The 55,498-nt window shown below is 55.4% G+C and carries 53 protein-coding genes; 23 read left to right on the forward strand and 30 right to left on the reverse strand.

Annotation, left to right across the window (positions count from 1 at the left end; translation table 11 throughout):
* Positions 1-515: 515 nt before the first annotated feature.
* The 7 genes from rsgA to AC3Y2E_RS30110 all read right to left on the reverse strand — a co-directional run bounded on the left by rsgA (position 516) and on the right by AC3Y2E_RS30110 (position 8,834).
* Positions 516-1,592, reverse strand: coding sequence for a ribosome small subunit-dependent GTPase A (gene rsgA / locus AC3Y2E_RS30080; RefSeq protein WP_379217048.1), 1,077 nt, complete (start codon positions 1,590-1,592; stop codon positions 516-518).
* Between the two features lie 51 nt (positions 1,593-1,643).
* Complete coding sequence (locus AC3Y2E_RS30085) at positions 1,644-1,772, reverse strand: hypothetical protein (protein ID WP_379217005.1); 129 nt, start codon at positions 1,770-1,772, stop codon at positions 1,644-1,646.
* Positions 1,773-2,005: 233 nt separating this feature from the next.
* Positions 2,006-3,646 (reverse strand): response regulator transcription factor, encoded by a 1,641-nt coding sequence (locus AC3Y2E_RS30090; RefSeq protein ID WP_379217006.1) that lies wholly within the window; start codon positions 3,644-3,646, stop codon positions 2,006-2,008.
* On the reverse strand, positions 3,621-5,471 hold the full coding sequence (locus tag AC3Y2E_RS30095) for a sensor histidine kinase (protein ID WP_379217007.1): 1,851 nt from the start codon (positions 5,469-5,471) through the stop codon (positions 3,621-3,623). Before AC3Y2E_RS30095 ends, AC3Y2E_RS30090 begins: the two co-directional genes overlap by 26 nt.
* Before the next feature lie 124 nt (positions 5,472-5,595).
* Positions 5,596-6,951 carry an ABC transporter substrate-binding protein gene (locus AC3Y2E_RS30100; RefSeq protein ID WP_379217008.1) on the reverse strand — a complete coding sequence of 452 codons (1,356 nt, stop codon included), beginning with the start codon at positions 6,949-6,951 and terminating at the stop codon, positions 5,596-5,598.
* A 100-nt stretch (positions 6,952-7,051) separates the two neighbouring features.
* Positions 7,052-7,885, reverse strand: a complete 834-nt coding sequence (locus AC3Y2E_RS30105; protein WP_379217009.1) for a carbohydrate ABC transporter permease — start codon at positions 7,883-7,885, stop codon at positions 7,052-7,054.
* 13 nt (positions 7,886-7,898) lie between these two features.
* On the reverse strand, positions 7,899-8,834 hold the full coding sequence (locus AC3Y2E_RS30110) for a carbohydrate ABC transporter permease (protein ID WP_379217010.1): 936 nt from the start codon (positions 8,832-8,834) through the stop codon (positions 7,899-7,901).
* 183 nt (positions 8,835-9,017) lie between these two features.
* On the opposite strand from AC3Y2E_RS30110, the gene AC3Y2E_RS30115 reads away from it, so the two are divergent.
* Entirely contained in the window at positions 9,018-9,692 is a 675-nt protein-coding gene (locus AC3Y2E_RS30115; protein WP_379217011.1) for a GntR family transcriptional regulator, read from the forward strand.
* Between the two features lie 42 nt (positions 9,693-9,734).
* Entirely contained in the window at positions 9,735-11,426 is a 1,692-nt protein-coding gene (gene ilvD, locus AC3Y2E_RS30120) for a dihydroxy-acid dehydratase (RefSeq protein ID WP_379217012.1), read from the forward strand.
* Positions 11,427-11,680: 254 nt separating this feature from the next.
* Here the strand turns inward: ilvD (AC3Y2E_RS30120) and AC3Y2E_RS30125 are convergent, their stop codons facing one another.
* Complete coding sequence (locus AC3Y2E_RS30125) at positions 11,681-12,805, reverse strand: Gfo/Idh/MocA family protein (protein WP_379217049.1); 1,125 nt, start codon at positions 12,803-12,805, stop codon at positions 11,681-11,683.
* Between AC3Y2E_RS30125 and AC3Y2E_RS30130 the strand changes: the two genes are divergently transcribed.
* Positions 12,762-13,229, forward strand: coding sequence for an SGNH/GDSL hydrolase family protein (locus tag AC3Y2E_RS30130; protein WP_379217013.1), 468 nt, complete (start codon positions 12,762-12,764; stop codon positions 13,227-13,229). The two genes, AC3Y2E_RS30125 and AC3Y2E_RS30130, sit on opposite strands and share 44 nt — an antisense overlap.
* A 420-nt stretch (positions 13,230-13,649) precedes the next feature.
* Here AC3Y2E_RS30130 and AC3Y2E_RS30135 read toward each other — a convergent pair whose 3' ends face one another.
* Positions 13,650-15,887 carry a right-handed parallel beta-helix repeat-containing protein gene (locus AC3Y2E_RS30135; RefSeq protein WP_379217014.1) on the reverse strand — a complete coding sequence of 746 codons (2,238 nt, stop codon included), beginning with the start codon at positions 15,885-15,887 and terminating at the stop codon, positions 13,650-13,652.
* Between the two features lie 138 nt (positions 15,888-16,025).
* Positions 16,026-17,375: an ABC transporter substrate-binding protein gene (locus AC3Y2E_RS30140; RefSeq protein WP_379217015.1), complete on the reverse strand. Its 1,350-nt coding sequence runs from the start codon at positions 17,373-17,375 to the stop codon at positions 16,026-16,028.
* Positions 17,376-17,696: 321 nt separating this feature from the next.
* Between AC3Y2E_RS30140 and AC3Y2E_RS30145 the strand changes: the two genes are divergently transcribed.
* On the forward strand, positions 17,697-18,611 hold the full coding sequence (locus tag AC3Y2E_RS30145) for an AraC family transcriptional regulator (protein WP_379217016.1): 915 nt from the start codon (positions 17,697-17,699) through the stop codon (positions 18,609-18,611).
* Between the two features lie 92 nt (positions 18,612-18,703).
* Here the strand turns inward: AC3Y2E_RS30145 and AC3Y2E_RS30150 are convergent, their stop codons facing one another.
* Complete coding sequence (locus AC3Y2E_RS30150) at positions 18,704-19,417, reverse strand: hypothetical protein (RefSeq protein ID WP_379217017.1); 714 nt, start codon at positions 19,415-19,417, stop codon at positions 18,704-18,706.
* Positions 19,386-20,654 carry a M48 family metallopeptidase gene (locus AC3Y2E_RS30155; protein ID WP_379217018.1) on the reverse strand — a complete coding sequence of 423 codons (1,269 nt, stop codon included), beginning with the start codon at positions 20,652-20,654 and terminating at the stop codon, positions 19,386-19,388. The genes AC3Y2E_RS30150 and AC3Y2E_RS30155 overlap by 32 nt, the downstream gene beginning before the upstream one ends.
* 1,158 nt (positions 20,655-21,812) lie before the next feature.
* Here AC3Y2E_RS30155 and AC3Y2E_RS30160 point away from each other — a divergent pair.
* The 7 genes from AC3Y2E_RS30160 (at position 21,813) to wrbA (ending at position 28,082) form a co-directional block, all read left to right on the forward strand.
* A complete protein-coding gene (locus AC3Y2E_RS30160) occupies positions 21,813-22,889 on the forward strand; it encodes a sulfate ABC transporter substrate-binding protein (RefSeq protein ID WP_379217019.1) in 1,077 nt (358 codons plus the stop codon).
* A gap of 235 nt (positions 22,890-23,124) precedes the next feature.
* The gene (gene cysT / locus AC3Y2E_RS30165) at positions 23,125-23,961 is read left to right on the forward strand and encodes a sulfate ABC transporter permease subunit CysT (RefSeq protein ID WP_379217020.1); all 837 of its coding nucleotides are present in this window, start codon (positions 23,125-23,127) and stop codon (positions 23,959-23,961) included.
* 15 nt (positions 23,962-23,976) lie between these two features.
* The gene (cysW, locus tag AC3Y2E_RS30170; protein ID WP_379217021.1) at positions 23,977-24,897 is read left to right on the forward strand and encodes a sulfate ABC transporter permease subunit CysW; all 921 of its coding nucleotides are present in this window, start codon (positions 23,977-23,979) and stop codon (positions 24,895-24,897) included.
* Entirely contained in the window at positions 24,897-25,955 is a 1,059-nt protein-coding gene (locus AC3Y2E_RS30175) for a sulfate/molybdate ABC transporter ATP-binding protein (RefSeq protein ID WP_379217050.1), read from the forward strand. The genes cysW and AC3Y2E_RS30175 overlap by 1 nt, the downstream gene beginning before the upstream one ends.
* A 66-nt stretch (positions 25,956-26,021) precedes the next feature.
* Positions 26,022-26,225 (forward strand): YezD family protein, encoded by a 204-nt coding sequence (locus AC3Y2E_RS30180; protein WP_379217022.1) that lies wholly within the window; start codon positions 26,022-26,024, stop codon positions 26,223-26,225.
* 274 nt (positions 26,226-26,499) lie between these two features.
* A complete protein-coding gene (locus AC3Y2E_RS30185; protein WP_379217023.1) occupies positions 26,500-27,270 on the forward strand; it encodes an endonuclease/exonuclease/phosphatase family protein in 771 nt (256 codons plus the stop codon).
* Positions 27,271-27,467: 197 nt separating this feature from the next.
* Positions 27,468-28,082 (forward strand): NAD(P)H:quinone oxidoreductase, encoded by a 615-nt coding sequence (wrbA, locus tag AC3Y2E_RS30190; RefSeq protein WP_379217024.1) that lies wholly within the window; start codon positions 27,468-27,470, stop codon positions 28,080-28,082.
* 109 nt (positions 28,083-28,191) lie between these two features.
* On the opposite strand, the gene AC3Y2E_RS30195 is transcribed toward wrbA, so the two are convergent.
* A complete protein-coding gene (locus tag AC3Y2E_RS30195) occupies positions 28,192-29,322 on the reverse strand; it encodes a glycine-rich domain-containing protein (RefSeq protein WP_379217025.1) in 1,131 nt (376 codons plus the stop codon).
* Positions 29,323-29,473: 151 nt separating this feature from the next.
* On the opposite strand from AC3Y2E_RS30195, the gene AC3Y2E_RS30200 reads away from it, so the two are divergent.
* On the forward strand, positions 29,474-29,710 hold the full coding sequence (locus tag AC3Y2E_RS30200) for a hypothetical protein (protein WP_379217026.1): 237 nt from the start codon (positions 29,474-29,476) through the stop codon (positions 29,708-29,710).
* Positions 29,711-29,877: 167 nt separating this feature from the next.
* Here AC3Y2E_RS30200 and AC3Y2E_RS30205 read toward each other — a convergent pair whose 3' ends face one another.
* Positions 29,878-30,102: a YuzB family protein gene (locus tag AC3Y2E_RS30205; RefSeq protein WP_190928723.1), complete on the reverse strand. Its 225-nt coding sequence runs from the start codon at positions 30,100-30,102 to the stop codon at positions 29,878-29,880.
* Positions 30,103-30,200: 98 nt separating this feature from the next.
* On the reverse strand, positions 30,201-30,503 hold the full coding sequence (locus AC3Y2E_RS30210) for a HesB/IscA family protein (RefSeq protein ID WP_379217027.1): 303 nt from the start codon (positions 30,501-30,503) through the stop codon (positions 30,201-30,203).
* A 141-nt stretch (positions 30,504-30,644) separates the two neighbouring features.
* Between AC3Y2E_RS30210 and ytvI the strand changes: the two genes are divergently transcribed.
* A complete protein-coding gene (gene ytvI / locus AC3Y2E_RS30215; protein ID WP_379217028.1) occupies positions 30,645-31,745 on the forward strand; it encodes a sporulation integral membrane protein YtvI in 1,101 nt (366 codons plus the stop codon).
* Positions 31,746-31,750: 5 nt separating this feature from the next.
* Here ytvI and AC3Y2E_RS30220 read toward each other — a convergent pair whose 3' ends face one another.
* On the reverse strand, positions 31,751-31,987 hold the full coding sequence (locus AC3Y2E_RS30220; RefSeq protein WP_379217029.1) for a hypothetical protein: 237 nt from the start codon (positions 31,985-31,987) through the stop codon (positions 31,751-31,753).
* A 72-nt stretch (positions 31,988-32,059) separates the two neighbouring features.
* Between AC3Y2E_RS30220 and AC3Y2E_RS30225 the strand changes: the two genes are divergently transcribed.
* Positions 32,060-32,452, forward strand: coding sequence for a DUF3054 domain-containing protein (locus AC3Y2E_RS30225; RefSeq protein WP_379217030.1), 393 nt, complete (start codon positions 32,060-32,062; stop codon positions 32,450-32,452).
* A gap of 44 nt (positions 32,453-32,496) precedes the next feature.
* On the opposite strand, the gene racE is transcribed toward AC3Y2E_RS30225, so the two are convergent.
* From racE to AC3Y2E_RS30240, 3 genes are all read right to left on the reverse strand, one after another.
* Positions 32,497-33,303, reverse strand: a complete 807-nt coding sequence (gene racE / locus AC3Y2E_RS30230) for a glutamate racemase (RefSeq protein WP_379217031.1) — start codon at positions 33,301-33,303, stop codon at positions 32,497-32,499.
* A 197-nt stretch (positions 33,304-33,500) separates the two neighbouring features.
* Positions 33,501-34,583: a polysaccharide deacetylase family protein gene (locus AC3Y2E_RS30235; RefSeq protein ID WP_379217032.1), complete on the reverse strand. Its 1,083-nt coding sequence runs from the start codon at positions 34,581-34,583 to the stop codon at positions 33,501-33,503.
* A 159-nt stretch (positions 34,584-34,742) separates the two neighbouring features.
* Complete coding sequence (locus tag AC3Y2E_RS30240; RefSeq protein WP_379217033.1) at positions 34,743-35,171, reverse strand: disulfide oxidoreductase; 429 nt, start codon at positions 35,169-35,171, stop codon at positions 34,743-34,745.
* A gap of 497 nt (positions 35,172-35,668) precedes the next feature.
* Here AC3Y2E_RS30240 and AC3Y2E_RS30245 point away from each other — a divergent pair, with 497 nt between their 5' ends.
* Positions 35,669-37,492: an EAL domain-containing protein gene (locus AC3Y2E_RS30245; protein WP_379217034.1), complete on the forward strand. Its 1,824-nt coding sequence runs from the start codon at positions 35,669-35,671 to the stop codon at positions 37,490-37,492.
* Between the two features lie 184 nt (positions 37,493-37,676).
* The gene (locus tag AC3Y2E_RS30250; RefSeq protein WP_379217035.1) at positions 37,677-38,798 is read left to right on the forward strand and encodes a phosphodiester glycosidase family protein; all 1,122 of its coding nucleotides are present in this window, start codon (positions 37,677-37,679) and stop codon (positions 38,796-38,798) included.
* Positions 38,799-38,929: 131 nt separating this feature from the next.
* On the opposite strand, the gene AC3Y2E_RS30255 is transcribed toward AC3Y2E_RS30250, so the two are convergent.
* The 4 genes from AC3Y2E_RS30255 to selD all read right to left on the reverse strand — a co-directional run bounded on the left by AC3Y2E_RS30255 (position 38,930) and on the right by selD (position 42,570).
* On the reverse strand, positions 38,930-39,337 hold the full coding sequence (locus AC3Y2E_RS30255) for a YtxH domain-containing protein (RefSeq protein ID WP_379217036.1): 408 nt from the start codon (positions 39,335-39,337) through the stop codon (positions 38,930-38,932).
* Entirely contained in the window at positions 39,327-39,806 is a 480-nt protein-coding gene (locus tag AC3Y2E_RS30260) for a DUF948 domain-containing protein (protein WP_379217037.1), read from the reverse strand. The genes AC3Y2E_RS30255 and AC3Y2E_RS30260 overlap by 11 nt, the downstream gene beginning before the upstream one ends.
* 629 nt (positions 39,807-40,435) lie before the next feature.
* Positions 40,436-41,467, reverse strand: coding sequence for a tRNA 2-selenouridine(34) synthase MnmH (mnmH, locus tag AC3Y2E_RS30265; protein WP_379217051.1), 1,032 nt, complete (start codon positions 41,465-41,467; stop codon positions 40,436-40,438).
* A gap of 8 nt (positions 41,468-41,475) precedes the next feature.
* On the reverse strand, positions 41,476-42,570 hold the full coding sequence (gene selD, locus AC3Y2E_RS30270) for a selenide, water dikinase SelD (RefSeq protein ID WP_379217038.1): 1,095 nt from the start codon (positions 42,568-42,570) through the stop codon (positions 41,476-41,478).
* Between the two features lie 157 nt (positions 42,571-42,727).
* Here selD and AC3Y2E_RS30275 point away from each other — a divergent pair, with 157 nt between their 5' ends.
* Positions 42,728-43,378 carry a bifunctional 4-hydroxy-2-oxoglutarate aldolase/2-dehydro-3-deoxy-phosphogluconate aldolase gene (locus AC3Y2E_RS30275; RefSeq protein ID WP_379217039.1) on the forward strand — a complete coding sequence of 217 codons (651 nt, stop codon included), beginning with the start codon at positions 42,728-42,730 and terminating at the stop codon, positions 43,376-43,378.
* A gap of 1,069 nt (positions 43,379-44,447) precedes the next feature.
* On the opposite strand, the gene AC3Y2E_RS30280 is transcribed toward AC3Y2E_RS30275, so the two are convergent.
* The gene (locus tag AC3Y2E_RS30280) at positions 44,448-45,089 is read right to left on the reverse strand and encodes a helix-turn-helix transcriptional regulator (RefSeq protein ID WP_379217040.1); all 642 of its coding nucleotides are present in this window, start codon (positions 45,087-45,089) and stop codon (positions 44,448-44,450) included.
* A gap of 200 nt (positions 45,090-45,289) precedes the next feature.
* On the opposite strand from AC3Y2E_RS30280, the gene AC3Y2E_RS30285 reads away from it, so the two are divergent.
* Together AC3Y2E_RS30285 and AC3Y2E_RS30290 are read left to right on the forward strand one after the other, a co-directional pair.
* Complete coding sequence (locus AC3Y2E_RS30285; protein ID WP_379217041.1) at positions 45,290-45,457, forward strand: hypothetical protein; 168 nt, start codon at positions 45,290-45,292, stop codon at positions 45,455-45,457.
* A 14-nt stretch (positions 45,458-45,471) separates the two neighbouring features.
* Positions 45,472-46,245 (forward strand): M55 family metallopeptidase, encoded by a 774-nt coding sequence (locus tag AC3Y2E_RS30290; protein ID WP_379217042.1) that lies wholly within the window; start codon positions 45,472-45,474, stop codon positions 46,243-46,245.
* Positions 46,246-46,341: 96 nt separating this feature from the next.
* Here AC3Y2E_RS30290 and AC3Y2E_RS30295 read toward each other — a convergent pair whose 3' ends face one another.
* Positions 46,342-46,773, reverse strand: coding sequence for a DUF86 domain-containing protein (locus AC3Y2E_RS30295; protein ID WP_379217043.1), 432 nt, complete (start codon positions 46,771-46,773; stop codon positions 46,342-46,344).
* A gap of 7 nt (positions 46,774-46,780) precedes the next feature.
* Positions 46,781-46,918, reverse strand: coding sequence for a hypothetical protein (locus AC3Y2E_RS30300; RefSeq protein WP_190928692.1), 138 nt, complete (start codon positions 46,916-46,918; stop codon positions 46,781-46,783).
* Positions 46,919-47,410: 492 nt separating this feature from the next.
* Between AC3Y2E_RS30300 and AC3Y2E_RS30305 the strand changes: the two genes are divergently transcribed.
* Complete coding sequence (locus AC3Y2E_RS30305; RefSeq protein WP_190928690.1) at positions 47,411-47,848, forward strand: LytTR family DNA-binding domain-containing protein; 438 nt, start codon at positions 47,411-47,413, stop codon at positions 47,846-47,848.
* A gap of 54 nt (positions 47,849-47,902) precedes the next feature.
* Here the strand turns inward: AC3Y2E_RS30305 and AC3Y2E_RS30310 are convergent, their stop codons facing one another.
* The 3 genes from AC3Y2E_RS30310 to mobA form a co-directional block, all read right to left on the reverse strand.
* Positions 47,903-48,079: a hypothetical protein gene (locus AC3Y2E_RS30310; RefSeq protein WP_190928688.1), complete on the reverse strand. Its 177-nt coding sequence runs from the start codon at positions 48,077-48,079 to the stop codon at positions 47,903-47,905.
* Between the two features lie 196 nt (positions 48,080-48,275).
* On the reverse strand, positions 48,276-48,698 hold the full coding sequence (locus tag AC3Y2E_RS30315) for a phage holin family protein (protein ID WP_379217044.1): 423 nt from the start codon (positions 48,696-48,698) through the stop codon (positions 48,276-48,278).
* Between the two features lie 821 nt (positions 48,699-49,519).
* On the reverse strand, positions 49,520-50,146 hold the full coding sequence (mobA, locus tag AC3Y2E_RS30320) for a molybdenum cofactor guanylyltransferase (protein ID WP_379217045.1): 627 nt from the start codon (positions 50,144-50,146) through the stop codon (positions 49,520-49,522).
* A 184-nt stretch (positions 50,147-50,330) separates the two neighbouring features.
* On the opposite strand from mobA, the gene AC3Y2E_RS30325 reads away from it, so the two are divergent.
* On the forward strand, positions 50,331-51,056 hold the full coding sequence (locus AC3Y2E_RS30325; protein ID WP_190928684.1) for a Crp/Fnr family transcriptional regulator: 726 nt from the start codon (positions 50,331-50,333) through the stop codon (positions 51,054-51,056).
* A 258-nt stretch (positions 51,057-51,314) separates the two neighbouring features.
* Positions 51,315-53,000 carry a dihydroxy-acid dehydratase gene (ilvD, locus tag AC3Y2E_RS30330; RefSeq protein ID WP_190928682.1) on the forward strand — a complete coding sequence of 562 codons (1,686 nt, stop codon included), beginning with the start codon at positions 51,315-51,317 and terminating at the stop codon, positions 52,998-53,000.
* A 479-nt stretch (positions 53,001-53,479) separates the two neighbouring features.
* On the opposite strand, the gene AC3Y2E_RS30335 is transcribed toward ilvD (AC3Y2E_RS30330), so the two are convergent.
* Entirely contained in the window at positions 53,480-54,190 is a 711-nt protein-coding gene (locus tag AC3Y2E_RS30335; RefSeq protein WP_379217046.1) for a MerR family DNA-binding transcriptional regulator, read from the reverse strand.
* Between the two features lie 197 nt (positions 54,191-54,387).
* On the opposite strand from AC3Y2E_RS30335, the gene AC3Y2E_RS30340 reads away from it, so the two are divergent.
* Entirely contained in the window at positions 54,388-55,032 is a 645-nt protein-coding gene (locus AC3Y2E_RS30340) for a DUF5701 family protein (protein WP_379217047.1), read from the forward strand.
* Positions 55,033-55,498 lie beyond the last annotated feature (466 nt).

Raw genomic sequence — 55,498 nt, forward strand, 5'->3', positions numbered from 1 at the left:
TGTTTGAGAAGCTGGAGCTGGGTCAATACCGCATGCTTTCGTAGGTAATACAAAATGGAAGCCGAAATCCCTTCTGTAGCAATGGATTTCGGCTTTTATACTACACTAACTAGGAAAGTCCCGTTTGGGACTGCTATTTTGCCAATTGCGAGCACGTTTGTGGAAATAGAGGACGTTTCCCCCTCTTATTTCGGGCTCTTACCGGAAGAACCGGCGGTTTGCTCGCAAATAGCAGTCTTCAAAAGCTCTTATTCCACCGCCAACCTTGCAAACGCCAACAATAAGAGCTGCAGATCGCTCTTATGTCTACTCAACCCGCACGAGCCAAGCACCGGGGTCCCTGCAGTCGGATCAAGACGCCTCCGCATCCACTCCCCGCACTCCATCACCGTTAATTACCATAAAACACCATTCATTACTACTCATCACAACTAATTACAGCTAATTACAACTAATCACAACTCATTACCACTCATTACCATCCATCACCGTTCATCGCTGTCCATCACCGCTCGTCACGAATGATGCTTCCGCATGTCCGAGTGGAGCTTCTTCCAGCGCTTCTTCTCCTTCAGCTGCAGCGCCTTGTCCTCCTTGCGGGCCAAGTAGGCAAGCTCCCGCTGCAGCTTCAGGTAGCTGTCGTAGCGATCGGCCGGCAGCGCGCCGCTGCGGAGCGCTTCCTTTACCGCGCAGCCCGGCTCGTTGCCATGGCTGCAGTCGTCGAATCGGCACGCCGCCGTGAGCTCCTCGACGTCGCGGAACCCGTGGCCGAGCCCCTCGTCCGCATGCCACAGCTGCAGCTCGCGCATGCCCGGCGTGTCGATCAGGACGCCGCCGCCCGGCAGCGGCACGAGCTCGCGGTGCGTCGTCGTATGACGCCCCTTGTCGTCATCCTCGCGGATCTCCCTCACATTCATGATCGCTTCGCCGTACAAGGCGTTGACGAGCGTCGACTTCCCTGCACCCGACGACCCGAGCAGAGCGACCGTCTGCCCTTCGCCGAAATACGGCGCGAGTCTGTCCAGCCCTTCCCCTTCGGCTGCGCTGATCATATAGATCGGCACGCCCATCGCGACGTGCTCCGCCTCCGCCGCCTTCCCGCGTCTCTCGTCTTCACCGCACAGGTCCGCCTTCGTCAGCACGATGACCGGATTCGCTCCGCTCTCCCAAGCCAGAATCAGATACCTCTCCAGCCGCCTTACGTTAAAATCCTGGTTCAGCGCAGCAACCAGAAAAACCGTATCAACGTTAGCCGCCACGATCTGCTCATCTGTCACGAAGCCGGCCAGCTTCCGCGAAAATTTGCTCGTCCGCGGCAAGATCGAATGGATGATCGCCCGGTTGTCCGCTTCGCGGTACCGGACCGTCACCCAGTCGCCTACAGCCGGGTAATCGCCGCGCCCCTGCGCCTGGTGTCTCAGCTTGCCAGCCACCTCCGCCAGCATATCCCCCCGTTCCGTGTAGATCCGGTACATATGGGTATGCTCCAGCGCGACTCGGCCGAATCCGTCTCCAGGCTGCGCGGTCTCCCGAAACTGCCGTTCTCTTTCAGCCGTCCAGCCCAAACGATTCATATTCGTATTCATTTTCATATTCAATGCGGATTCCTCCCGAAATGAACGGAAGCGGCATCCGCCACGTCATCAAGCGCGATACATGGTCGGTGCTTCCGCCGTATTGATCATTTCCGTTCCGTTGCTACTACAATCCAACTTGTTCCCTGTATCCCCTACAAAGGCGCAGCCGCCTTTTCCCGCAATCAGCATGAACATATAACATCCATCCTTCCATAAGGAGCTTGAGCTCCAGATTAAATCATTTTCGAATTGGGGGAGCCCCCGGTAACAGGAAACCAACTGCCCATTCCCTGTACAAAAACAAAAGAGCCGCTGTTCAATCAGCAGCCCTCTCTATCATATTCCAGATCCGTCCCCCTTACACGGGACATCTTCGTTATATTCGTTTTTTCGCCGGAGACAGCACCTGCTCGGCGAGGCAAAATCAATCACCCTTTGCCCCCGTATTCCTTCGGGGTCACTCCGCAAAACGCCTTGAACAGCTTGACGAAATAGCTCTTATTGTCATACCCGAGCCGGTCGGCCACCTCGCGGACCGTATAACGGGACAAATCGAGCAGTTCCTTCGCCTTCTCCATCTTCGTCCGGGTTACGAAATCGACGAACGTCTCATTCGTTTCCTTTTTGAACAGCCGGCTGAAATAGCTGGCATTCAGGTGCAGATGGTCCGCTACCTCTTCCAGCGAAATTTTCCGGTGAATGTTCAGCTCGACGAACCGCTGCGCTTCGGCTATTTCCGCCCGCTGCGGCTGGCCGTAGATGGCCCCCATCCGGGATGCCGCCTCCCGCATCGCTTCGATCGTATAGCGGGTCAGACGGTCCAGCCGCTCGGCTTCCAGAAACGTCTGATGCAGCGCCTCCCGGGAGTAGGCGGAAGGGACATGCTCCATCGTTTTGAATTTCATATGCAGATCGAGCACCATCTTCAAAAACCATTCCTTCACCGCCTCGGGCGGATACCCGCCCTCCCGAATCCGGGCCGCCCAAGCGAGGACGACCGGCTCGATACGGTCCGTCTCCTGAAGCAGCACGACCTTGCGGCATTCATCCAGCGCCTGCGGGTACAAGGCGAATAGATCGTCCTGCGTAAAAACGGGCTCCGCCCAGTCGGCGATAACGCCCTCCGGCAAATAAAAACGCGAAGTCCGCCCATCCGCCAGCCGCTGCATATCGGAGCGAAGCAGAAGCGGGTCGGAGGAAGCGATCCCCATCATGCAAGTGACGGACAGCTTCAAATACGATCCGAGCGCATCCCTAATCCGTTTCAGCACCGATTCGACCCGGTACTTGCCGATCGTCCCCCCGCTGACGCCCGGGTCAGGCCCGAACAGCAGCAGCAGCTCGCGATGGGTGACGCGAAACGCGGCCACGTCTCCGCCGTAGCTGCGAAGCAGCTCTTCCGTTACGTTTTCTACGGCGAAGATGCAGTTGTCTTCCGAGACAAACCGCGCTTTCGCATCCGGATAATTGTCGACGACGAGCAGCACCGGCAGGACGGGCGCGCTGCCGAGTCGGATGCCGAACCCGGACGCTAGCTCGCGCCACCCGGCGATATCCGCTATCGGATGGTACAGCAGACTGCGGATGAACTGCTCCTTGCGAATCGAACGATTGTGAACGGACTGAACCTCCGAGGCCAGCATTTTCCCCGCTCCCTCAGCAGCTTCCCGTTCCTCCAGCCGCTTCACGACAGTGCGCAGCAGCTCTTCGATCGTAGCCGGGCTCACGGTTTCTTTCAGCACGTAATCGTCAACCCCGAGCTTGATCGCCTGCTGGGCGTATTTAAACTCATCGTGGCACGACAAGATGATGACGGACACGTCCGGCTTCAGCTTTTTTACCCGTTCCGTCAACTGCAAGCCGTCCATCTGCGGCATCCCGATATCGGTAATCAACAGATCCGGAGGCTCAGCGTTCACCGCATGCTCGTACGCCTTGGCCCCGTTCTCGAACGCGCCGGCCAGCCGCAGACCCAGCTTGTCCCAAGGAATCGCATGCCGCAAAAAATCGAGTACGGGCACATCGTCGTCGACGATCACCACGTTACGCGCCGGTTTCGGATTCGTCATCGGTATCGCTCTCCCCTCTCCGCTTCGCGGGAATGTGCAGCGTAAAACGCGTCCCTGCTCCCGGCCTGCTGTCGATATGGACCGAGAAGTCCGCGCCGTACAGCAGCTTCATCCGGTCTACTACGTTTTTCACGCCGATCCCCGTCAGCTCGGCGCCGCTTCGGGACGTATCGCCGGACGGACGGTCCAGCTTCTCCCGCAGCTCCCGCAAACGTTCGGCGTCCATCCCTTTGCCGTCGTCCTCGATCCGGACCAGCAGCTGCTCGCTCGACAACCAGGCCATAATCCGGATCGTTCCCTTGTTATGCTCCAGTCCGTGCAGGAAGGCGTTCTCGATCAGCGGCTGCATAAAAAACCGCGGCACCGTCACCGGCAGCGATTCGGGCGACAGCGATACGTCCAGCTCGATCGTTTCGTTGTGACGGAAATTCATCAGCTTGACGTAATGCAGCACCGTGTCCGCCTCTTCCCGGAGCGGGATCAGCTCATTGCTCCGGTTGATCGTCATCCGCAGCAGAACCGCCAGCGAGCTGATCAGCGCGGCGTTCTCCTCGTCGCCCTTCATCATGATCCGCATCCGGATCGAATTCAGCACGTTGAACAAAAAATGCGGGTTGATCTGCGCCTGCAGCATCTCAAGCTCCGCCTTCCGCTTCAGCGTCTGCTCCTCGCGCACCTGGACGATCATCTCCCCGATCCGGTCCAGCATCTGATCGAACGACCGGCCGAGCCGGCCGATCTCGTCGCTTCCGCTAATGTTCGAACGAACTTCCAGCTTGCCGGACTCGACCTGGGCCGCTACGCGTCCGAGACGGATCATCGGCTGGGTCAGCCGGCTCATCAGCGTGATCAGGATCGCCAAAAAGGCAGTAAGCGAAACGAGCTGTACGATCAGATTCGTCCGCTGCACATTCGTCACCTTCCCGACGGCGTCGTCGTACGGCACCGTGCTGACCAGCTCCCAATCGGCGTACGCCAGCTTATGCCGGAACAGCAGCGACGTCTCCCCTTCGATGGTCGCCATCGCCGACTGCCCCTCCGCGGGCATCAGATGCAGGTACGACACCGGCTTGCCGATCCGCTCCACCTCACGATGCGACAGCACGGTCCCCTTGGAATCGATAAGCGATATATCCTGCTTCGACACGTTCGAGCTGAACACTTGGCTGACGTGCTTCTCGCCCAGACTGACGATGATCGTCGCCAGCAGCTCCCCGTTATGGTTGCGAATCTGCCTCGCGATCGTAATGACGTAAGGGTTCTCCGTCTTGTCATACTGCAAATAATTGGCATGAATGCCGATCCAGAACGCATCGTAGCCGCTTCGTCCGGACAGCTCCGGATACCACGCCTCCCGCTCGAACGAGCGCGGATCGTACTCCGTAGTCGGATAATTCGTATAAAAGGTGCCGTTCGGCATCACGATGCTCATATGCATCCGCTCGTTCGGAAACGAAATCGCTTCCAACTTTAACGCCATTTTTTTGACATTCGCCACTTGCGAGACGACGTCCATCGGGCTGCCCGCCTTATAGGCGTTCCAGTTCTCCCTGACGATCGCCGAGATGTCCGCGTCAAACTGCAAGTAGTTCGTGATATAGATCATCTTGTTGACCAGGTTGGTCGCATACCGGTCCACAACTCCAAGCGAATCGGCGACATTGGTCGCCGCCTGCTCCCGCAGCACATCCCGGGTCAAGTACCGGGTCGCAAACAGCGTAAACAGAACGGGCACGATCAGGCATAGAATCGAAGTGACCAGCAGCTTGTGCCGAAGCGACATCTTCCATTTTCGAGTGATCCTGTTGATCCGGTTGCCGATCATGATGTGTGAACCCTCCAGGTGACTTCTATCTGACCAGTATATCAAACCTGCAAAGGAACGCCAGCACGACGACCCCCGAAACGCCGAGCAAGAGAGCGGACAACTCCGCTCCCTTGTGACAATCTTATTTCTTATTGGCGTTTACGAGCTTCTGCAGCCGTTCCTTGGCAGCCGCTATCGACTTGTCAATATCTTGCTGGCCGAGCAGCAGCTTCTCGACTTCTTCCTGATACACTTTATACACTTCCGCCTGATAAGGCAGCGCCGGAGGCAGGGTAACCGGCTTCGTATTGTTGAGCACGTACAGCAGCGATTCTTTGTCGATATTTTCCGGATTTTTCGTTGATTGGATAATCGAGTCCAGCAGCTTGCCGGAATCTTCCTTTTTCCAGGAGGTCATATATTTCTGCATAATCGACAAGCCTTCCGTGGAGAAAAACCGCATGAACTTATACGCTTCTTCTTTATGCTTGGACGTCGAAGCGATGGCCAAATAGTTGGAGGACGACATCGCATGGCCCGCCGGGTCGGACTTTTCGTTCCGCGGCATCGGGGCGAATACAGTTTTGAACGTCGACGGGAACTGGTCGGTGCCGCCCACCTCTCCGATCATCCACGAGCCCATCGCCATCATGCTGACGTTCTGGTTGAAATAAAGCGGCCGGTACGCAAGCTTCTGCGAGATCGCATCGGCGTAAGGAATCGCCGACTTGTCCACCATCTCGGAGCGCTGGCGGATTTCAAGCGATTTGCGGACGCCCGGATGATCCATATTCAGCGAGCCGTCGGACCAGACGATATCGTTTTTGCCAGGCTGGTTCCACATGCCCAGCAGGAAGAAGTCGGCCCAGGAATGGTAATATGTGCCGTACCGCTTGGAAGCGCCTTCGCCTTTGGTCATCTTTTTCGCATAGTCCAAATAATCGTCCCAGGTCCAGTCGATCGTCGGCACTTTCAAGCCCGCTTCGTCCAGATGGTTTTTGTTCATAATGACGAACCATTGGGTGAACGTTCCGGGAAGGGCGTAATATTTGCCGTCCAGCAGCGTGTCCGTTTTGTATTCGTCCGTGAATTTGAAGCCTTCCTTCTCGATAAAACCGTTCAGCGGCTCCAGCATGCCGTTCGCCGCACGCTGCGAATAGCTTCGCGCATCCGCCAGCAGGAACACGTCCAGCGGTTCGCCGGAAGCGGCCAGCAGGTCGATCTTTTTCGTCACTTCATCCGAGGTCGGCTCGGTCATGCCGACATAGTCGATTTTGATGCCCGGGTATTTCTCCTCGAACTTGGCGATGACGGGCGCCATCATCGTTTTGTCGAACGTTACGTTTTGCGCATGGAAGCGCACCGTTACCGGCGCTTTAACACCGCTTCCCCCGTCAGTCGAAGCGGGATTCGGCTCTTTATCACCGCTGCTGCACGCAGCTACCGCTCCGGCTGCGACGACGGTCGTCATTACGGCAGCGAATCGTTTTTTCCACATGGTGCTTTCCCCCTGTTTGCTCATATCACGGTTCTGTATGCATCATAGCATGGCTCGAATCCGGTTAAAGCCAACTCGTTTTACCCGTTTCGAAATATTTTTACCCTTTCACTCCGCCGAGCGAGATTCCTTCGATCACCTGCTTCTGCCCGACGATAAAGATGAGGAGCAGCGGCAAGATCGCCGATACGGAAGCGGCCATCATCAGCGAGTAAAATTCGCCATAGGCGTCCGCAAACTTCTTGATCCCGAGCGGCAGCGTGAACAGGTCCGGACTTTTCAGGAAAATGAGCGGATTCTGGTAATCGTTCCACGTCCAGATGAAGCGCAGGATACCGTATGTGGCGATCGCCGGCTTCACCAGCGGAATGCCGATGCGGAAAAACGTCTTCCAGTGGCCGGCGCCGTCGATTTTGGCCGCTTCCATATATTCGTTGTTGATGCCCATAAAAAACTGGCGGAGCATAAACGTGCCAAGCACGCTGAAGCTGTTCAGCAGCACAAGTCCGAGATGCGTATCGAACAAGCCGAGCTGGCGGTAAAAAATAAATTGCGGAACGAGAATCGCCTGCGCCGGAATCATATACGTGGCAAGCACGATCATAAACATCGCGCCGCTGCCCGCGAAACGGATCTTGGCGAACGCATAGGCAGCCATGCACGAGACGAGCACTGACGTAGCCGTCGTAATGACCGTCACCTTGATCGAGTTCCAATAGTACAAATAAAACGGATATTGTCCGGCCCATACGTCGGTGTAGTTTTTGACCGCTTGAAACGTTTCCGGAATCCAACGGATCGGATATTGGAACACTTCGGTCTCCGGCTTCATCGACGAGGAGATCATCCAGGCGAAAGGCAGCAAGAACACGATACCGAACGCCAGCATGACGATCGTAACTAGCAGCTTGCGGATACTCAGTTGTCGGACCATGATGACTTCCCTCCTAGTAATTCACCCATTTGCGCTGCCCCCACCACTGCACCAGCGTAACCGCGAAAATAGCGAGGAACAGGAACAAAGCCATCGTGGATGCGTAGCTCATTTTCAGATTAACGAACGCCGTCTCGTACAGATGATACACGACGACCGAGGTCGACCCGGCCGGACCTCCCTTGGTGAGCACCTGGATGAGATCGAATACTTTGAACGTGCCGATAATGCCTGTAATCATCAGGAAAAAGGTCGTCGGAGACAGCATCGGAAGCGTAATGAAGCGGAATTTATGCCATGCCTTCGCCCCGTCGATATCGGCCGCTTCATAGAAGTCTTTCGGAATCGACTGCAAACCCGCCGTGTAAATGATCAGATTGTACCCGATCGAGATCCAGACCATGATCATCATCACGCTCGGCAGCGCGAATTGAAGGTCAGCAATCCATTTCGGCGGGTCCGCGATCCCGATCGAGCGCAGAAACTCGTTAACCGGCCCGAACGACGGATGAAACAGCACCTGCCAGACGATCGCGACGGCTACGACGCTCGAGATGTAGGGCATGAAGTAGATAACTTTGAACATGTCCTTGAAGTAGACGTACCGGTTAATAATTACTGCCAGCAGCAACGATACGGCGAGCGAGATCGGTACGACGAGAATAAAGATCAGGTTATTTTTCAGCGATTTCCAAAAGATGTCGTCTGCAAACAATTTCTCGAAATTGGCGAAACCGACGAACTCGACTTTTTTGAACCCAAGCAAAAAGTTCCATTCGGTAAAGCTGAGCACGAACGATGCCAGGATCGGCATAATCATCAAGACGGTGACCCCGATCAGCATCGGCGCTATAAATACGTATCCCGTCAATGTTTCTTTCCACTGCTGCTTGCTGCGCTGCGGTTTTGTCCCCGCAACTGCAGCTGCGGCGGTCGGCTGTTGCTGCAACCTGTTCACCCTCCCGTTCCTGCGGATGTTTCTCCTGCTGTCTGTACGTCCCATTGTATAAAAGAGGGCGGCGTGTCCGATAGCAACGGCGATGACCGTTTTGAAAATATTTTTACTTTTGCCGCACCCTTGAATATCATATTCATATGCGATATATTGCATATAAGAGGAGATGATAACCGAATGCCTATTCCGCACAATTATTCGGCTCCTGCCCGAATGTCCGCCAAGGAGCGGGCTTTATCCCAATTGCAAAGATGGATCATCGACGGTACGTTCCAGCCGGGCGAGAAGCTGATCGACGCCGAGCTTGCCGACGCGCTGGGGGTCAGCCGGACGCCGGTCCGGGAAGCGTTGCAGCTTCTGGAAATTCAAGGCCTTGTCGAAATGCATCCGGGGAAAGATACGCGCGTCACGATGATCCGCAAGGAAGATATTCTGCATCTGTATTCGACGCTCGCCGCCCTGCACGGTCTGGCCGCAGAGCTGGCCGCGCCGCGAATCGTCCCCGCCCAGCTGGAGCAGCTTCGCGGAATCAACGCCCAATTCCGCGAAGCGATCGGCAGCGGCCAGCCGTACCAGGCGATGGAGGCCGACGAGTCGTTTCATAACCTGATCGTCGATATTTCCGACAATCCGTACGTCGCCTCGTTCAGCTCGTCGCTGCAGATTCATATCCGCCGGTTCAAGTACGTGTTTCTGAAGCAGCCGGTCGGGGCGACGTTAACTTCCGTTGACGAACACGAAGAGCTGATCCGTGCGCTGGAAAACCGCGATGCTGAGGCGGCGGCCGAGGCGATGAAGCAAAATCTGCTGAGACCGATGCGGGAGCTTTACGCACTGCTGGAAAACGAATAAGAGGCACCCCATTCCGCTATAAGCCATGAAAGGATGATCGACATGCCAAACAAGCCGGATCTGCGCATACGCAGTCACGTGATCAGCGAAGGCGTCAACCGCGTACCGAACCGCGCCATGCTGCGGGCCGTCGGCTTCCGGGACGAAGATTTCCGCAAGCCGATGATCGGCGTCGCCAGCACCTGGAGCGAAGTGACCCCGTGCAATATGCATATCGACGGGCTCGCCGTCCAAGCGAAGCAAGGAGTGCGCGATTTTGGCGGAGCACCGCTGATCTTCAACACGATTACCGTATCCGACGGAATCTCGATGGGGCATGAGGGGATGTTGTTCTCGCTGCCGAGCCGGGAAATTATCGCGGACTCGATCGAGACGGTCTCAAACGCGGAACGGTTTGACGGTCTGGTCGCGATCGGCGGCTGCGATAAAAATACGCCGGCCTGCCTGATGGCGATCGGCCGGCTGAACATTCCGGCCGTATACGTCTACGGCGGCACGATCCAGCCGGGGAAGCTGGACGGCCAAAGCGTGGACATCGTAACGGCGTTCGAGGCGGTCGGCGAATATCACGAAGGCCGGATCGACGAGGAGCGGCTCCATCAGGTCGAATGCAGCGTCTGTCCGGGCGCTGGCGCCTGCGGGGGCATGTACACCGCCAATACGATGGCGGCCGCGGCCGAAGCGCTCGGGATGAGCCTGCCCGGCTCGTCGTCCACTCCGGCAATATCACCGGACAAGGCGGCGGAGTGCGGCAGAGCCGGGCAAGCGGTCATCGCCCTGCTGGAGAACAACGTACGGCCGCGCGACATCATGACGAAAAAGGCGTTCGAGAACGCGATCACCATCGTGATGGCGCTTGGCGGCTCGACGAACGCCTTCCTCCACCTGCTCGCGATCGCCCACTCGGCCGGGGTCGATCTGACACTGGACGATTTCGAGCGCATCCGCCGCAAAGTCCCCCATCTGGCGGATCTGAAGCCGAGCGGCCGGTATGCGATGCAGGACCTGAACGAAGTCGGGGGAGTCTCCGGCGTCATGAAGCTGCTGCTTGCGCAAGGCTTGCTGCACGGCGATTGCCTGACCGTTACCGGGCGTACGCTCGCCGACAACTTGGCGGATGCGGCGCCGCTGCATGACGGGCAGACGGTCATCCGGCCGTTCGACGAGCCGCTCAAGCCGGACGGCCCGCTCGTCGTGCTTCGCGGCAATCTGGCTCCGGACGGGGCCGTCGCCAAAATGTCCGGCATCCGCAGCTTGCGCTTCTCCGGTCCATCGAAAGTATACGACAGCGAGGAGGCGGCGACCCGCGCCATTATGGACGGAGATATCCGCGAAGGGGACGTGCTCGTTATCCGGTATTGCGGGCCGAAGGGCGGCCCGGGCATGCCGGAGATGCTTTCAGTTACGGCGATGATCGTAGGCAAAGGGCTCGGAGGCAAGGTCGCCCTGCTGACGGACGGACGGTTCTCGGGCGGCTCGCACGGCTTCGTCGTCGGACACGTCGCCCCCGAGGCGCAGGAAGGCGGCCCGATCGCGCTTCTGCGCAGCGGGGACATCGTTACGATCGACAGCGGCACGCAGGAACTGACGATGCAAGTCGCTGCGGAGGAGATGGAGAAACGGCGCCTCGGCTGGGTGAGGCCGCCTCTCAAAGCATCATCCGGCGTTTTGTTCAAATACGCCCGTCTCGTCTCCTCCGCTTCCGCAGGAGCGGTTACGGACCGGGATGTGTGAGAAAAGCCTGCGGGATCCGAGTTATATCGATACCGTTGCCGCGTTAACCAATCCCGCCACAGGTCGACTTTATCATACGTAAAATCCAATACGAACAATAAGCCCCCTAGAAACTTTCAATCTACGGGGAGCTTATTGTTCGTGATTCCTGCGCAAGCCCGGTCCTCTACGTAAAGGCCGTTATTGACTCGGTCTTTACTCTCTACCATCGCGGATCGGCTTCATCCTTGTAAGGAATTGGGATGACTGTATACCTATGTAGTGCTGTCTTCCTGCAAGACGATTTCCCGTCGTGCATCCGAGGAATCATATATTGCCTGTATGATATGTGATGTCACAATGACGGAATCGATATTGTTCGTTGACCGTTCGCCTGTTTGCACACAGGTAAGGAAGTTGTCGATTTCGCTCTGGAACATATCTTCCGAGCGATATCTCGGCATCGTTTCCAGCAGTGAGCCGTCTTTCGCGCTGTACACAACAAAGTCTTTGCCGTACTGCAGGCGAACCCCTGCTTTGTCACCGATAAAATCGATGTATGATTCTTCGACGCCGATGTTTTGCGCCCATGCGCCATGGAGCGTAATGGTCGGTCCATCGGTTCTGATCAATGCCGTTACAGAGTCTTCGACATCATACGTCCCGTCCCTTATAGACGGTCCGGCCCACATATGGACGTATGCATAGTCGGCGATGTCTTTGCCCAGCCTGCTGAACGTTTGACCGGAAACGGTCAGAGGACGCGGATCGCCCGTGCAATACAGGACAAGGTCCAGATAGTGGACTCCTCTGTCGATCATCGTACCGCCGCCGGCAATCGCCTTCGTCGTAAACGCCCCGCCAAGTCCTGGAATGGAACGATGCGTCCGAAAGCTCGCATACACGTGATACAGCTCGCCAAGATCGCCGCCCTCGATCATCGTTTTGATCCGGTTCACCCCGGTATGAAACCGGTTGACGACCCCGATATGGAGTAACTTCCCGGTCTCTTGCTGGGCGCGCTGCATCTCCAGCGCTTCGGCATACGTGCGTGCAGCTGGCTTTTCACAAAGCACATGCTTACCCGCACGCAAGCAGTCGATCGTAATCAGGGCGTGTACGTTATTTGGCGTGCAGACTGAGACTGCCTCGACGTCCGGATCATCCAATATGATCCGGTAGTCCTCGACAGCGATGCCGCAGCCGAAATCGCGAACCGCATTCTCGGCGCGTTCCTTTTGGGTATCGCAAAAATATTTGATCTCTGCATGATGATTGGCCAGATACGCCTTGATATGTTGACTTCTGGCAATCGTTCCGCAGCCGATTACGGCAACTGGCAGGAGCGGCTGCTCGATGACCGCTGGCGGAGACCGGGACTTAGGGGCGACAGTACACATCGGCAAAACAATTGATCCGGGGCTCGACTATGTTACGATTTTCGCGGGAACGAACGACTTCCGGCTCGATAAACCGCTCGGAACCCCTGATTCATACGAAATTAATAATTTTTACGGAGCCTACCGGTCACTTGTCGAACATATTTTGACGAACAACACCGCCTGTCGTTTGAATTTATGGACTCCTCTGCAGCGGGACAAGGACGGCTTCGATACCATATCGGTGAACGCGGCGGGATGCCGACTACTCGATTATGTGGAAGCGATTCGGGACATCGGGCTTCAATACGCGCTTCCGGTTCTGGATTTGTACAGAGAAAGCGGCTTTACGAAGCTGACGCTGCCGCTTCTGACGGACGACGGCCTTCATCCGAACGAAGGGGGATACGCCCGGATCGCATCCTGTCGAGGATATAATCATTGAAAGAGCGGAAGAGTGGGGATTATTCCGCTTGCGTGGGCCGACGCGCTGAAGAAAAATCAGCCGGATGTGAAGCTTGTATACACATCGGCGCTCAAAGGGAAAGACGGTGATGGGATGGGGAGGCACCTAGATTGGCCTCCCCTATCCTGTACATCGTTTACGGATCATACAAAATAAGTGCCCAGAAGGAAAATCCCTTCGATTTTCGATTCAACGACCATTATTTCAAGAAAGCAAGGGAGCGAAATGTAGCCCGTTCAAAAACAAGCGCATACATAGTATCTAAAAAGCAAGGCATTCGGAACGCCACCGAACATTGCCTTCTTCCTGCATTGGCTTTAATCCGGATCCGCAGGCTTTCACACTTTAGCATATGTCGCTCAGAAAGCACCACCGGACAACAATAATTGACTATCGTCCTTAAACTCCGATTTTACCAAACTCTTCGAATACGGCAACGGTATCGATAAAACTCCAGACGACGGCGCCGTCGGACGCGCTGCCTGATGTGTGAGCCGGAGCGGCCGTCCCGGTCGTTCCGGCCTGGACCGCTTCGTACACGTTGCCAGCAGCCGTCCGGCGCTCACCGGCAGAGACGGCTTGGCCGCTCCCCCATGCCGCTGCTGCCGTATCGATGCCTTTAGTTATACATATACGGCCTTCTCTGCCGCCAGAAGCCGGCGTATCATAGTAGATCCTGTCGCCTGCCCGGACGGGCAGCTCCGTCGGCAGCACCCCGCCTGTGAGCTTTCGCACCAGATTGACGTTCGAGAGACGGTTCGAGTTGTCCGCCCCTTCCACCTGATTGTGCTCCAGCAGCAGGTCGTTTCTTTTGCCGCTTATCGCCGTGCCGGACGGACGATGTACGGAGTAGATCGCGTACGTGGAAGGACGGACCGCCGGACTGTATACTTCATCGGTGTGCCACTCGGGCAGCGTTTCGCTCGTTTGAATCACCGTCCAGCAGTCGGCGTTTACACCCGGCTTCGTTTCGCCTGAGGACAGGTGACGTTTCTTCGCTTCATATTTGATTCCTTGAAGAACAACCCGATCAGACACGGGGTACCGGCAGACGACCGTATTGCCGGAGACGGAACCCGCTACGTCGTCGATATAAAGGTCCGCGAAAAAATTCGCCGCAACTCTATTGCCGGTACAGCTCACTCCCCGCAAGTAGCGGATATTCAAGCCGGCTCCGCCGCACAGCAAGATGGAATTCGCAGAGACGACGAGACCGTGAGGCAAAAAACCGGCGTTGTAAGCCGCCCCTATACAAGCGATGCCGCTTCCTTCGGCTCCTTCTATGCTGTTGCCGGTAATCGCGACGTTGAGCCGCGTGCTCGCCCGGGTCACGAACACCTGCGTATAACCGATCCCGACGCCCAATGAGCTGGTCTTGAACGAATCCGGGTCGCCGCTGTTGTCCAGCAGTTGCCTTTTCACACCTCTAATATTGTTCGAGGCTACGGTAATATCCGTATTCCATCTCGCGCCGACGCCCGTCGAGCTGATCAATATGCCGTATTCGTAACAGCTTACGATGACGTTGCCGGTCGCGTTCACGTGGGCGTGCGCGATGCCGATTCCTCCCCCGTAGATGAAGCCGCATTCCCGGATGTAGTTGCCGGTTACACTCGTATTAAAGCCGTGCGTCTGGGCCAAATAAATCCCGTTTTTGCCGCACCGCTCGATATGATTGCCGGTTAAGGAAGCTTGGCTGTGGTTGTTCACGACAATTCCGTTGCCCGGTGAATGGACGAGCCGGCAATTCTGGATGCGGATGGTGCCCATCTCATGATCGGCATTGGCATATTTCCCGATAATGTAGATGTTCTGATAGCCGAGCGCCCCCGCGTTGCCCCCCTGCCGGTAGACCGGATCGCTCATCACGCCTTGCATCTGCTCGTTTCCGTCGACATGCAGACCGATGATATCGATATCTTTGATCCCGTTCCCGAGTACGACGCTGTTCGACGTAACTGCGGAGCTTGGAATAACGCCGTCGTCGCGCTTGAATCCGCCCGGGCCGAGCAGCACGAAGCCGTCGTATACCTGGATGCCGTTTACCGTGTATAGGCGATCGAACACGATAACCGGACGTCGGCCCGCCTGTTGATCGGACCAAGCCTTGGCCGCATCCAGCACAGACTGGACGATGACCTGCTCGTTGCCTTGTCCGACCGCGCCGAAGCTTTCGGGAACAAACTCGTGCTCGCGTTCCTTCACCCTGACCCAGCAGCCGCTGCCGGACGGATTCGTTTCCCCGCTCCCGCTCAGGAACGAAGGCAGCCCGGCCGTCGTTCCATCCCAGCCGGCCGTCGGACTTATCACCGTTCCGCCGTTATGGGCCGACTTGGGGATGGCCGGGTCCCAATACAAGAGGCCGCCCCCGGCGCCGCTGCCCGCACGATATTCGATCAACGAAACCTGCTGCCCGTCATGCGCTCCCGTAAAACCTAGCAAACTCATCATGTCGTGGAAGCATAAAACGGGCTCGACGACACTGTGTTTCGGCTTCTTCTTGGACTCCAAGTATACGCTTTCAATTACGGATGCATGAGACTCTGCCGGTCTGCCGTATAAAAAACCGACCGATGCGGCCCCCGCCACTCCCATCGCAGCCAGCATCTGTCTGCGGCTTACCCGATTGTCGGCCATCCAAACTCCTCCTCGGCTTTTTCGATTATGGATCATTCCTCCGCACTCGTGCCGTCGTCCCTTCCGTTCCGTTCCTGTACAACAAATGCGCTCCCGCCGCAACCCGGGCCGTTTTGCGGCACGGCGGCAAGCCGCCGGTTATTTCTTTTTCTCATCGATTAATTTATTCGCCTTCTCCTCCGCATTGCGAAGCGCGCTGTTGATGTCGGCGTTGCCGTTTAACACTTCGTTGCCCGCCCCGATCATTTCGAGAAGAGCCAACCGGTTGAACTTGTTCGTGTAGGGCAGTTCAGCCATCTTATGTTTGTATACCGCCGCTGTATTCCGGCCTTTCAGGATGTCCAGCTTGGTGCCGAACGCCTTTTGGATATCGGGATCGGACAATACCGTCATTTTCCCGTTCTCCGACAACAGCGTCTGAGCCTCCTTGGACGACATCAGGTGCGCAACCGCCGCGAAGGCGTGGTCTTTGTGCTTGCTCGCCTTGGACACCATAAAGTACAGCGGCTTATTGGAGCCGGAGATGCCGGGCTTCTCCTTGAGCTGAGGCATGGAAGCGACGTCCCAGTTGATCTTCTGGCCTTTTTGCTCCGCCGTATCGAGCAGGTTCACCATAATATTGAAGCTTTGCATGAGCGACGCGAGCGTCTGCTTTTGATAGAAATCTTCATTCGTCAGCTTCGTATTACCCGGAATGCTGTTGATGTCCTGCAGCAGGGCAAGCGACTTTTTCCATTCGTCGGATTGAAACGACGCTCTCCCCGTCTTCGGATCAAAAAGCGACAGTCCCCACTGGCTGCCGGTCATCAGCAGATTAATCGTCCGGAACGCGGAATACTGGATACCGCCGTCCACCCTCGACAACCGCTTGAACACCGCGATCGCCTCGTCCCACGTCATGTTGTCCGTCGGATAAGGAATCCCGAACCGGTCGAACGCGTCTTTGTTGTAAAACCACATCATCCGGTCCGAATAAACCGGGAGGGCGAGCAATTCACTGCCGGATCCGATCGATTTGCCGCCTTCGAGTACCTGCGGGTCCACCCGTTTCAAGTCGACGGAAAAACGGGCTGCATACGTGTTCAGGTCCAGCGGAAAATCGTAATCCAGCAATCCCGCCAGATTCGGATGGTCGGTAAAGACGATATCCGGCGTGCTGCCGGCCGATATGAGGTTATCCAGCACATTGCCGCTGCCTTTCGTAAAGTCCAAATATTCCAGCGTAATGTTCGGGTATTTTTTGCGCAGCGGCTCTGCGAAATATTTATCGAATTCCGCCTGCTGGAACGCCGTATTCCAGTTGTTCACCTTCAACGTTACCGGCTCGCTGCTCAACTGCTTCTGGGCATCCGCTTCTCCCGCTTTCGCGGCCTCGCCCGGCAATCCGGCAGTCCCGGCCGGTTCCGCCGAATTTCCCGAGCATCCGATGACGGATATCCCTAGCAACAGCAGCGCCAAACTTGATTGGATTGTACTAGTCTTTTTCATAGGAACCCCTCTTTCTTTGTGTTTATTGTGAAAATTTTCACTACAATTGAAGCGATAACTCGCTGCTTTCGCGCTGTCGCGGACCGAGCCTGTGCGCGGCAAGCGGCACATTTTCGACGGTGCTTCGGAGGCTGCGTGCCTCCAACTTTCCGGCTGAGCAGGAATGACTTGCGGATTCGCTCTGTGCCGGCTTCCTCCTCTGTCCATTATTTCGTTTTCAGCACCCGGGTTCTCCCCTATAATAAACTTAACTTCATCCTTTTTTCTTTATCCAGGAAGACGATTCTTTTGCCAAATCGTACAGGGGGGGCTGGCCGCGAAATGACTTTTCCAAAATATGATTTGCGCATTGAGCTGTCCATTCAGCAGATTGTCACTTTTTACTATATGGAGCTCCCCAAACATTTCTGGACGCCCGGAGAAAGTCACGACTTCTGGGAACTATGCTACGTCGATAAAGGACACTATGAAATCGTAAGAGGCACCGAACGGCTCGTTGTCGAGCAGGGGGATCTGCTCTTGTATGCGCCTAACGAATTCCATGCAGGACGGGCTGTAAACAATACGGCTCCGGCGATCATCATCGTCTCCTTCCACTGCGATAGCCCAGCCATGCGCTCGCTGGAGGGAAAGACGTTCCGTCTGAACGAGGACGAGAAGCAGCTGCTTTCCAGACTGGTGGAGGAAGGCCGCGAAGCCTTCGATCCTCCCGTCGACTCGCCCCGCATGCACCGGCCCTTCCAAAGAGCGTCAGCCGCCTTCGGCAGCGAGCAAATGATCAAAAATTTATTGGAAATCCTGCTCGTAGGGCTAATCCGCAAAGGCGAGATCCGGAGACCGCCGGCCGAACCGGAATCGATCTCCGCCGCCAACTACAACCACGCACTCGTCGAACAGATTATCGACTATATGAAGGACCATATCGGAGAAAATCTGAATATCCATCAGCTATGCGCCGCCTTCGGCGTCGGCCGGACCCGGCTCATGACTCTGTTTAAGTCCGTCACCGGCCTGGGGACGATGGCCTATTTTAACAAGCTGAAAATTGAACATTCCAAGTCGCTGATGCGGCAAAATGCGTTTACGATGACGGAATTGTCGGAGCGGCTCGGTTTTGCCAGCGTGCATCACTTCTCCAGAACGTTCAAGAAAGAAACTCTCATGACGCCGACCGAGTACGCCCGCACGGTAAACGCAAGAGCGCTGCGCAGAGCTTCCGACGTGTATCCCGAGTAGGACCGGGCCGGATCGTGCAGCAAAAGCGGCAAGACAAAACAGACGCTTCCATCCCCGCTCCAGGCGGTTTTGTAAGCGTCTTAGCTTTGGGTTCAGTCTTCCGTCCAGCCTTCCAGCATCTTCTCCAGCACCAGATCCAGATTCGAGCGTCCCTCCGCGCTGTGAAACGGCTCATAATCGCGAAAATAATCCGCATGACCACCGAGTACCGGTACCGGAATTCGTTCCTCCGGGGCAAACTTGAGCGGATTCCAGCGCGGTATACCGACAGCACCCTTCTCCCAGCCTCCCCAGCTCCCGATCCGGGTGATCGGATCTTTCCCCGAACCGTTCGCCTTCGTCGCGTAGAGGTAACGGACCCGGTCGCGCATTACCGGCGGTATAGCGAAGCGCGGGCAGCCGATCTGTACAATCCGTGTCTGGATCGCCGGCAGGCGCTCGTCCAGCAGCGAAGCGGCATGCACCGACGCCACTCCCCCGCCGCTATGGCCGATAAACAGCAGGATGTCCGCCTCATCGCCGCTCCCGACCTCGCTCAGAATTCGGCCTCCCCCGATCGACCGCTCGTAGTTCCCGGACCGGAGCGTCATATCCCGGTACACTTGGCGGATTTGCGGCAGCAGCGGGCTGCTCCAGTCCCCGTAAGGAAAAAGCAGCCCGGCGCCGACCACGTCCAGCTTCGGCTTCCGCTCCAGGACGTCCACGACCGCCTTCAGCACTCCCTCCATGAAATTCGGAGACGTATACACGCCCGCCGCAGCGTAAACGGCAGCTTTACTTTTGTACGGTATCGAAAGCTTGCGCATCGGCGATCCTTTCCAAAGCGCTCGGATGGGACGAGCGAAACCATTTGACGATCAAGGGGGGATCGACCTCATCCAGCGTCGCCTTGGACAGCTTCTGCTGCATGCTGACCGCGCCTCCGGCATGGCCGATCAGCTCCATCGCGTACCGGTCGGCCGCGCTCTCGGCCTGACGGGAGACGGCATTTGAGAAGGGCAGCGATACAAACGTCAGCACCGACATCAGCAGCAGTACGAGCGGCAGCATGGCCGCTTGACCCGGCTGGTGAATTCCCCATCGGCCGCCCCATCTGCGGATGGCCAGCTTGAGCACATAACTGCCTAGCCACAGCATGACCAGCGACGCTCCTACCGCTCCCAGTGCGCTCCATTCGAGATGGCGCATCACATAATGGCCGATCTCGTGTGCGACGATCTGCAAGATTTCCTCTTCATTCAGCCGCTTCAGCGTCGTATCCCAGATCACGATCCGCAGACTGGAGCCGATACCGTCGACGTAGGCGTTCAGCGCGTTCGTTTTGGCCGACATATCGACCTCGTACACCCGTTCCGCCGGTATGCCCGCTTCGGACCCAAGCTCCATTATTTTCTGCTCAAGGACCGGATCGGACAACCGGGAGAACTGATTGTACAGCGGGTCGATCACAACCGGCTGAATATACATCATAAACAGCGTGAATGGAATCGACAGCAGCCACAGCTTCAGCCACCAGCGTCCGCCTCTGCGGATAAACCAAAACGCGACGATGGCGACAAGCAGCGTAACGAGCGTATCGATTCCGGTCGCGACGAGACGGTCGCGCATCCATCCTGTGAACGGCTGGGTCGAAATATCGTTGCTTCGCGACAGCATATAGCTCGTATAACCCAGCGGCAGTCTGGCAACGAATGCGATCGCGCTGACGAAAACGGCGATGACGGCAATCCGTGCTGCGAAGGGCAGCTTTTTGCGTTCCAGCATCCGCTCCCAGCGCGACGCGAAGCCGCCGAACAGCAGCACGAGATAGACGCCCCAGATCCACGGGTACGAAACGAAAAAGATCCAGTTCCGCTGGGCGGAATACGTTTCGCTGGCCCGCAGTTCTTCCGCCGACATAAATGTAGCCGGGTCGGCCGGCGTCCCCTTGTATATATCCGGCACCGTGTTGGCGGACGCATACCAGAGGTAGAAGCCGACAGCCACGGCATACAGGGCGAAAAGCGCGTAATACCAACGAATAAACTTGCCGGAATTTTTCAATGGCGATCGCCCTTTCCCGCATTTTTCCTACGCTAATCATAACATTCCTCGGGCCGAACCGACACATGCAGGGTGCGAAAAAAAGACCGCTGACAACCCACTGGCAGCCCCGGCCGTTTGCCCAGTGTGATTTTTCATAACATCCACAGCACCGAATCCGTTGGCAGCGCATATTTTAACCATCGAGAACGTGTGTGTTCGCGGATTGCGGCCCCCGTGGTAGGTATGCCGCCTTTATTTGCTCGAAATAGCTGATAGCGCTGTTGGTTATTTTTATGGGGCTGGGGACTGGGTAGGTGGGGGTTCGGATGGTTGGGTAGTTGAGTAATCAGGGGTTGGGTTCGGAGTCTTGGGTTAACTGCTAAGGGGTGACTTGGGAACTTGGATAGTCGAAGCTCTTGATCACAGCCAGTCTGCAAACCCTATGTGTTCCAATAGCAGTCTTTAGGGAGGCTGTCGATTCATTGTGTAGATTCCAGACAAAACTCGCCAGAAGGTAATCTTTTCCCTTTCCACTTGGTTGTCCACATTGAATCGTCAGCCTCTTTAGGAGCTCTTATCTGGGCACAAGATGTTTAAATTGGCGATTTTCTTAAAAATAAGAGCTCCAAGCATTCGCTATTTTGGAGAGCGGTGTCAATTGATGACATTTAAGAGTCTCCAATAGCTCTTATTCCGCGTGTGGTGGTAGGGTTCGGGTTAGTGGCGGCCCATGTCCGATTTATACCGGACCTCTTTTCGAAGCAATTCCACGATGTACGACCGCGCCTTTGCGGTAGAGATTGGTGCAATTGGATGATCGCGGCTTTGCCTGATCATGTCCAATTTATAACCATTCCTGATCGATTCCTTAATCGATCATGATGAACGAAAGTGAGCGCGGCGCATACGCCGAACCGGCCGTTTCGCCATCCGAACAACCCCGAAACCCGGCGCGCCGCATCGACTTTTCTCCATTATAGAAGAATCGTTACCGCGTATTGACAGCTTCTACCTGCGGTGATACGATGCATCCATACATTATTCCAACTATATTTATAGGATTAATTGGTCAACCGGACAGCCGGAGACGGAGCGCCCCTGAGGCGTATCATTCTGCACCTTGCCTTCAACTCGACGCACGCACCAATCAAACTATAAAAAGGGAGTTTGAACCGAATGAAAAAACCGACCCTGCTGTCCGCCATCCTTGCCATCAGTTTATTGGGACTTACCGCATGCGGAGGAGGAAACGCCGCGCCTAGCGGAAATTCATCCGCAGCCGGAGCCGACAAACCGGCCTCTACCGGCGCCAAGCCGCCCGTCGAGCTGCTGAACGTCTCCTACGACCCGACCCGCGAGCTGTATGTGGAGTACAATAAAGCGTTCGCCAAATATTGGGAAGACAAAGCCGGGCAAAAAGTAACGATCAAGCAGTCCCACGGAGGCTCCGGCAGCCAAGGCCGTTCGGTCATCGACGGCATCCAGGCCGACGTCGTCACGCTCGCACTCGCTTACGACATAGACGCCATTCAGGAGAAGGGCCTGATCAACGCCGACTGGCAGAAGCGGCTGAAGGACAACAGCTCGCCGTACACGTCCACCATCGTCTTCCTCGTCCGCAAAGGCAATCCGAAGGGCATCAAAGACTGGAACGACCTGATCACCCCGGGCGTCAGCGTCATCACGCCGAATCCGCTCACCTCCGGAGGCGCCCGCTGGAACTACTTGGCGGCATGGGGATATGCGCTCAAAAACAATAACAACGACGAAAATGCGGCAAAAGATTTCGTAGCGAAGCTGTTCAAAAACGTTCCGGTTCTCGACTCCGGCGCACGCGGATCGACTACGACGTTCGTCGAACGCGGCATCGGCGACGTGCTGCTTGCCTGGGAGAACGAAGCGTTCCTGTCGCTTAAGGAATTCGGCTCCGACAAATTCGAGATCGTCATGCCTTCGCTTAGCATCTTGGCGGAGCCGCCGGTTACGGTCGTCGATAAAGTCGTCGACAAAAAGGGCACCCGCGAGGTCGCGCAAGCTTATCTCGACTATTTGTACTCCGAAGAAGGCCAGGAAATCGCCGCCAAAAACTTTTACCGCCCGCGCCTCGAATCCGTAGCCAAAAAGTACGAAAAGCAATTCCCGAAAATTAACCTTATTACGGTCGACGAAGTTTTCGGAGGGTGGCAAAAAGCCCAGAAAACCCATTTCGCTGACGGCGGCATCTTCAATCAGATCTACAAGCCGGCAAAATAATCCCAAGCGGACCTATACGTGCGAGTTCAAAAAGTCCGGTTTTCAGCACCGAGAAGATGGGATGAAGCTAGGAAATGAGGAGCGGAGCGTAGTGGGAGCTACGTAAGCACCGGAAGTTCCGGTTGAATTCCATATTCGATGTCGAGCAGGCTTTCGGATCGGCTTCGTGATCAAAAGTGGACTTTCGAACAACCTCTATAAAACCGAAATAAGGTGACAGGAGTGACCTGAACCAATGGCCTCGATCAAAAAGAAACGTTCCGTACTGCCCGGCTTCGGCATCTCGATGGGCTTTACGATTTTATACTTGAGTCTGATCGTGCTCTTCCCTCTGTCCGGGATCGTGCTCAAATCGGCCGGACAGAGCTGGAGCAAGTTTTGGGAGACTGTGACCGACCCCAGAGTCGTCGCGTCGATCCAGATCAGCTTCAGCACCGCCTTTTACGCAGCGCTCGTAAACGCAGTGTTCGGCTTGATCGTAGCGTGGGTGCTGGTCCGCTACACGTTCCCGGGCAAACGTCTGATCGATGGGCTCGTGGATCTGCCCTTCGCTCTGCCGACGGCGGTAGCGGGTATCGCTCTGACTTCGATTTATGCGCCCAACGGCTTGCTCGGCAGCTTTTTCATGCAATACGGCATCAAAACCGCCTACTCGCAAATCGGCATCACGATCGCCCTGATTTTCATCGGCCTGCCATTCGTCGTGCGTACCGTTCAGCCGGTGCTGGAGGATCTGGAGAAGGACGTCGAGGAGGCAGCCGCCTCCCTCGGAGCTTCGCGCTGGCGGACCTTTCGCAGCATCATTTTCCCGGCCGTGCTCCCTTCGCTGCTGACCGGCTTCGCGCTGGCGTTCGCCCGTTCGATCGGCGAATACGGATCGGTCGTGTTCATCTCCGGCAATATGCCGATGAAAACCGAGATCGCCCCGCTGCTCGTCCGGACGAAGCTTGAACAGTACGATTATACCGGCGCCACTACGATCGCCCTCGTCATGCTGATCATCTCGTTCGTGCTGCTGCTGCTGATTAACTTGCTGCAATGGCGCGCCAGCAGACGTACGATCAACGTATAGGAGGAGGGAATCACTATGGCCGGAACCGTTGCCGCACGCACCGCTTCGCCTTCACCGGCAAGCCGTACCCGGACGGGAGCCACCAGCGAATCAGCCGCTGTCAAATGGACACTGATCGCTATTGCCCTCCTGTTCATCGTAGTCGTGCTCATTTTGCCGCTCATCACCGTCTTTACCCAAGCGTTCCGCAAAGGCGCCGAAGTATTCATCGCCTCGATCGTCGATCCGGAAGCATTGTCCGCCATCCGGCTGACGCTTGTTACCGCCGCGATCGCCGTACCGCTGAACACCGTGTTCGGGATCGCAGCGGCGTGGGCGATCGCCAAGTTCAGCTTTCGCGGCAAACAATTTCTGATTACATTAATCGACCTGCCGTTCGCCATCTCGCCCGTTATATCCGGCCTGATCTTCGTCCTGCTGTTCGGAGCGCAAGGCTGGTTCGGCCCGTTCTTCATCGATCGCGGCATCCCGATCATCTTCGCCCTGCCGGGCATCGTGCTGGCGACCATCTTCGTCACCTTCCCGTTCGTCGCCCGCGAGCTGATCCCGCTGATGCAGGCGCAAGGCAATCAGGAGGAGGAAGCCGCCGTTTCCTTGGGCGCAAGCGCCTGGACGCTGTTCTGGCGGGTCACGCTTCCGAATGTGAAATGGGGGTTGCTGTACGGCATCATCCTCTGTAACGCACGCGCCATGGGCGAGTTCGGCGCCGTCTCCGTCGTATCCGGGCATATCCGGGGCGAGACGAACACGATTCCGCTCCATGTGGAGATTTTGTACAATGAATACCAGTTCGCCGCCTCCTTCGCCGTCGCCTCGCTGCTCGTCCTGCTTGCGTTAATCACGCTGGTCGTCAAAAGTATCGTCGAGTGGAAGCATCATCAGGCCGCAGCGGCAGGATTGTCCGAGCAGGCGAAGCTTCCGGGAGGGAATGAATGATGTATATCGAAGTGAAGGATCTTGTAAAATCGTTCGGCAGCTACACCGCTTCGGACCGTATCAGCTTCGGGATCGGCAAAGGCAATCTGATCGGCCTGCTCGGACCGAGCGGCGGCGGCAAGACGACGATCCTGCGCATGCTGGCGGGTCTGGAGACGCCGGATTCGGGTGATATTTTCATCGACGGCAAACGGGTCAACGACGTCCCTCCCCAGCAGCGGGGCATCGGCTTCGTCTTTCAAAACTACGCCCTGTTCCGGCACATGACCGTGTACGACAATATCGCCTTCGGCCTGACCGTGCAAAAAAAGCCGAAAGCCCATATCCGGCAGCGGGTATCCGAGCTGATCGAGCTGACCGGCCTGAAAGGGCTGGAGAACCGGTATCCGAACCAGCTGTCCGGCGGCCAGCGCCAGCGTGTCGCTTTTGCCCGCGCCCTGGCGCCCGAGCCTCACCTGCTGCTGCTCGACGAACCGTTCGCCGCCATCGACGCCAAGGTGCGCAAGGAGCTGCGGTCCTGGCTGAGATCGACGATCGAGCGGATCGGGATTACGACGATATTCGTCACTCACGATCAGGAGGAAGCGGTCGAAGTGGCCGACGAAATTATGATCGTAGGCGGAGGACGTCTGGAGCAGAAAGGATCGCCGCTTGAAATTTACAAAAACCCGCTGACACCGTTTGTCGCCGGCTTTATCGGGGAATCGAGCCAACTGGACGATCCGTCCCGGCTGAAAGGGTTCGCGGGCGAGCTTCCCGGCGCCAAAGCGATCATCCGCCCGGAGTTCGTCGAGGTCGGGACGCCCGGCGAGCTCTCGACGCCTTTGGCCGCGGAGACCGGAGTCGTGCGGGGCGTCTACTTCCGGGGCAGCAGTTGGCAGGTCGAGGTAAACCTGGGCGGCCAGTCGGTATTCGCTTACCGCTCTCTGGAGAAAGCCCCGCTTAAGACGGGGGACGAGGTACTGGTACTCATTCATAGACTGTACTTGTTTAACGACCGGCAGTCCCGGATCGTCGAGAACGCGATGAAGACCGATCCGATGCCGATTAATATTTAAGAACGAGACGACAGAAACAACTGTTTGGCCCGCTGTGCAAAAATACAAATGTTGGAGGGAATCGCGATGAGCAATCCGGTTCAATTGGACGACGTATGGACAGAACGCATACTCGGCAGCTTAGAAGGAATGGAATACGGAAGCGTGCAAATTATTGTGCACGACGGAAAGATCGTGCAGATTGAACGGACCGAACGCAAAAGGTTCGATGCTTTCGCGCAACCTCAAACCCGCGCGCGTCCCGAGACGCTAAAAAAGCGGAGCCAGTAAAGGAGCAAGCCGTTGTTCCCTGGAACGGCTGCGAAGTTAGTCTTTCTGAAACGGAGCAAAAGCTGCTACCCGGGGCTACATTCCGATGTAAAACAGCATCGAAGGACGCCGCATGCTTCCGATCCGCCTTGCCGCATAGTTGCGAGAGGGTGGACGGAAGCTTTTTTTGACGGAAGCGGATCGCTCCCATTGCGTGCTTGCCCTGCAGAAATCCCATACTTTACAATAACGATATAACGAGGAATCCCAAAAGGAAGAAAGGCAGGCGAGCGGAGTGAAGCTGAAAGTTGTTTCCTATAACATTTGTCACGGGCTGGGCATCGACGGACGGCAGGATCTGGAACGCACGACAGATGTTCTCCGGAATAGCGGAGCGGATGTAATCGGATTGCAGGAGGTTGACAAATACTATGGGGAGAGGAGCGGCTGGCAGGATCAGACCGCCTTGTTGGCGCGTTCTCTCGGGATGCACGCCGCATATGGCCCCAACCTCGATATGGACCCGCAGCCCGGCAGCGGAGGACACCGCCGGCAATATGGCATCGCAATCTTAAGCCGTTATCCGATCGTATCGAGCCGCAACCACGTGCTGCCCCGGATCGACACGCCCGGCGGCTGGAACGAACCGCGCGGCTTGCTGGAAGCCCATCTTCAGGTGGGAAGCGAGACGGTGCGCGTGCTGAACACGCATCTGGGGCTGTCCAAGCAAGAACGGACCGCTCAGGCGTTGCGGCTCGTCGAGGTGTATTTGGCGGACGGTCCGGAACGCTGCATCGTAACCGGGGATTTTAACGCGCTGCCGAACAGCCCGGAGCTCGCTCCCCTGCTTGCCGTCCTGCGCGATACGTATGCGTCCGTTCACGGCGGCCGCCACGATCCGACGTTTCTGTCCGCCGCGGGCGGCGCTCCGGTTGCCGTAAAGTGCATCGACTACATTTGGTGCTCTCCGGATCTCGTGCCTGTCGATGCTGCTGTGACCGCTTCGCTGGCATCCGACCACCTGCCGCTGGCGGCTTCCGTCATTATAGGCGGACCGGCTCATTAGTCCGGATGCCGCGTCCAAACCATGCTGCACGATCTGGAGACTTTACCGTTTCATGCATAAGAAGTTGGGGTAATGTACATATTGATTGTGGCGCCCTTTCATTCGGACGGCCGTGTTTTGGATTGACAACAAAGATGATATTAACCATACTTTAGTAAGTAACTTATTAATGTTAAAAAACAAAGGAGGATGAAATCGTGAGTAATGTGAAATTGGCTATCGTCTATTACAGCTCCACAGGAACGAACTACAAGCTGGCTCAAGCGGCGGCGGAAGGAGCCAAGGAGATCGGAGCCGAGGTAAAACTCGTCCGTGTGCCGGAGACGGCTCCCGAGCAGGCGATCGCCTCCAACCCGGCGTGGAAGGCGCACGCGGAAGCGACCAAGGATGTGCCGGAAGTGACGCATGCGGACATCGAATGGGCGGACGCGATCATATTCAGCACGCCGACGCGTTTTGGCAACATGGCTTCGCAAATGAAGCAGTTTTTCGATACGACAGGCGGCTTATGGTTCCAAGGCAAGCTTGTCAACAAAGTCGTCTCCGCGATGACCAGCGCCAGCAACCCGCACGGCGGCCAGGAAGCGACCATTCTGTCGCTGTATACGACGATGTACCACTGGGGGGCGATCGTCGCCGCTCCGGGCTATACCGATCCGATCACGTTCCAGGCCGGGGGCAACCCGTACGGAACTAGCGCCACAGCGGTGGACAGCGGCGAGATTCCGGACGCCGTCCTGCAGGCCGCGAGACATCAAGCCAAGCGTACGGTAACGGTAGCCGGCTGGGTAAAAGCAGGTTTATCGAGCTAAGCGGATCGCTCCTACTAACACGAAACCCCGCCTTCCTCCGGTCAGCCGGAAAAGGCGGGGTTTGTTTTTGGGGCTCTGGATCGAGTACCGGGCACCGCTGGAGCGGCCGTCAGTCTCCCCCGCCGCCGCACCCCGAAGAGCACGAGGACGAGCTGCACGACGAGGAGCCTCCGGAACTTCCGGAATCTCCGGACGAGCCGCCGTCGGAGCCGCCATCGGAACCGCTGCCGGAATCATCGGAGTCCCGGGAGTCGGAACGGTCGTCGCCGAACGTCCCGGAACAGGATGACGAGCCGCACGAAGCCTGGTTTTTCTTCTCCTCCTCCGGCAGCACTTCCTCCATCTGCTCGTTATAACCCATCGGGTCGATAACCGAGAACATCACCATCGACGTTGCAAGCATCGTATAGTCGGCCGTATTTGAATGGTTCGCTCCGGACGTATGTTTGGGATCGCGCATTACAGGTTTGCCGTCCGGTTCGTTCCCATCTGCCATTTTTGCGTTGCCGATCTGTTCCTTCAATCTGCCGATCAGCAATCCGACCGTTTTCTCCGCCTCCGGACTTGCGTCCATCGAGGCGCGATTGAAACGGGACGAGGCAAGCTTGTCCGGCGATTGCCGCTCCACTTCCTCCAGCAGCTGCGCATCCAGCGGATAACGGAAAAATCCGCGCCAGATTTGCCCGCTGTATTCCGTCGGCACGAACAGCTGGCTGTACACCCAATCGAACCATGCCCGCTCTCCGGGCATCGGCGCCGCTTCTCCGTGCGGCGCATGGTGAACGGTCCGTCCGTACCAGCTGTTGCAGAACGTCTCGTATTCGCGGGTAAACATCAGCATCTCATGCCAAATATCGTCTACTTCGCGGCTAAACATCGGCACTCCGGGCAGAACCGCATTCATCAGCAAATACCGTTTCAACTCGAGAACTTTCCAGTCGTACTCCGCCTCGGTCATACGCGGATATTTATCGAGCACCCGCCGCTTGAGCTGCGGTACGAACATCGTCTGAAACGCCGACTCCAGCTCACGCGCCATAGACGTCAGCGGAATGTCCGAGGCTAGACCGAGATGAACTGGCAAGACGCCTGTCCGATACTCTTTGCGGTTCGGCGGCGCGCTTTTGCGGACCGGTCCCCCTCGTCTACCTGCGGCCCGGGACTTGTTCTTGCCGGTAAGCCGGGTTATCAGAAACAACACGATCACGATGATCAGAGCCGCTATAAAAATCAGTTCCATATGATCTCTCCCTCCAGGCTGCTCACTTCTTTTTACTTTTAATATACCATGAAGCGGGACAGGCTGTATCGTAGTGCGCCTGCTTTTTGTTATGATAGAAGGAGCAGCCGATTGTCCGGGCAACCGCCAACCTCGAAAAGGAGAGAACATCATGCGTTCCAACAAACTGCTCTTGCTTGTCATCGTCGAGCTAATCATCGCGATCGCCTTTGCCGTAACGTCTATACTCGTATTCCTATACCAGAAGGACGACCTGTGGATGCAGACGGTACTGGTGCTGGGGGGGATCGCTGGCGTCTGGAACGGCTACTATCTGATCAAGCATCGCCAAAGCCGGTTTACCCGCAGAAGAGGACCGGCCAAGCCAAGTCCGAAGCCGAAGCGTTAAGGCTGCGCCGGACCATGCTTGAGTGATCGTTCAAATTCATTTCGAATGATCCGCTCCCGCCTAACGGCATGCCAAAAAGCACCCCCTGGGAATCACAACGGAGAAACGCTAACGTTTGTCCGATGATTGCCGGGAGGTGCTTCGTAAGGCGCATAGTTGCCAGACGATCACGCCTTTATATATTTGAGCGCCTTCTCGATCGCTTCGTCTTCGGTCGGTGCCGTGACATAGCGGCCGTTAATGAAAATAAACGCCGCCCGTGAGCAAGGACCGCAATACGACTTGCAGCCCACTTTGATATCCGTATCCGGAGCAAGCTTCTGCAGCTTGGACAGCGTCGTCTTCATCTTCATATGTTTGCACTTGTCGCAAACGCGGATGTCATTGGCCATGATCCGTACCTCTTCCCGCTGTGCTTACGCACTCTGATCCAAAGCCAGAGCAGCATGCTTGCTCTGGAGTCAAACCTGGTTTAAAGTCCGGCATGTGATCAATGATCGCCGTGGTTGCCCTTGTTAGGATTCGTGATGACAAACCCTTCGTTCGGCAAGTACAAATAGTCGATTCTGACGCCATCGAGCATCTGCTCGCTTTTCTCCAGCACGACATCGATGCCCTTATCCGTGGCGACAATGATGTCTTCATCTGTAGGCTCGTCCAGTCCAAGAGCGTAGTGGACATGGTTGCCATGCGTAAAGTCGACCTTAACCCGCACCTTTAGCCCCTTGTTTTCTTCCAGATCCAGTTCCTTCAAAAGCACCTTCGCCGCGCTTCTTGTTATTTTGACGTTCATTGATCCCACTCCTTTGCGTGACGTGACGTGTTCCACCTTCAAAATGATACCACGTTTTCCCGGCATCGTCTAACTTTTGTGGACTTCCATTTCGCAAACCGATAAAATGATGAAAAGCCCATCCCATTTCGAGGTGAACCCATGCTTTCGTTTTATCGGAAATATTACAAGACCGCATTCGACATCGGTCTGATGGTGTTGACCATCTATTTGTTCATGCTCGCCTTCAGCTACTTGTACCGGATCGCGACGCCGATCTTTTTGGCCTTCGCCATCTTCGTCGTTATCGAGCCGTTTGCGCGGTTTTTGAACCGCAGAGGACTGAAGAAGTCGATCGCCACCTCGATATCTACGCTTGTGTTCGTCGTCGTCATCCTTGGCGTCGTTATTGGAGCCGGAGCTATCTTCACCACCCAAATCTATCAGCTCATTCAAAAGATACCGGTATACGCCACCATTCTCCAGCAGGAGATCGTCAACAATATGGGCTTCTGGCAGTCGAAGCTGGAAACGATTCCCGACGACTGGCTGCAGCAGGCGAAGGAATATTCGACCGTCATTACCGAAAAAGGGGCGAAGCTCGCAACCGCGTTTCTCGGAGGACTGTTTAATCTGTTGACTTCGTTCTCGTCGTTTTTGTTCAATTTCGCGATCGGGATCATCCTCGCCTACTTTTTAAGCATCGAGATCGAGACGTGGAAGCGGTTCGCGACGGACAAAACTCCGCGCACATTCAAGACAGCGTTTTTCTTTCTCAAGGAAAACGTATTAAAAGGGATCGTCACCTATATTAAGTCGCAGATGCTGCTGATCTCGCTGACCTTCGTCATCATCTTTATTGCGCTGCTTGTGCTCGGCGTCAAAAACGCTTTCTCGATCGCGCTGCTGTCCGCCATCTTCGACGTTCTGCCGCTGCTGGGGGTTTCGACCGTATTTATCCCTTGGATCATCTATTTATTTGTAATCGGCAATGCAAAGCTGGCTGTCATTCTCTCGATACTGCTTGCTATCGTGGTCGGAACGCGACAAATTCTGGAACCAAAAATAACCGGCGACTCTCTCGGGGTATCGGCCTTTACGATGCTGTCGTTTATGATCGTCTCGCTGTCCCTGTTCGGCGTAGCCGGCGTTATTTTATCGCCGATCCTGATCATTCTCGTCAAAGCGCTGTACGACCAAGGTTATTTGCGCAGATGGATTCGGCTCCCGGAGGAGGAATACGACAAAAAGGTGCAAACGTGAGGCCGTCAGCGGATTCCGAACTTCCGCTCGGCCCGGCCGGCGAAATAGTTCATCGCAATCATCGTAACCGCGATATCGTCCAGCGGAAGAAACGGCATCGCATCCGGAAGCACCCAATACAGCAGCACCGGAACGCCGAACAGCAGCTTCTCTCCGGCGGGCACGTCCTTCGAGACGAGCAGCCGGTAGACGCGTCTGGCTACCGTGCTCCAATGTTTGTAAGACAACAGCTTGCGGATCATGCCGATTCCTCCCTTCCGCTAGTGGCTAGTATAACGCGCTTAGGTGTGACGAAATAAGGAGAATGAAACGAAATGCCTGTAATCGCGCTTGTCGCCGGAGATTTGCTTGTCCTGTTCATCTTCGTCCTGCTGGGCAGGGAAGATCACGATATGTCCTTCTCGCTGTCCGCTTCGCTGGAGACAGCGGTACCCTTCGTGATCGGCTGGATCGCCGCGCTTGCCATCGCCCGGACGTACCGGCTCAGCTCGATCGCTTCCGCACGCAAAGCATTCGGTTGGGCGCTGCTTACCTGCCTGATCGCCGTTCCGATCGGGCTTGCCCTCCGGTCCGTCTGGCTCGGACGTCTGCCCGGCGGATCGTTCGCCATCGTAGCGTTCCCATTGGTTGCCGGTTTTATGACCGTATGGAGAGTGATCTGCGTCTGGCTCTTCTCCTTGTTTTTACCCAATCGGCGGTTCAAGTAACAGACAGCCGCGATCCCCTCCTTCACCGGAGGGGATTTTTTCGCTTACAGACGGGTCAGTTGCCATACAACCGGCGATATTTTCATTTCCTCGCCAAGCCATTCCTGAGCGATCGCCTGGAACAGGCCGGGATTGCCGCTGCAAAAGAAACGGTGTACCGGCAGATCGCCGTTCTCGGCCAGCTGACCTCTGTGATACAAAATCGCGCTGATCTCGCGGGCCGTCTCGTCGGCCGAGCTGATAAGCGATACATCCGGACCGACCACATCCGATATCGCCTCCGACAAATACGGGTAATGCGTACAGCCTAAAATCAAACAATCCATGTCGCTTCGCCGCATAGGCCGGAGCGATTGCTCCACCACCAGCTTCGCCTCCTCGGAACGGAACATCCGGTTCTCCACGAGAGGTACGAGCCTGGGACATGCCAGACTGACGACCCGGATCGACGGATTGATCGACTGGAGAGCTTGCTGATAAGCTCCGCTGCGAATCGTATTTTCCGTTCCGATCACACCGATCGTTCCGTTTCTCGTCGATTTGATAGCCGCGCGTGCACCCGGATAAATTACACCGACGACAGGGATCGATACCATCGAGCGGATATTGTGCAGCGCGATGGCGGTTGCCGTATTACATGCGATAACAATCATTTTCGGACCGAACTGAAGCAGATAATCTACGATTTGCCGGGTGAACTCGAGCACTTCTTCCGAATCTCTGGGGCCGTACGGCGCTCTCGCCGTATCGCCGAAGTATAGTATGTTTTCCATCGGAAGCTGCCGCATGACTTCTTTTGCGACCGTCAGCCCTCCGACCCCGGAATCCAATATCGCGATCGCTTGTTGCACTAGGTTCGCTTCCTTTACTTCGATGTGTAAGGCTTACATGTTACAATATGAGCTCCCCTTCCAAAACGTACCACTCCCGCTGCCCATGAAAGAGCCTGCTTTGCTCGCATCTAGCCGATCCGGCCCGGCCCCCGCTTCAAAAGGAAAGGCCCAAGGCTTTCGCCCCGGACCTCGCGCCCTGCGTTTCAATCGGCTGCCTATTTCTGCAGCTCATCCAACGTTCCGAATTTGTAGCCGTCTTTTTTGATTTCCTTTAAGATCCGGTCCATCGCTTCGATATTTTCTTTGGAAGCCTGGTGCATCAAAATAATGTTGCCGTCATGAACGTTGCCGGTGACGTCGTTGAACGCATCCTCCGCCCCGTTCTTGCGCGGTTCCCAGTCTTTCATCGCCGTCGACCAGAAGTAGGACGTATACCCCAGATCGGACATTAGCGTCAGCAGGTGCATACTGTATTTGCCGTAAGGGAAGCGGAAAAACTTCACCGGCTCCTGACCGGTGATGTCCTTGTACAGCTTCTCGTAATCGGCCACTTCCTTTTTGACCTGCTCATCGGTCAGCGTTGTAAAATCCTTATGCGTAATCGAATGATTCCCGACCGTGTGGCCTTCCTCAAGCAGCAGCTTGATATAATCCGGATTGTTCTTCAAGTTGTAGCCGGTGACGAAAAACGTCGCTTTGACCTCATTGTCCTTCAAGCTTTTGAGCAGCGTCTCGTAATCGAGCAGCTCTCCCCCGACGTCAATCGTCAAATACACCGTATTTTCTTTGCCGATCCATACGGCTTTCTGCTCCGGCTTCAGCTGCTTCGTTTCCGCCGGAAATCCCGGGACCTCACCCTTTTTCTTTTTCATGTAATACCAGGACACCGCTTTTTTGTCCGCAGCGGTCGGCTTGGCCGGTTCCTTGGGCGGCTCGGATTTGGGAGGCTCCGCCTTCGGCTGCTCCGCTTGGGGCTGTTCCGGTTTCGGCTGTTCGGCCGCCGGTTGGCCGGTCTTCGGCGGTTCCGGCTTGGAGACTGCTTTCGGCTCTTCGGCCGTCTTATCGCCTGGCGTAACCGGAGGCGCAGCGTTCCCTCCATTGGACGGAGCGGCCGGCGTCTCGCCTTTCTTCCCCGGGTCGGACGCGACAGACGTTTTGCCGCCTTCCTGCTGGCTCTGGGACGGCTGTCCCGGGTCGGGAGAAGCCCCCTGCGGCCCGTTCCCCGCCGAATCGGAGCAGCCGGACAGCAGCGTCCCGGCTACGAGAGCCGCGGTTAAGATCGAGCTGATTGTACGCATTCAGGTTCCCTCCTCGCTCTGCCTAACGTATTCGACAAGCAATCTCCGGTTTCCTTGTCAGACGGTCTGAAATCTCCTGCCCGAAATCAAATCCCCGAAACGTATCCGCACTCGGCTTCGCCGCCGGTTCGGCGTCACGGGGACTCGGGTAAAGCAGTCTTAAGCGCGGCGGGCGCGGTCGATGCGCCACATGGCGATCTGGATGGCGGAGATGAGCACAAACCCGGTCAGGGCGAGGAACGGGATCGTCACAAAGCCGAACCAGTTAATATACTCCGCATCGCAAGGAACGATGCCGCACGAGAAGGAATTCGACTTGATCCAGTCCGTCTTCTCCATCAGGTAATGGTACAGCGAGATGCACGCGCCGAGCAGGGTCATCGGCAGCACATACATGTACACCTGCTGTTTGCGGGCCGCCGCTATTCCCAATAGGATAACTTGCGGGTACATCAGAATGCGCTGATACCAGCACAGCTTGCAGGGCATGTACCCTTTCACCTCGGAGAAGTACAAACTGCCGAGCATCGCCACGAGAGCGATCGCCCAAGACAGGTGGAGGCCGTTTTCGGCCCAAAATTTGCGCATGCTGCAAGAACTCCTTTTTGTCGGTTCCGGCGCTTTTGCCAGTTGGAACGTTCTTCGCCGCCGGCAAAAACGGATAAACCTTGAGTTTAAGCGATCATTTCGATAGGATAGGGTCAACCGGGTGCTTCCCGGCGCCCATAACCATTATAGTGGAAATTGTTTTATTCGGAAAGGAGAGCTGCCTCCTGACACCTACGAACGAAACGCGGACCCTCTGCCGGAAGCGTTCGCTCCCAAAAAACCGAGCGTTCTCTGTAATCTAAGGGGCACATCAATATTTTTCGACATAAATCGACATATTTTTCAACTCTTTTTTCAATGAAACCCTTACTAGCTTCTTACGGACATGAGTCAGAAAAACCAGCATTAGCAAGCATTTCCTATCTCACTTTACAAATTGCAGCACCTGGACGTGAGACTAATCTCCTATATAGGTTTTGTAACTTTTGTCGTAAAATATATAGACGACATCCATTAAGATTTTCGGAGCTGACGCAATGATGCAAAAAATTCCGGTGACTCGTGACGGCAAAAGAGGCTCAGACATCATCACGATCCCGTCCAGCGATATAGTAAAAATCGATAAGATCCGGAATCGGGATTACGTCGTTCATACGAAAACCGATCAATTCTACCTCGATCTTTCGCTGGAAAGCATCGAAGAATGGCTGTTCGAGGACGGGTTTCGGCTGATTGACACAACCAATGTCGTCAATATGAACCATGTCGTGGAGTACGATTCCAAAAAGGGGACCGTGTATTTCGATCATCGCTCGGCGCAAGAGTCCAAGGTCGCATCTGCCGCAAGGATACATAAAGAACACGTTGAGAATATGATGGAGATGCTCCGGCTCGCCAAACTGAGCAAAGCAGAGGAGGGACTTCGCGACAATTCGTTCGAAGAACGAATGCGGGATATTGCCGAATCGCATGATGACGACCGTTTCGTCCGGTCGTATTCGACGATCCGCGCTGTCGTCGAACGGGAGAAAGCCGAACGAAAGATCCGGCATATGGCGTATCACGACGCTTTGACCGACCTGCCCAATCGTCTTCTGTTTCACGAACGGCTTAACGAGGCGTTTCATCGCTCCGAGAAAACCGGCACCATTCTGGCCGTTCTTTTTATTGATCTGGACCGGATTAAAGTCATCAACGATACGCTCGGTCATCATATCGGCGACGAGCTTCTCAAATATTGGGCGGACAAGCTGAAAGCGAACAAACGGCCCCAGGATACGGTAGCCCGCTTCGGCGGCGACGAATTCATCGTGCTGCTCACCGATATTACGAGCATTAACGAAGTGCTGACGTTCGCCAGCTTCATTCCGCAGCTGTTCAGCGAACCGTTTACTTACGGGGAGCACGATCTGTATGTCACTTCCAGCATCGGTATCAGCGTATACCCGAGCGACGGCACCGACGCGGACACGTTGATCAAAAATGCCGATACCGCGATGTACCGCGCCAAGGAAAAAGGCGGCAACACGTTCCAGCTGTATCGCTCCGAGATGAACATCCGCTCGCTCGAGCGTCTCAATATGGAGATCGATCTTCGCCGGGCGATGGAACGCAGCGAGATTACGGTTTATTACCAGCCGATCGTCGATCTCGGGTCTGGCCGAATCTACGGCATGGAGGCGCTTGTCCGGTGGAAGCATCCGATACGCGGCATGATCTCTCCAGCCGAGTTTATCCCGCTGGCCGAAGAGACCGGATTGATCGTTCCGATCGGCAACTGGGTGCTGAAGGAGGCGTGCCGCCAGAACGGAGAATGGATCGCGCAGGGGCTGCCTCCGCTCGTAGTGGCGGTTAATATTTCGGTTAACCAGTTTCAACAGCCCGGGTTTATCCAGCTGATCAAAGGAACGCTGGAGACGACCGGTCTGGACCCGAAGCTGCTCTGTCTGGAGATTACGGAAAACGTCGCCATGAAAAACGTCAACTACATCGTGGAGACGATCGACAAGCTGCGGGAACTGGGCGTCCGGATCTCGATCGACGATTTCGGCACCGGTTATTCCTCGCTCAGCTACCTGAAACGGTTTCGCGTCCATACGCTGAAGATCGACCAGTCGTTTATCCAGGAGCTGACGACCGATGAGGAAAATGCCGCCATCGTCACGGCGCTCATCGCCATGTCGCACAAGATGAATATTAAGGCGCTCGCCGAAGGCGTAGAGACCAAGGCGCAGCTCGAATTTTTGCGGCGGTACGGTTGCGACGAGATCCAGGGGTACTTGTTCAGCACGCCGTTGCCCGTGTCCGACTTCGAGCATTTGATCCGGGTGAACCGCAACTTGTCCGAGGTTTTACGCTAGAGCCGTCCACTTGCGAATAGTCGCACTTTAGGCGGAGTACGGGACGGGTGAAACTTTTTCCCGTTTCGTTCGTTTAAAGTAACGAATAACTTCGCTGGTACAACGTCAGAACTCCTTGCAGGTTACGAATGCCGCTGTGCAGACGTATCCACTCTGATCTGTACTTCGTGGAAAGGATGCGCGAATGGAAACGAGAAACGCCGCCCGTCCGGCCGCCAGAGGCGCCGCGCCGCTCCCTCCGAGGAGAAAGAAACCGAAACGGCGCAAGATCAACTGGCTTGGACGGTTTATGCTTTCCTTTTTTTTCGCTTCGCTGCTGTTTGGCGGCTGGTTTTTCCTGACTCCTTCCGGAACCCAATTCCGTTATATGATGGCTGACACGCTGATCACGACCCAGCACCGGCATTGGGCCAAATATTTGATCGGCCAGGAAGGGCTGGAGCGTCAAGTCGCCAGCTATACGAAGCAGTTCGATGAAATGTCCGATCTCAAAAGCACGCTGCCGGTCTTCGTCCCGACTCCCGTGGAGCTGGAGCAGCAGGACAAGCCGATCTTCGACATCGAACCGATTGAAGGACCCAAGTTTAAAGGATATTTGGTCAAAGTATACGATCCCAAAAAAATTCGTCTCGCCGTCCCCGAGAAAATCGGCAAAGGCGAAAAAGTATCGAGCATGGTGAAGCGCACCGGTGCCGCTCTCGGTATTAACGCAGGCGGTTTCGTCGATCCGGAATGGAAAGGGAACGGCTTCCAGCCTACGGGCATCGTCATCTCGGGCGGCAAAATCTTCTACAACGACGGCGCTATGAATACGCCGACCTCGATCGTCGGCATCGACAAGAACGGCCGCATGATCGCCGGCAATCACAAGCCTTCGGATATGCTGGCGATGGGCGTTCAGGAGGCCGTGACGTTTAAGCCGCAATTTATCGTCGACGGCAAAGGGCTGATCAAGGACCAGGCTAGCGGCTGGGGGATCGCCCCGAGAACGTGTATGGCGCAAACCGCGGACGGTACGATATTGTTCGCGATTATCGACGGACGGCAAACCCATAGCATCGGCGCAACGCTGTACGACGTGCAGCAAATTTTCCTGGAGCACGGGGCGGTCATCGCCGCCAATCTGGACGGCGGCTCGTCCACCGTGCTGGTCAAGGAAGACGAGATCATTAACAAACCGGCGAGCCCTTACGGCGAACGCTACTTGCCAACCGCCTTCCTCGTCTTCGATCATCCGGAGAAAGCGCAAATCCGCAACGTCTGGGAAGGGCTCGACATCAGCAAGATCGATCCGTCCAAATGGTGATCCAAATGTGGTGGAACGCAGCATGCCGTTCCCCGCACAAAAGGCTGTCCCTCAGGTCCATACTGCGGACCTCGGGGACAGCCTTTTCGGTTATGCCTTCCGCCCCGACGGGGCGGCCTGGGGCAGACTCGTTATTTGATCGTGCTGCGTCCGAGCACTTCGGCGTCGGCCGGCATCATTTCCTCTTCCGCCACGGCGACTTCCTTGCGCGCATCTTTCCACGCTTTCACTTCGTCGGATACGGATTCGACGACTTCCTTCGCCTTTTGTACCCATTCGCCGGTTTGCTCCGATACCTGCTTGGCGATCTCCTGGGTTTTCACCCCGACCGTATCGGCCAATTCTTTCGTCTTCACGCCAACTGTACCGGCCAGCTCTTGCGTTTTCTCGGATACTTTGTGCGCCTGATCGGACAAATCCGCACGAAGCTCCTTGCCGGATTTTGGAGCGAACAGCAGCGCCGTAACAGCTCCAAGCACTCCTCCTACGACTGCACCGATCAAAAAGTCTTTCCCTCTTCCGTTTTGTTCAGACATCATTCCCAACCCTTTCGTTCGGATTTTTGGGCAGTTGTTCGACAGAACGCTTGCGGGATTGCCACTTTCGCCACAATTGCAGACCGAGTGTCGCCCATTCCATCACCTCGGCTACCTGGTTGCGCTCCCGGTTCACCCGATCCCCGGCGCGCCTGACGGAATCGGAGACCGTAGCCGACACCTGCTTGACGGATGCCGACACTTGCGAGACGGATTCCCCTACTTGACCGATGGATCGAAACAAGGTGTCCACAGACTTCATCTTGCCTTGTACATCATCGGTAATCTGTTGGGTCGTGTGCATCAGCTTGACGGTTTCCTGGCTGATCGCGTCTACTTTCGCGTCGATGTGCGCAAGCGTTTCGGTCACTTGTTCCAAGGAAGCTTTCGCAGATATCAAGGTCTTGACTAAAAAATAGACGAGCACGATAAAAGCGGCGGCGATACAAGCTACACTGATTTGAATGATCAAAACGCTACACACCTCCTCTTTATAGCAAGACGCCTCTGGACGAATGCCCAGTTCATACTTCTATTATAAGTCTACCCGGCACCATTTGACACAGTTTCCATGAAAAAAAAGTGAAAATCGTGCGTCTATTTCTAAAAAACACCATAAGGGGGTCTAAAAAATGTTCTTCACACCCAGTGTGATTTTCGCGCGGTTCATGCCAAATTCACACCCAGTGTGATTTTCGCGCGGTTCATGCCAAATTCACACCCAGTGTGATTTTGGCTAGCTTCTTCGTCTTCATGCGGTGGCATCGCTGACGAACCCGGCATTCGTTATCAGAGCCGAATGGAGACGTTTGAATTTGTAACGAACTCTTGGATTGTTATTCCGGCAAATCGGATCGTTTTTTTCCACTTTAGGTTTAATAACGATCCCCGGATTCGTTACGTCTGGAATAACGTCGTTTTTCGGCCATAAGCACGATCCGATTCGTTAGTCATCGGACCTGAGTATACATTCACTACCGCCAAGGAAGGCCCCCCTTCCATTCAGCACGGTAAAGAACTTAAACTTTTACTGGCAGAGCAAAAAAAGACTGCCCTGTCCAGCGGCGGCACACACCGGACATCGGGGCAGTCCTCTCCGCCTTATTCGGACTCGTGAATCTGCTCTTTCACCCGGCGATACGCTTCTTCGAAGGTCGCGGCGCGTATGTGCGTCTTCTGCTCCGGTAGAAGGCCGGCCCCGGCATGCTCGTAGCGGGGATCGTAGTAAGCGGTAAGCAGCAATGCGACGGCGTCGGAGAAGCGGTCCTCGCGGATGCTTCGCTCGATCTCCGCAGCGTCCGGCGTATGAATTCTCCGCTTAATGTGACGGAACGCGTCCAGCACCTCGTCCTTGTGCAGATGCGGCTCGTATTCGCTCACGATATAGCGGACGCGCGCTTCCGGCGGCAGCTCGAGAACGAGCTGCCGTCCGCGGTCTTTCGCCTCGGCAAGAAACGGAGGAAGACATACTTTTCCGATCCGCTTGCTCTCCGCTTCCATCAGAACGTAGGGCGAACTTTTCAACTGCTCCAGCCGGAGCGCCAGCAGCGCCTCGAACGTTTTCTGGTTGTTCGGCTTCACTCCGATTTGCCCGAATATCGATCCCCGGTGACCCGCCATACGCTCGAGATCGATCACCGGGTAGCCTTCCTCCTCCAGCTGCCGCAAGATGGCGGTCTTGGCGCAGCCCGTATTGCCGTTTAATACGACCGCCTTCTGGGTGAACTCGTACGACTCCAGCGTCTCTACGACCCAGCGGCGGAACGCCCGGTATCCTCCGCTCAGCCGGTATACCCGGATATCCATCAGCGACAACAGCGTCGCGGTAGTCCGGCTGCGCATGCCTCCCCTCCAGCAGAAAACCGCTTTCCGGCCGGGAATGGCGGCGAACTCGCGGATAAAGCCGGGCAGCTTGGCGGAGATGATCTCGAGTCCGCGGTCTTTGGCCGCCTGAATGCTGACCTGCTTGTACAGCGTACCGATCTCGGCGCGCTCCTGATCGTCGAAAAACGGGATATTCAGACTGCCCGGAATCGTCGAATCCTCATATTCCTGGGGCGACCGCACGTCCACCAACACCAGCTCACGGCTGGCCTGGAGCTCCAGCAGCCTGTCTATCGTGATGTCTTCCATCGCTGCCGTCAACCTCGCTTTACCTCGCTTCGGGACTCGTCCAGCACCCGGATCGTGCCCGGGTGATCGGCAACGGCCTCGCCGATCGCCGCTGCTTCCACGCCGGCCGCAAGCAGAGCTTCCAGCAGCTGCTCCGCCTCATTTGCCGGCACGGCAATCAGCAAGCCGCCCGAAGTGACGGCATCGGCCAAAATCCATTGCCCGATCTGGTCGATTGAGTCCGCGAACATCACACTGTCCTGGACGTGCGCGAAATTGTTTTTCGTGCCTCCCGGCACGAATCCCGCTTCGGCGAGCTCCCGCACGCGCGGCAGCACCGGCACGTCCGGCCGGTACAGGCGCAAGCCCACGCTGCTTCCCTTGGCCATCTCCATCGCATGTCCGAGCAGTCCGAATCCGGTCACGTCGGTGCAGGCGTTGACGCCGAACGGCTCCATCGTTTCCGCCGCCGTTTTGTTCAGCGTCGTCATCACTTGCGTTACCCGCTTCATCTCGGCTTCTGACAGCTGGTCCTTCTTGATCGATGTCGTCAGGATGCCGACTCCGATCGGCTTCGTCAGCAGCAGCGTGTCACCCGGCTTGGCGCCGGCGTTCGTGCGGATTTTCCCGGGATGAATCGTCCCGGTAACGGCCATGCCGAACTTCGGTTCGTTGTCGTCGATCGAATGACCTCCGACGAGCGTCGCTCCCGCTTCCTTCACCTTGTCCCCGGCTCCGCGGAGAATGTCAGTCAATATCGACTTGTCCAGCTTGTGGATCGGAAAAGCAACGATATTCAGCACGGTCAGTGGCTTGCCGCCCATCGCGTATACGTCGCTGAGCGCGTTAGCCGCGGCAACCTGCCCGAAGTCGTAAGGATCGTCCACGATCGGCGTGAAAAAGTCGACCGTCTGTACGATCGCGAGATCGTCGGTCAGCCGGTATACGCCGGCATCGTCGCTCGTATCGAGACCGACCAGCAGGTCGGCGTTCGGCACGCCCGGAGGCAGGCCGCGCAGCACCTGGGACAGATCGGCGGGGCCGATCTTGCAACCGCAGCCTCCTTTCGAAGACAGCGAGGTTAATTTGATTCGTTCAGCCGCTTGCGCTTGATTGTCACTCATCGGAATCTCCCTTTCGTTCTTGTCGTACAATCGTTCACTAATCCTGAGAGTAGCATACCTTCGCTCCGATGAAAAGGCGGACCGGTTAGACGTCCGGGCACGGCCAAGCTATAATAGACAAATAAGCTACACCATTAAGTTGAAAGAGGGTCTATCGATGGAACGCGAACAGGGGTTGTCCGAAATAAATCGCACGCGCATCATCACGATCATCCGCGGCGTGCGCGAATCCGACGCGGAACGCATTGCCGACGCGCTGCTGGCCGGAGGCGTCACCGTAATGGAGATTACGCTGAACACGCCGGGAGCTCCGGATATGATCCGCCGCCTGCAGCAGTCACACGGCGACCGGATGTATATCGGGGCCGGCACGGTGCTCGATACCGGCGATTTGCAGACGGCGCTTGACGCCGGAGCGTCGTTTATCGTTACGCCGAATACGGACGAAGACGTTATCCGCCGCTGCGCAGAAGCGGGAATCCCGATCTTCCCGGGCGCTATGACGCCGACGGAAATCGTTCGCGCCTGGAAAGCCGGGGCGACCGCCGTGAAAGTATTCCCGAGCGCCAGTCTGGGGCTGGGATACATCAAGGAGCTGCAAGGCCCGCTGAAGCATATTCCGATGATGGCGGTCGGCGGAGTCGATACGGACAATATCGCCGACTTCATCCGCGCCGGCTGCTACGGGGTAGGCATCGGCAGCTACGTAGTCAACCTCCAGGAGATTGCCGCAGGCAACTTCGACTGGGTAACGAGCCGCGCAGCCAGCCTGATCGAGAAAACGGCGCCGTTCGCGGAAGAGAAGTAGAAGTAACCGATCCCCCGCGTTTTCCGGTCCGTGCCTGATCAGAGTGAAAGAATAAAGGGGACAAACCACCCCCGCATAAACCACTCTTGTTCGGTTCTCTCTTGCTCATAAGCGGCGGCACAAGGTTCAATTTGCTGGGATGAACGGCCTGCGGCATGGTGTCCATTTTGAAGAGAAGCGGGCTGTCCGAAAGTCACTTTGCGATTCTAGTGAGCCCCGCTCCAATCCGATCAGCCTTGAGAACAAGGACCTCAGTCCCCACTTTACCGTGGAATCTGAGGTCTTTTCATTTGGAGATCGAGACATTTCCACCATGTCATTCTGATCACCAATAATGGTCTCCTGCACCCTCTATTTTCGGCCTAAGGGAAAACAGAGACGGATAGAAGCGGTTTGCATCCCTTATTTCAACCCACTGAGGGGGTTTGCACCCATTTCGCGGATTTTAGCTGCCCCAAACCGCTCCTATTCCGCGCCCAAGCGGGTTTTCGGACAAAATAAGGGCTACAAACGAGGCTGTCGATTCATTGTGTAGAAGTGTTAGAAAGGCCGTTCCAAGTGAAAAGTTACCTTCTTCTGCTCAGACAGGTTGTCCGGAATCCCTTGATTGAATAAGGATTGTAAGGTAGGGGATTCCAGACAAAACTCGCCAGAAGGTAATCTTTTCCCTTTCCACTTGGTTGTCCACATTGAATCGACAGCCTCGCAAACCACCCTTACTCGGTTCTCCCTTGCCCATGACAAGGACCAGGACCAGGACATAGGATGAAGCTGCAGCCCTCTGTGCCGCCCCTTGTTGAGCTCCTAACTTCCCGCAGCCTTTAAGACAAGCAAAAATGAGGCTGTCCAAAGTCATACTGCGATTCTATGAGCCCGCTCCAATCCGATCAGCCTTGAGAACAAGGAGAAAAAGGACCTCAACCTCCACTTCGCCGTGGAATTTGGGTCCTTTTGTTTGGAATTTGGGCGTTCCCGTGTCATACGAAACTTACTGGGACAGCTCCATTTCCCGTTCGGGCTATTTTCATTAAGAGCCGGCGAATCCGTGACAATTACACTGCTGCATGCGTCAGTCCCGCTCTTCCTTAGGCTCTTTAATGTGATACGTGCATTTGCCCCCGCCCTTGGCCAAACATTCGGTTCGCTCCACCTTCGTATCGAGCAAATCTTCGAACAGCTGCTGCTCGCAGTCGCACGCTTCCTCGTAACGGTTCGCCACCTGGGAGATCGGGCAGTTGAACTCCTTCAGCACGAAGCCGTCGTCCGTCCGCTCCCATTCGACCATATATCCGTTCGCATTCTGGATATCGGCGAGCTTGGCTACGCGCTCCTCCAGAGGTTTGCCTTCCATCCCGGACTCATACTTCATCTGCAGCTTTTCTTTGCGTCTGCCGAACAGCTTGCCGACCCCGCCGCCGTCCGGCCCCCCATCCAGCTCTCCAAGAAGATCCAGCGTCAGCGTGTGATAATTTTTCGGAAACAAGTCTTCCGCCGCCTCGGTCAAACGGTAGATGTTCATCGGCCGGCCCATACTTTGGCGTACGATCCGCGAATCGATATACCCGTCCCGCTCCAGTGTATTCAGATGACGGCGCACGGCCATCTCGGTAATCCCCAGCCGCTTCGCCATCTCGCCTACGCCTAGAGGTCCGCTCGTCTTGAGCATTTTGACGATCGTTTTTCTTGTGGAGGAATCTTGCTCCATGTCCATTTCGTCACACCCCTGGCAATTGCGAATCGTTATCAGTACTTACCGTCATTTTAACGTATTTGCAGACATAAGTAAATTAACAAACAACATTGTTTACTAAATAGGCGGCGCATCCCCGAAAATCGTTTTATTTCCCGCCGGGAGCGTAGAAGCCGAGGTCAGAACCGCTTGTTCCAACAGTAAGTCGGGGGATTTACATTTTGCGGTTGATGGAAGATCCCGATGTGCGTAAAATGATCCGTGAATACGCGGAGCCCATCAAGACGGCTCTTCAACCAAATGGCGCTGCTAAAACGGCATTTCTATCCGGCTGGACCGGAGGGGTGGTGCCGAAAATGCCGTATCTCGTATGGCGGATTCCATACTGAAAAGGAGCGGGAACATGAGATCGTTTTTTATTTTAACGGATTTGGAAGGTCCGGCAGGAGTGGACAGCTTTACCCAGACCCGGCCGGGTGACGGTTATCCCGAGCGGATCGAAGAAGCCAAGAAGCTGTTGGCGCGCGAAGTGAACGCCTGCATCGAAGGGATTCGCCTCGTGTATCCGGATTCGCGCATCGATGTATGGGACGGCCACGGCCCTGGCGGACTACTGGCCGAAGATTTGGTCGGCGGCAACTATTTGCGGGAAGGTCAGCCTTACAAACGTCTGGAGGGCTACGACGCGCTGCTGTTCGTCGGCCAGCATGCGATGGCCGGAACGTATAACGCGCCGCTGAATCATACATACTCCTCGAAGACGGTGGCGTATTACCGGCTTAACGGAGTGCTTATCGGGGAATTCGCGGCTAGAGCGCTGATCGCCGGTGTGCAGGGCGTGCCGACGATCTTCCTCTCCGGGGACGATAAAGCTGCGCTCGAAGCTTGTCTGTTCGTGCCGGAGATCGAGACGGCCGTCGTCAAGCGGGGACTGGGAATCGAAGCGGCCGAGCATCTGGACGGCGCGGAAGCTTGCCATCTCATCCGGGAGAGCGCAGCCGAAGCGGTGCGGCGGCTGGACGAGATTCGTCCGTTTACCGGCATCGCCGGCCCCTATACGCTGGAAATCGGATATTTGGCTCCGCAGTCGAAGGATCGGCAAGGCGAAGGGATCGAGTGGATCAACGACCGCACCGTCCGTATCAACCGGGACGACGTTCGGGATTTGCCGTTGTAACCGGCATGGCAGCACGCACGCTGGACCACGCGGCGGCATGCAAAAACGGGCCCATTTCTGCAGGGCCCGTTTCTTTATACACTTCCCTATCCCGCGTCAAGCCAGCTCTTTGGCAATAAACGCTTTCACCGATTCGCCGAACGGCTGCAAAATGCCTGGCAGCTGGCGCACCAGCGGGTGCAGGCTGTCCCGTTTCAGGCTGACGTACTCCTGCACGAGCGGCTTTCTCAGCTTCACCAGCTCGTAGAGAGGCTCGAACTGCCGCTCTCCGAATACACCCTCCACACGCAGGATGTCGATAATATCCTCGTAGCTGCTCGCATCCCGCATCAAAAAACCGTCGATCAGCAGGCTGCCGACATCCGTAACCAGCTCGACCGCCAGATGCAGCAGACGCTCCTGGGCTAGCGCCAGAATCTGATCCGGGCTCTCCTCCTGCCACAACGCTCCGATCCGCTCGGCCGCTTCCGCAAGCGACGGAATAATCGCCAGTCTTTCTTCGATTTGCTCGTGATTTACGTAATACATGGCTCTCCTACTTTCCGCTCCGTTTACGTTTGTTCCATTTGGCCCATATAATGGTTACGACGAAAGTAAGCGCGACGACGAGCACGACAAACGACGCTTCGCCGACGTCCTTCATTTCCACTTTCGCTTCCAACAGCATATTCAAGTTTGTCACCTTCCCACGGGTTGAACCTTCCGCTCCCGCTGACAGGCAAAAGCGGTATGTCCCTATCAGTTTAGCTCCGACGATTCGCACCGTCAAGAAAACCGCATAACCGCCATAAAAGCGCCATTTTCGGCACGGCTCCGTATACCGCGCGCCCCGGAGTTATGGTAATATGAGGAAGTGTTATCCTAAATTCTCCTTTTTAACTAGCAAATATACCTTTTTCAACAAATATCGTGTATAGTAATAGTGTAAACTTTTCATATAGCTGGATGATCAGGAAGCGAGGATTGGAAGTTGACTGGAGTTTGGGTACTGCTTGGACTGTTGACTGCAGCCATTATCGGTATATTCATTTATGCGCTGAATAAAGGCTATTCCCGGAAATGGGACGATGAAGAAGAGCAATCTTGACATTCATGTCGTACATATCGCCATATACGGCTGCCTGCGACCTAGAACAGGAAAGAAACTGTTACGGAGGAAAAAGCGATGGAAATCCCCGTCCTTAGGAAAAAAAATGAACATGAAACCGAGCTCTATCTGCTGAATCTGAACGACGTGCTGTATATCAATATCGAGAAGCGCAACATCGTGTACCATACGGCCGAGGAGAAATATTATCATCTTTCTACCCTTTCCGAGCTATACGACCACTTTTTCGACCGCGGATTCGATCTGCTCGACAAAACGAATCTGGTCAATCTGAACAAAATCAAAAAGATGGATGGCAAGCAGGGTAAAATTTACTTCGAGGAAAATCCGTCCGACGACAGCAAATACGCCACTGTTGCCTTTATTAAACAAAAGCTGTTCCAGAACGTGATCTCCCGGGCGATCGCCAACAATACGAATACCAGTCTCGAATATACCTCCAAGCCGGCTGGCAGCGAAGGGTTCCGCATGATGGCCCGCACGTCGGAAGAGTAGACTTCATATATAGCTTTCCCTGCAAAAAAAGAACCATTCCTAGGAACGGTTCTTTTAGTTGCTTTCCGCGATCGGCAGTGTTACGGACAACATTCCTACCGGTTGCGAGTTTTCCTTGACGATTTCCAGTTGCTTGAAACACCGGCTCAACACGACCAGCTTCTCTTCCGCTTCGTTTTTGGTGAGGGGCGAGCCGAGCTTTTTCCCTTTATAGCTTATGTAGTATGGCATAGGTGGTTGGCCTCCTTTTCAGCTTCACCTGCGTAAGTTCCAAACGTCTCCCTATATTCTATACGTGAAAAAACAAAAAAATGTTACGGTAGGACAATAAATTCTCCCCTTTCCTCCCGGCGGTCAAATCGGCTTTATTCTTTAAACATACCTCAATACCTGCCCATTCAGCGAAATTGCAGGACAGAGGAGACCCTTATTTCGGATCTTCCTCTTTCTCTATACCCTTTTCCCTTAGCACTTGAATCAGCTTGCGAAGCCGGCCCGGCAGCGGGAAACCGAGCTTGCCGCAATTTTCCGTAATCGAGAGCAGTTCATTCGAGATATAGAAGTACATGAACCCGACCTTGAACAGGTCGGTGCCGAGCAGCAGGTCGAACCGGTGGCCCACCGTAACGATGATAAGCATCAGCCCTTTTTTCCATATCCCCCAGAAGCCTTTCGTACTGCATAACCCTTCGCCCGACTTGATCGAAGCGGCGACGCCGGTAACGTAATCCAGCGCGATCAGCAGCAAGAATACGTTGACCAGTTCGCTCCATCCGCCGAACATATAAGTAACGGCAGCTCCCACTATCCCTACTGTCGCATTGATCGAAGCTTGCATCGGTCCCTGCATAGCTGCCCCCTCCCTTTTCTAGCATTTTATGCGAAGCTGCTAGAAAGGTGACAAGCCGTCCGTGAATTGTGCTTCTTGCCCTGTTTCGGCTCGTTTTTCGGGCGGAACAAAAACTCTAACGGACACAGCGGCCGTTTTTGCGGTGAATTTCGATCCATTTGATTTCTAACGGACATAGAGAGACTGTCGATTCATTGTGTAGAAGTGTTAGCAGGCCGTTCCAAGTGAAAAGTTACCTTCTTCTGCTCAGACAGGTTGTCCGGAATCCCTTGATTGAATAAGGATTGTAAGGTAGGGGATTCCAGACAAAACTCGCCAGAAGGTAATCTTTTCCCTTTCCACTTGGTTGTCCACATTGAATCGACAGCCTCATAGATGCAACTATTTGATGAGAGGTGTCACTTTTGGAGGTGGTTTGGAGTAAATAAGCGCTGTGATGACCGTTACATTTTCAAAAACAGTTTTTTTAGCGAAATAGCCTCCACCATGTCCGTTAGAGCATTCCGCACCGCGCGCGACTCCCGGCGCGCGGTGCCCGACACACGTCGGCTGTCCAACCTCGTGGTTTAGTTTACTCTGAAGATCGTAACATTCCGCTCTTCTAAGAAAAGCTTCTAAACGGAACCTTTTCCACGATGAATAATCCTGCGCTAGAGGCAGCCTTTCTGGTACAGAAACTCGCAGTTCGCTTGTATTATCGAAGTTTTGAAGCATTACCGCATTAGCAAACATAAACTTTCTGGCAAAAACAAATAGCCCGCCTTTCGGCGAGCTTAGTCAGAACCTGCGTCATTATTCCGTCTGCCTTGGCGAAACCGCTCTCATCTCCCGTTATTCGTATCGGGCAGGGACCGCTCGCTTAGCAGAACCTCGCTCCATTCTTCCGGGGTATTCGTATTGACGGCGAATTTCGTGCCGATGCCCCTTCCCTCAAACTCGAAATCGTGCACCGGCTCCCAGCGGACCCGTTCGAGCAGGCCGGTTACCCGGTAAGCTTCCTCGGCCAGAAGCGCGGCCGCCTGTTCGGCGCATCTGCGGTTGTATACGGCATGCAGCGGCTGAAGCCGCCCGTCGACATGAGGGATGGCCGCATCCGCCTCGGCCAGCTGAAGCCTTTCCAGCAGCAGACCCGCCGCCTCCGGACTGACATACGGCATATCGCAGCCGACGATCCATACGTTATCGTTGCGGGTAAGGGACAAGGCTGCGTGGATTCCCCCGAGCGGCCCCTTGCCGGGATAAAAATCGGTAATGATGCGGACGCTGCGGTCTACAACAGGCAGAAACCGCTTCGGATCGTTGGTCACGACAATCAGTTCCGGACAAATGGTGCTCATGGCTGCGATTTGCCGTTCGATCAGCGTTTGCCCGCCGAGATCCAGCAGCGCTTTGTGTTTTCCGCCCATTCTGCGATTTTCCCCGCCGGCCAAAATGACACCGGTCAACATGGGCGCTCCTCCTTTCGCTTCCGAAATTGTGTATCCGGTCTCATTATACGACGGGAGGATCGCTCCGGACTGTTACATCGGTCACACTTCGGACGAACTATAGTGACGTACGTCACAACACAAAAGGGCGGATTCGAGTATAATAACGATAGAAGCATGACTGGAACTGGGAGGGGTTGACCTCATGGATACGAATCGCTCGACCGAATACGCCGGCTCCAACGCCGTCAATAGCTCCTGCTTTTCACCGGAGAGCATGGACAAATTAAAAAGCATTATGTATGAACTAAAAGTGGAAGCAGGCTCTTGCGTGTATTGGGAAGGAGACCTTGCCGACAAACTTTATTATATCAAGAAAGGCAAAGTCAAATGCACGAAAACGAACGAGGACGGCAAAGAATTCGTGCTGTATTTGTTCCGCGAGGGCGATTTTATGGGACAGCTCGACCCGTATTCCGATTCGCGCCAATCGTTTACCGCCAATGCGACCGAGTCTTGCCTGATCGGCGTCATCCAGAAGTCGGACCTGGAAGCTTTGCTGTGGCAGCAGGGGGATCTGGCGCTGGAGTTTATGAAATGGATGGGCCTCATGCACCGGACGACCCAGACGAAATTCCGCGATCTGATGCTGTACGGCAAACCCGGCGCTTTATGCTCGACGATGATCCGGCTCGCCAATACGTTCGGCAAAATGACACCGGAAGGCATCCTGATCACCGAGAAAATGACCAACACCGACTTGGCCGACTATATCGGCGCCGCGCGGGAAAGCGTCAACCGGATGCTCGGCGACTGGAAGCGCGAAGGTATTATCGATCAGCGGGACGGGCATCTGCTTATCAAAAATTTGGCTCACCTGCAGGATCTGTGTCATTGCGAGTTATGCCCGAAAGACATCTGCCGTCTGTAATCTACCGTCTCTGCGAGTCTAGCGGCACGTCATGGAACGTACTTGCGGCATCTAATTTTTGCCTGTCCGCTGCGCCCAACACCGCCCGTTTCATCGTGCCGATGCGACGAAGCGGTTTTTTTTGCATGCGCTGGACAAATAAAGTGTGACGCGGGTAGAGCAATCTTCTTGTTTTTTTGTTAAAATAGTAGTCAGGTAATTATTCGGACGCTCTCATGCCGAACTACTTCCATGTATGAATCAAGGAGGATCACTGCAATGTCCAAGCCAAAAATGAGATCGGACATGATCAAAAAAGGATTCGACCGCGCTCCGCACCGCAGTTTGCTGCGTGCAGCCGGCGTCAAAGAAGAAGATTTTAACAAACCGTTTATCGCGGTGTGCAACTCGTACATCGACATCGTTCCAGGTCATGTCCACCTGCAGGAATTCGGTAAAATCGTCAAAGAAGCGATTCGCGAAGCAGGCGGCGTTCCGTTCGAATTTAATACGATCGGCGTCGACGACGGTATCGCCATGGGTCATATCGGGATGCGCTACTCGCTGCCAAGCCGCGAGATTATCGCCGATTCGCTGGAAACGGTCGTCTCCGCGCACTGGTTCGACGGCATGGTCTGTATCCCGAACTGCGACAAAATTACGCCGGGCATGATGATGGGCGCGCTTCGCGTGAACATCCCGACCGTATTCGTCAGCGGCGGACCGATGAAAGCCGGTAAAACAAGCGACGGACGCTCGATCTCGCTGTCTTCCGTATTCGAAGGCGTCGGCGCTTACCAGGCCGGCAAGATCGACGAGAAAGGACTGCAGGAGCTGGAGCAATACGGCTGCCCGACTTGCGGTTCCTGCTCCGGTATGTTCACGGCCAACTCGATGAACTGTCTGGCCGAAGGCCTTGGCCTCGCCCTTCCGGGCAACGGTACGATTCTGGCAGTCGCCGAGGAGCGTAAAGAATTCGTCAAGCGTTCCGCTAAACAGCTGATGGAACTGATCGAAAAAGATATCAAACCTCGCGATATCGTTACCATCGAAGCGATCGACAATGCATTCGCGCTTGATATGGCGATGGGCGGTTCGACGAACACCGTTCTTCATACGCTGGCGCTTGCCCATGAAGCCGGCTTCGAATACCCAATCGAGCGGATCAATGAAGTCGCATCGCGCGTTCCGCACTTGGCGAAAATTGCTCCGGCGTCCGACTACCATATCGAGGACGTTCACAATGCGGGCGGCGTCAGCGCCATCTTGAACGAACTGTTCAAAAAGCCGGGCGCCCTGAACGGCGACCGGATTACCGTCACCGGCAAAACGCTGCGCGAAAACGTGGCCGGCTGCGACATTCTCGATACCGACGTCATCCATACGATCGACAACCCGCACAGCGAGCAAGGCGGTCTGGCCGTGTTGTTCGGCAATCTCGCTCCAAACGGCTCGATCATCAAAGTCGGCGCTGTCGACAAATCGGTAGGCGGACGTCACGTCGGACCGGCGATCTGCTTCGATTCGCAGGAAGATGCGCTGTCCGGGATCGCTAACGGCAAAGTGAAAGAAGGCCATGTCGTCGTGATTCGCTACGAAGGACCGAAAGGCGGCCCCGGCATGCCGGAAATGCTCGCTCCGACGTCGCAAATCGTCGGCATGGGTCTCGGCGCCAAAGTCGGCCTGATCACCGACGGCCGTTTCTCCGGCGCTTCCCGCGGCATCAGCATCGGCCACATCTCGCCGGAAGCCGCTGAAGGCGGACCGATCGCCTTCGTCGAGGACGGCGACATCATCGAGCTCGATCTCGTCAACCGCAAAATCGAGCTGCAGATCAGCGACGAGGAAATGGAACGCCGCAAAGCCAACTGGAAAGGCTTTGAGCCGAAGGTCAAAACCGGCTACCTGGCGCGTTATTCCAAGCTCGTTACTTCCGCCAGCACTGGCGGGGTTATGAAGGTTTAATAACCAATTTTTCGCAAGAAAAAGGACCGCAACTCCACTTCACTGTGGAAGTTGTGGTCCTTTTATTTTGGAAATTGGGAAGTCCCCCTGTCTGGCGAACATTTTTGAGAAAGCCCCTTCTATGACGAGTAATCCCAAACGTTTATGCGTGGGAGGGAATGGGGGGCAACTTCGCTCCAGGTCTAGATCTGGCACAGGATAAGAGTCTTTGGCACCCGCTATTCTCGGCATATGGGGACGGCAGAGGCAAATAGAGGCGGTTTGCACCCCTTATTTCAACCAACTGTCCGGGTCCGCTCCATTTTGGCAGGTATTAGCTGCTCCGAACCGCTCTTATCTCCCCATCCATGCGGGTTTAGACAAAATACGAGCTGCAAACCACTCTTATCCGGTTCCTCCCTTTTAGGAAACGGGGACGCTTCATGTCACGTGAACACTTTTGGGACAATGCGTGTGCACACCCTTCCAGCGGCTCCCGATCACTTCATCAGGCTTAACAACCGGCACAACTTGCCGAAAAAAAACATACCCCGGAATTGTTCTTCGCTCATGCGGTCCAGATACGCCAAAGACTTACCGGCAATCTCACGAGCACCTTCCAGATCGTTTGGGTCCAGCCGGGCGATCGCTTGTTTCAGGCTGACCAGCTCCGGCGAATAAATAGCGTTGCGCAAGGCGCCAAGCAGCGTTATTTTGCGTAATTGAGAGCGGCCGAATATTCGATAGCCGTTATACGGATCGCGTGACGATGCAATCAGTCCCTCCTTCTCCCAATAACGGATCGCCGAGCCGGCAATTGAGGTTGCCGCAGATACCTCGCCGATCCTCATCCGCTCCTGCACCTCATTCGCTTCTTCCGCCTCGTTACGCTCCTGATCCTCCAGCTTCTGAAGGTTTCTCCCGGCCTGCTGCTTATCGTGATGAAGCTGGGCTTGACTGACCGTTATACACCACCGCGCAGAGCTTGCATCGCGGAGCTGAACATGTTTTACGACTTCGGAAGCAACCTCCATGCCAAACCCCGGCGACATCGCTTGCAGACATTCGAAATAAGCCAAGTGTTCCTCCGTATACATCCGGTGACCACCCGCAGAGCGCAAGGCAGGCGGAACAAGTCCCTTCGCCTCGTAATTTCTCAATGCGCTTGTACTTAGATTTAATTTCTCCGCAATATCGATCGGTCTCATCATCCCGCGGCACGCTCCCCGTTCGACAAAGATTGAAGTCGCTTGCAAGTTTTCAATTTACCATCCCCTGTATAACAGAATCAAATAACCTGGAACTTACAATTAGCATCCATGTTATACAATAGAGAAGTGAAGTGTCAAAAAGATGTATCAAAAGGAGCACATTACCCAAATAATGCTCAATAAGGAGGCCATCCTTCATGCCGGAAACAGAGTTCGAACGACAGGTCCGCAACCTCATAAACAAAGGCTACCCGGGCATCGCCGGGTTAAGCGATGACGAGTTCCGGAAGCAGCTGGAGCCTCTACAGGAACGTCTTCCTCATCTCGAGTACATCGAAGCCGGGTCCCCGCACAGCAGCATTCCGTTCGTCATCGTCATCCGTAACGATTGGGTCGACAGCGAGAAGGCGATTCAGCTTGTGCAGCGCCAAGGCAAATCCGGGTTCAGCGTTTTGGATTTGGACGATATTAACCGTTTTAAGCCGATTGAAGATATTCGGCTTCCTTCCGGTTCGGCGTACCTGATCGTCGATATCGATACCGGCCGGGAAACGCTTAATGCCACCCCGAATGATGCGATCCAAACGATTACCGGGCAAAACCGCTCCCCGCTCACCTTGGAGGAAGGCATCGCGCTGATTACCCATTACCCGGATGTGCTGATGAAAAATAACGGCTTCTCGCTGCTGGGCTCCCGGGGCAGCGACCGCAGAGTCACGGCTCTCTGGATCAGCGGCGGCAAACCGAAGCTCGGCTGGTGCTGGGCCGGCAATCCGCATACGTGGCTCGGCTCCGCTTCGTGCCGCTATCGGGCGGGAGCGGAGAGCGGCGGGCAGGCTTGATGATATGATGATCCATGGTCCAGGTCGGGTTTTAAGTTCGCTAAGATCAGCCAAAACGAGACCTTTACCGAGGGTGAATGCCCCCTGCGAAATGAGACCGTTTTTCTGCAAGTAAAGCGAGTTCAGCCTTTCACAAACATGTACGTACTGACTCGAAACCAAATAAATGGCTTTTGCATCCGCTATTTTCGGCATATTTGAAAGTCAGGGACGAATAAAGGCGTTTTGCACTCCTTATTTCAACCTTTTTGCTAAGTCGGTCCTCTTTTCGCGGATATTAAGAGCTTCAAACCGCTCGTATTCCCCGCCCCAACCGGGTTTCTGAGGAAATAGAGGGTACAAACGGGACTTTCCTAGTTAGTGTAGTATAAAAGCCGAAATCCATTGCTACAGAAGGGATTTCGGCTTCCATTTTGTATTACCTACGAAAGCATGCGGTATTGACCCAGCTCCAGCTTCTCAAACA

It is taken from the genome of Paenibacillus sp. MAH-35 (genome assembly GCF_058135425.1).

Excerpts from the sequence above, each read along its gene's own strand:
- AC3Y2E_RS30100 (WP_379217008.1), bottom strand. The coding sequence starts at position 6,951 with ATGTGGAAAAAACGATTCGCTGCCGTAATGACGACCGTCGTCGCAGCC.
- AC3Y2E_RS30235 (WP_379217032.1), bottom strand. The coding sequence starts at position 34,583 with ATGCGTACAATCAGCTCGATCTTAACCGCGGCTCTCGTAGCCGGGACG.
- AC3Y2E_RS30280 (WP_379217040.1), bottom strand. The coding sequence starts at position 45,089 with ATGGACATGGAGCAAGATTCCTCCACAAGAAAAACGATCGTCAAAATG.
- AC3Y2E_RS30090 (WP_379217006.1), bottom strand. The coding sequence starts at position 3,646 with ATGACGAATCCGAAACCGGCGCGTAACGTGGTGATCGTCGACGACGAT.
- AC3Y2E_RS30290 (WP_379217042.1), top strand. The coding sequence starts at position 45,472 with ATGAGATCGTTTTTTATTTTAACGGATTTGGAAGGTCCGGCAGGAGTG.
- AC3Y2E_RS30180 (WP_379217022.1), top strand. The coding sequence starts at position 26,022 with ATGAGCAATCCGGTTCAATTGGACGACGTATGGACAGAACGCATACTC.
- ilvD (WP_379217012.1), top strand. The coding sequence starts at position 9,735 with ATGCCAAACAAGCCGGATCTGCGCATACGCAGTCACGTGATCAGCGAA.
- AC3Y2E_RS30305 (WP_190928690.1), top strand. The coding sequence starts at position 47,411 with ATGGAAATCCCCGTCCTTAGGAAAAAAAATGAACATGAAACCGAGCTC.
- cysT (WP_379217020.1), top strand. The coding sequence starts at position 23,125 with ATGGCCTCGATCAAAAAGAAACGTTCCGTACTGCCCGGCTTCGGCATC.
- AC3Y2E_RS30195 (WP_379217025.1), bottom strand. The coding sequence starts at position 29,322 with ATGGAACTGATTTTTATAGCGGCTCTGATCATCGTGATCGTGTTGTTT.
- AC3Y2E_RS30210 (WP_379217027.1), bottom strand. The coding sequence starts at position 30,503 with ATGAACGTCAAAATAACAAGAAGCGCGGCGAAGGTGCTTTTGAAGGAA.
- AC3Y2E_RS30145 (WP_379217016.1), top strand. The coding sequence starts at position 17,697 with ATGACTTTTCCAAAATATGATTTGCGCATTGAGCTGTCCATTCAGCAG.
- selD (WP_379217038.1), bottom strand. The coding sequence starts at position 42,570 with ATGAGTGACAATCAAGCGCAAGCGGCTGAACGAATCAAATTAACCTCG.
- AC3Y2E_RS30255 (WP_379217036.1), bottom strand. The coding sequence starts at position 39,337 with ATGATGTCTGAACAAAACGGAAGAGGGAAAGACTTTTTGATCGGTGCA.
- AC3Y2E_RS30200 (WP_379217026.1), top strand. The coding sequence starts at position 29,474 with ATGCGTTCCAACAAACTGCTCTTGCTTGTCATCGTCGAGCTAATCATC.
- rsgA (WP_379217048.1), bottom strand. The coding sequence starts at position 1,592 with ATGAAAATGAATACGAATATGAATCGTTTGGGCTGGACGGCTGAAAGA.
- AC3Y2E_RS30325 (WP_190928684.1), top strand. The coding sequence starts at position 50,331 with ATGGATACGAATCGCTCGACCGAATACGCCGGCTCCAACGCCGTCAAT.
- cysW (WP_379217021.1), top strand. The coding sequence starts at position 23,977 with ATGGCCGGAACCGTTGCCGCACGCACCGCTTCGCCTTCACCGGCAAGC.
- AC3Y2E_RS30140 (WP_379217015.1), bottom strand. The coding sequence starts at position 17,375 with ATGAAAAAGACTAGTACAATCCAATCAAGTTTGGCGCTGCTGTTGCTA.
- AC3Y2E_RS30125 (WP_379217049.1), bottom strand. The coding sequence starts at position 12,805 with ATGTGTACTGTCGCCCCTAAGTCCCGGTCTCCGCCAGCGGTCATCGAG.
- AC3Y2E_RS30220 (WP_379217029.1), bottom strand. The coding sequence starts at position 31,987 with ATGATCCGCAAGCTGTTGTCTTACAAACATTGGAGCACGGTAGCCAGA.
- AC3Y2E_RS30335 (WP_379217046.1), bottom strand. The coding sequence starts at position 54,190 with ATGATGAGACCGATCGATATTGCGGAGAAATTAAATCTAAGTACAAGC.
- ilvD (WP_190928682.1), top strand. The coding sequence starts at position 51,315 with ATGTCCAAGCCAAAAATGAGATCGGACATGATCAAAAAAGGATTCGAC.
- AC3Y2E_RS30275 (WP_379217039.1), top strand. The coding sequence starts at position 42,728 with ATGGAACGCGAACAGGGGTTGTCCGAAATAAATCGCACGCGCATCATC.
- AC3Y2E_RS30315 (WP_379217044.1), bottom strand. The coding sequence starts at position 48,698 with ATGCAGGGACCGATGCAAGCTTCGATCAATGCGACAGTAGGGATAGTG.
- mnmH (WP_379217051.1), bottom strand. The coding sequence starts at position 41,467 with ATGGAAGACATCACGATAGACAGGCTGCTGGAGCTCCAGGCCAGCCGT.
- AC3Y2E_RS30160 (WP_379217019.1), top strand. The coding sequence starts at position 21,813 with ATGAAAAAACCGACCCTGCTGTCCGCCATCCTTGCCATCAGTTTATTG.
- AC3Y2E_RS30115 (WP_379217011.1), top strand. The coding sequence starts at position 9,018 with ATGCCTATTCCGCACAATTATTCGGCTCCTGCCCGAATGTCCGCCAAG.
- AC3Y2E_RS30175 (WP_379217050.1), top strand. The coding sequence starts at position 24,897 with ATGTATATCGAAGTGAAGGATCTTGTAAAATCGTTCGGCAGCTACACC.
- AC3Y2E_RS30135 (WP_379217014.1), bottom strand. The coding sequence starts at position 15,887 with ATGGCCGACAATCGGGTAAGCCGCAGACAGATGCTGGCTGCGATGGGA.
- AC3Y2E_RS30095 (WP_379217007.1), bottom strand. The coding sequence starts at position 5,471 with ATGATCGGCAACCGGATCAACAGGATCACTCGAAAATGGAAGATGTCG.
- AC3Y2E_RS30130 (WP_379217013.1), top strand. The coding sequence starts at position 12,762 with ATGACCGCTGGCGGAGACCGGGACTTAGGGGCGACAGTACACATCGGC.
- AC3Y2E_RS30225 (WP_379217030.1), top strand. The coding sequence starts at position 32,060 with ATGCCTGTAATCGCGCTTGTCGCCGGAGATTTGCTTGTCCTGTTCATC.
- AC3Y2E_RS30250 (WP_379217035.1), top strand. The coding sequence starts at position 37,677 with ATGGAAACGAGAAACGCCGCCCGTCCGGCCGCCAGAGGCGCCGCGCCG.
- AC3Y2E_RS30310 (WP_190928688.1), bottom strand. The coding sequence starts at position 48,079 with ATGCCATACTACATAAGCTATAAAGGGAAAAAGCTCGGCTCGCCCCTC.
- AC3Y2E_RS30085 (WP_379217005.1), bottom strand. The coding sequence starts at position 1,772 with ATGTTCATGCTGATTGCGGGAAAAGGCGGCTGCGCCTTTGTAGGGGAT.
- ytvI (WP_379217028.1), top strand. The coding sequence starts at position 30,645 with ATGCTTTCGTTTTATCGGAAATATTACAAGACCGCATTCGACATCGGT.
- AC3Y2E_RS30245 (WP_379217034.1), top strand. The coding sequence starts at position 35,669 with ATGATGCAAAAAATTCCGGTGACTCGTGACGGCAAAAGAGGCTCAGAC.
- AC3Y2E_RS30150 (WP_379217017.1), bottom strand. The coding sequence starts at position 19,417 with ATGCGCAAGCTTTCGATACCGTACAAAAGTAAAGCTGCCGTTTACGCT.
- AC3Y2E_RS30240 (WP_379217033.1), bottom strand. The coding sequence starts at position 35,171 with ATGCGCAAATTTTGGGCCGAAAACGGCCTCCACCTGTCTTGGGCGATC.
- AC3Y2E_RS30105 (WP_379217009.1), bottom strand. The coding sequence starts at position 7,885 with ATGGTCCGACAACTGAGTATCCGCAAGCTGCTAGTTACGATCGTCATG.
- AC3Y2E_RS30340 (WP_379217047.1), top strand. The coding sequence starts at position 54,388 with ATGCCGGAAACAGAGTTCGAACGACAGGTCCGCAACCTCATAAACAAA.
- AC3Y2E_RS30295 (WP_379217043.1), bottom strand. The coding sequence starts at position 46,773 with ATGTATTACGTAAATCACGAGCAAATCGAAGAAAGACTGGCGATTATT.
- mobA (WP_379217045.1), bottom strand. The coding sequence starts at position 50,146 with ATGTTGACCGGTGTCATTTTGGCCGGCGGGGAAAATCGCAGAATGGGC.
- AC3Y2E_RS30205 (WP_190928723.1), bottom strand. The coding sequence starts at position 30,102 with ATGGCCAATGACATCCGCGTTTGCGACAAGTGCAAACATATGAAGATG.